52 protein-coding genes, 4 pseudogenes and 1 riboswitch are annotated in these 57,671 nt (G+C 40.3%); of the genes and pseudogenes, 30 read left to right on the forward strand and 26 right to left on the reverse strand.

The annotated features are described in order from the left end of the window. Positions 1-46 precede the first annotated feature (46 nt). Positions 47-424, reverse strand: a complete 378-nt coding sequence (locus tag AC5YD2_RS08585; RefSeq protein ID WP_496125791.1) for an IS630 transposase-related protein — start codon at positions 422-424, stop codon at positions 47-49. Positions 425-507: 83 nt separating this feature from the next. On the opposite strand from AC5YD2_RS08585, the gene AC5YD2_RS08590 reads away from it, so the two are divergent. Next, complete coding sequence (locus AC5YD2_RS08590; RefSeq protein WP_496125936.1) at positions 508-1,377, forward strand: IS982 family transposase; 870 nt, start codon at positions 508-510, stop codon at positions 1,375-1,377. A gap of 269 nt (positions 1,378-1,646) precedes the next feature. Here the strand turns inward: AC5YD2_RS08590 and AC5YD2_RS08595 are convergent. After that, positions 1,647-1,760, reverse strand: a pseudogene (locus AC5YD2_RS08595) (sulfurtransferase TusA family protein); the annotation flags it as partial. Between the two features lie 569 nt (positions 1,761-2,329). Next, entirely contained in the window at positions 2,330-3,040 is a 711-nt protein-coding gene (locus AC5YD2_RS08600) for an LOG family protein (protein WP_496125937.1), read from the reverse strand. 215 nt (positions 3,041-3,255) lie between these two features. On the opposite strand from AC5YD2_RS08600, the gene AC5YD2_RS08605 reads away from it, so the two are divergent. The 7 genes from AC5YD2_RS08605 to AC5YD2_RS08635 all read left to right on the forward strand — a co-directional run bounded on the left by AC5YD2_RS08605 (position 3,256) and on the right by AC5YD2_RS08635 (position 12,013). Continuing rightward, a complete protein-coding gene (locus AC5YD2_RS08605) occupies positions 3,256-3,411 on the forward strand; it encodes a hypothetical protein (protein ID WP_496125938.1) in 156 nt (51 codons plus the stop codon). Further along, complete coding sequence (locus tag AC5YD2_RS08610; RefSeq protein ID WP_496125939.1) at positions 3,408-4,988, forward strand: TerC family protein; 1,581 nt, start codon at positions 3,408-3,410, stop codon at positions 4,986-4,988. Before AC5YD2_RS08605 ends, AC5YD2_RS08610 begins: the two co-directional genes overlap by 4 nt. A 138-nt stretch (positions 4,989-5,126) precedes the next feature. After that, positions 5,127-5,594 carry a YchJ family protein gene (locus AC5YD2_RS08615; protein ID WP_496125940.1) on the forward strand — a complete coding sequence of 156 codons (468 nt, stop codon included), beginning with the start codon at positions 5,127-5,129 and terminating at the stop codon, positions 5,592-5,594. 60 nt (positions 5,595-5,654) lie between these two features. After that, on the forward strand, positions 5,655-6,299 hold the full coding sequence (locus AC5YD2_RS08620) for a trimeric intracellular cation channel family protein (RefSeq protein WP_496125941.1): 645 nt from the start codon (positions 5,655-5,657) through the stop codon (positions 6,297-6,299). A 167-nt stretch (positions 6,300-6,466) separates the two neighbouring features. After that, positions 6,467-7,786 (forward strand): niacin transporter NiaP, encoded by a 1,320-nt coding sequence (niaP, locus tag AC5YD2_RS08625; protein ID WP_496125942.1) that lies wholly within the window; start codon positions 6,467-6,469, stop codon positions 7,784-7,786. 183 nt (positions 7,787-7,969) lie between these two features. Further along, on the forward strand, positions 7,970-10,189 hold the full coding sequence (gene parC / locus AC5YD2_RS08630; protein WP_496125943.1) for a DNA topoisomerase IV subunit A: 2,220 nt from the start codon (positions 7,970-7,972) through the stop codon (positions 10,187-10,189). Positions 10,190-10,339: 150 nt separating this feature from the next. Then, the gene (locus tag AC5YD2_RS08635; RefSeq protein ID WP_496125944.1) at positions 10,340-12,013 is read left to right on the forward strand and encodes an AMP-binding protein; all 1,674 of its coding nucleotides are present in this window, start codon (positions 10,340-10,342) and stop codon (positions 12,011-12,013) included. Positions 12,014-12,070: 57 nt separating this feature from the next. Here the strand turns inward: AC5YD2_RS08635 and AC5YD2_RS08640 are convergent, their stop codons facing one another. Continuing rightward, positions 12,071-12,454 (reverse strand): hypothetical protein, encoded by a 384-nt coding sequence (locus tag AC5YD2_RS08640; RefSeq protein ID WP_496125945.1) that lies wholly within the window; start codon positions 12,452-12,454, stop codon positions 12,071-12,073. A gap of 104 nt (positions 12,455-12,558) precedes the next feature. On the opposite strand from AC5YD2_RS08640, the gene AC5YD2_RS08645 reads away from it, so the two are divergent. Together AC5YD2_RS08645 and ppa are read left to right on the forward strand one after the other, a co-directional pair. Next, the gene (locus AC5YD2_RS08645; protein ID WP_496125946.1) at positions 12,559-12,957 is read left to right on the forward strand and encodes an MAPEG family protein; all 399 of its coding nucleotides are present in this window, start codon (positions 12,559-12,561) and stop codon (positions 12,955-12,957) included. A 119-nt stretch (positions 12,958-13,076) separates the two neighbouring features. Further along, the gene (gene ppa, locus AC5YD2_RS08650) at positions 13,077-13,613 is read left to right on the forward strand and encodes an inorganic diphosphatase (protein ID WP_086214507.1); all 537 of its coding nucleotides are present in this window, start codon (positions 13,077-13,079) and stop codon (positions 13,611-13,613) included. Between the two features lie 92 nt (positions 13,614-13,705). Here the strand turns inward: ppa and AC5YD2_RS08655 are convergent, their stop codons facing one another. Then, positions 13,706-15,025, reverse strand: coding sequence for an OprD family outer membrane porin (locus AC5YD2_RS08655; protein ID WP_496125947.1), 1,320 nt, complete (start codon positions 15,023-15,025; stop codon positions 13,706-13,708). A gap of 470 nt (positions 15,026-15,495) precedes the next feature. On the opposite strand from AC5YD2_RS08655, the gene AC5YD2_RS08660 reads away from it, so the two are divergent. After that, on the forward strand, positions 15,496-16,263 hold the full coding sequence (locus AC5YD2_RS08660; protein WP_496125948.1) for a TorF family putative porin: 768 nt from the start codon (positions 15,496-15,498) through the stop codon (positions 16,261-16,263). Between the two features lie 358 nt (positions 16,264-16,621). Then, positions 16,622-17,383 carry a TorF family putative porin gene (locus tag AC5YD2_RS08665; protein WP_496125949.1) on the forward strand — a complete coding sequence of 254 codons (762 nt, stop codon included), beginning with the start codon at positions 16,622-16,624 and terminating at the stop codon, positions 17,381-17,383. Between the two features lie 76 nt (positions 17,384-17,459). Here the strand turns inward: AC5YD2_RS08665 and AC5YD2_RS08670 are convergent, their stop codons facing one another. Both AC5YD2_RS08670 and AC5YD2_RS08675 read right to left on the reverse strand, forming a co-directional pair. Continuing rightward, on the reverse strand, positions 17,460-18,947 hold the full coding sequence (locus AC5YD2_RS08670; RefSeq protein WP_496125950.1) for a YifB family Mg chelatase-like AAA ATPase: 1,488 nt from the start codon (positions 18,945-18,947) through the stop codon (positions 17,460-17,462). A gap of 77 nt (positions 18,948-19,024) precedes the next feature. After that, positions 19,025-19,252, reverse strand: coding sequence for an accessory factor UbiK family protein (locus tag AC5YD2_RS08675; RefSeq protein WP_496125951.1), 228 nt, complete (start codon positions 19,250-19,252; stop codon positions 19,025-19,027). Between the two features lie 266 nt (positions 19,253-19,518). Between AC5YD2_RS08675 and glnK the strand changes: the two genes are divergently transcribed. From glnK to AC5YD2_RS08710, 7 genes are all read left to right on the forward strand, one after another. Continuing rightward, positions 19,519-19,857, forward strand: coding sequence for a P-II family nitrogen regulator (gene glnK / locus AC5YD2_RS08680; protein WP_004650081.1), 339 nt, complete (start codon positions 19,519-19,521; stop codon positions 19,855-19,857). A 61-nt stretch (positions 19,858-19,918) separates the two neighbouring features. Further along, complete coding sequence (locus tag AC5YD2_RS08685; protein WP_496125952.1) at positions 19,919-21,319, forward strand: ammonium transporter; 1,401 nt, start codon at positions 19,919-19,921, stop codon at positions 21,317-21,319. A gap of 170 nt (positions 21,320-21,489) precedes the next feature. Further along, on the forward strand, positions 21,490-21,951 hold the full coding sequence (gene nrdR / locus AC5YD2_RS08690) for a transcriptional regulator NrdR (protein WP_496125953.1): 462 nt from the start codon (positions 21,490-21,492) through the stop codon (positions 21,949-21,951). Between the two features lie 41 nt (positions 21,952-21,992). Further along, positions 21,993-23,099 carry a bifunctional diaminohydroxyphosphoribosylaminopyrimidine deaminase/5-amino-6-(5-phosphoribosylamino)uracil reductase RibD gene (gene ribD / locus AC5YD2_RS08695; RefSeq protein ID WP_496125954.1) on the forward strand — a complete coding sequence of 369 codons (1,107 nt, stop codon included), beginning with the start codon at positions 21,993-21,995 and terminating at the stop codon, positions 23,097-23,099. Between the two features lies 1 nt (position 23,100). Continuing rightward, positions 23,101-24,393 carry a DNA adenine methylase gene (locus tag AC5YD2_RS08700; RefSeq protein WP_496125955.1) on the forward strand — a complete coding sequence of 431 codons (1,293 nt, stop codon included), beginning with the start codon at positions 23,101-23,103 and terminating at the stop codon, positions 24,391-24,393. A 29-nt stretch (positions 24,394-24,422) separates the two neighbouring features. Beyond that, complete coding sequence (locus AC5YD2_RS08705; protein ID WP_496125956.1) at positions 24,423-25,082, forward strand: riboflavin synthase; 660 nt, start codon at positions 24,423-24,425, stop codon at positions 25,080-25,082. A gap of 113 nt (positions 25,083-25,195) precedes the next feature. Then, positions 25,196-25,741, forward strand: a complete 546-nt coding sequence (locus tag AC5YD2_RS08710; RefSeq protein WP_496125957.1) for a VTT domain-containing protein — start codon at positions 25,196-25,198, stop codon at positions 25,739-25,741. 93 nt (positions 25,742-25,834) lie between these two features. On the opposite strand, the gene AC5YD2_RS08715 is transcribed toward AC5YD2_RS08710, so the two are convergent. From AC5YD2_RS08715 to AC5YD2_RS08730, 4 genes are all read right to left on the reverse strand, one after another. Continuing rightward, on the reverse strand, positions 25,835-26,053 hold the full coding sequence (locus AC5YD2_RS08715) for a hypothetical protein (protein ID WP_496125958.1): 219 nt from the start codon (positions 26,051-26,053) through the stop codon (positions 25,835-25,837). Between the two features lie 138 nt (positions 26,054-26,191). Continuing rightward, positions 26,192-26,812: a cell division protein BlhA gene (gene blhA / locus AC5YD2_RS08720; RefSeq protein WP_496125959.1), complete on the reverse strand. Its 621-nt coding sequence runs from the start codon at positions 26,810-26,812 to the stop codon at positions 26,192-26,194. 38 nt (positions 26,813-26,850) lie between these two features. Then, the gene (locus AC5YD2_RS08725; protein ID WP_496125960.1) at positions 26,851-27,258 is read right to left on the reverse strand and encodes a DNA polymerase III subunit chi; all 408 of its coding nucleotides are present in this window, start codon (positions 27,256-27,258) and stop codon (positions 26,851-26,853) included. Next, entirely contained in the window at positions 27,251-28,690 is a 1,440-nt protein-coding gene (locus AC5YD2_RS08730; RefSeq protein ID WP_496125961.1) for a leucyl aminopeptidase, read from the reverse strand. Before AC5YD2_RS08730 ends, AC5YD2_RS08725 begins: the two co-directional genes overlap by 8 nt. Before the next feature lie 142 nt (positions 28,691-28,832). Here AC5YD2_RS08730 and lptF point away from each other — a divergent pair, with 142 nt between their 5' ends. From lptF to AC5YD2_RS08750, 4 genes are all read left to right on the forward strand, one after another. Continuing rightward, positions 28,833-29,933 (forward strand): LPS export ABC transporter permease LptF, encoded by a 1,101-nt coding sequence (gene lptF, locus AC5YD2_RS08735; protein WP_496125962.1) that lies wholly within the window; start codon positions 28,833-28,835, stop codon positions 29,931-29,933. Next, the gene (gene lptG / locus AC5YD2_RS08740; RefSeq protein ID WP_496125963.1) at positions 29,933-31,003 is read left to right on the forward strand and encodes an LPS export ABC transporter permease LptG; all 1,071 of its coding nucleotides are present in this window, start codon (positions 29,933-29,935) and stop codon (positions 31,001-31,003) included. The genes lptF and lptG overlap by 1 nt, the downstream gene beginning before the upstream one ends. Before the next feature lie 183 nt (positions 31,004-31,186). Continuing rightward, a complete protein-coding gene (gpmI, locus tag AC5YD2_RS08745; protein WP_496125964.1) occupies positions 31,187-32,734 on the forward strand; it encodes a 2,3-bisphosphoglycerate-independent phosphoglycerate mutase in 1,548 nt (515 codons plus the stop codon). Between the two features lie 35 nt (positions 32,735-32,769). Next, positions 32,770-33,948, forward strand: coding sequence for a S41 family peptidase (locus AC5YD2_RS08750; protein WP_496125965.1), 1,179 nt, complete (start codon positions 32,770-32,772; stop codon positions 33,946-33,948). A gap of 69 nt (positions 33,949-34,017) precedes the next feature. Here the strand turns inward: AC5YD2_RS08750 and AC5YD2_RS08755 are convergent. The 4 genes and pseudogenes from AC5YD2_RS08755 to gacA all read right to left on the reverse strand — a co-directional run. Further along, a pseudogene (locus AC5YD2_RS08755) lies at positions 34,018-34,188 on the reverse strand (helix-turn-helix domain-containing protein); the annotation flags it as partial. 92 nt (positions 34,189-34,280) lie between these two features. After that, positions 34,281-35,442, reverse strand: a pseudogene (locus AC5YD2_RS08760) (sigma-54-dependent transcriptional regulator); the annotation flags it as partial. A 21-nt stretch (positions 35,443-35,463) separates the two neighbouring features. Continuing rightward, positions 35,464-37,035, reverse strand: a complete 1,572-nt coding sequence (locus AC5YD2_RS08765) for a sensor histidine kinase (protein ID WP_496125966.1) — start codon at positions 37,033-37,035, stop codon at positions 35,464-35,466. 52 nt (positions 37,036-37,087) lie between these two features. Further along, complete coding sequence (gene gacA, locus AC5YD2_RS08770; RefSeq protein WP_496125967.1) at positions 37,088-37,723, reverse strand: response regulator transcription factor GacA; 636 nt, start codon at positions 37,721-37,723, stop codon at positions 37,088-37,090. Between the two features lie 221 nt (positions 37,724-37,944). On the opposite strand from gacA, the gene AC5YD2_RS08775 reads away from it, so the two are divergent. Continuing rightward, on the forward strand, positions 37,945-39,000 hold the full coding sequence (locus AC5YD2_RS08775; RefSeq protein ID WP_496125968.1) for a serine hydrolase family protein: 1,056 nt from the start codon (positions 37,945-37,947) through the stop codon (positions 38,998-39,000). An 83-nt stretch (positions 39,001-39,083) separates the two neighbouring features. On the opposite strand, the gene thrC is transcribed toward AC5YD2_RS08775, so the two are convergent. The 4 genes from thrC to xerD form a co-directional block, all read right to left on the reverse strand. Continuing rightward, complete coding sequence (thrC, locus tag AC5YD2_RS08780) at positions 39,084-40,223, reverse strand: threonine synthase (RefSeq protein WP_496125969.1); 1,140 nt, start codon at positions 40,221-40,223, stop codon at positions 39,084-39,086. A 56-nt stretch (positions 40,224-40,279) separates the two neighbouring features. After that, positions 40,280-41,584: a homoserine dehydrogenase gene (locus AC5YD2_RS08785; RefSeq protein WP_496125970.1), complete on the reverse strand. Its 1,305-nt coding sequence runs from the start codon at positions 41,582-41,584 to the stop codon at positions 40,280-40,282. A gap of 124 nt (positions 41,585-41,708) precedes the next feature. Continuing rightward, the gene (locus AC5YD2_RS08790) at positions 41,709-42,524 is read right to left on the reverse strand and encodes a DsbC family protein (RefSeq protein ID WP_496125971.1); all 816 of its coding nucleotides are present in this window, start codon (positions 42,522-42,524) and stop codon (positions 41,709-41,711) included. 197 nt (positions 42,525-42,721) lie between these two features. Next, positions 42,722-43,639, reverse strand: a complete 918-nt coding sequence (xerD, locus tag AC5YD2_RS08795; RefSeq protein WP_496125972.1) for a site-specific tyrosine recombinase XerD — start codon at positions 43,637-43,639, stop codon at positions 42,722-42,724. Between the two features lie 173 nt (positions 43,640-43,812). On the opposite strand from xerD, the gene AC5YD2_RS08800 reads away from it, so the two are divergent. The 5 genes from AC5YD2_RS08800 to ftsW all read left to right on the forward strand — a co-directional run bounded on the left by AC5YD2_RS08800 (position 43,813) and on the right by ftsW (position 48,964). Next, the gene (locus tag AC5YD2_RS08800; RefSeq protein WP_496125973.1) at positions 43,813-44,073 is read left to right on the forward strand and encodes a FeoA family protein; all 261 of its coding nucleotides are present in this window, start codon (positions 43,813-43,815) and stop codon (positions 44,071-44,073) included. Further along, a complete protein-coding gene (gene feoB / locus AC5YD2_RS08805) occupies positions 44,070-45,926 on the forward strand; it encodes a ferrous iron transporter B (RefSeq protein ID WP_496125974.1) in 1,857 nt (618 codons plus the stop codon). Before AC5YD2_RS08800 ends, feoB begins: the two co-directional genes overlap by 4 nt. 60 nt (positions 45,927-45,986) lie before the next feature. Further along, positions 45,987-46,238, forward strand: a complete 252-nt coding sequence (locus AC5YD2_RS08810) for a DUF6587 family protein (protein ID WP_496125975.1) — start codon at positions 45,987-45,989, stop codon at positions 46,236-46,238. Positions 46,239-46,400: 162 nt separating this feature from the next. Continuing rightward, complete coding sequence (murD, locus tag AC5YD2_RS08815; RefSeq protein ID WP_496125976.1) at positions 46,401-47,747, forward strand: UDP-N-acetylmuramoyl-L-alanine--D-glutamate ligase; 1,347 nt, start codon at positions 46,401-46,403, stop codon at positions 47,745-47,747. A 20-nt stretch (positions 47,748-47,767) separates the two neighbouring features. Further along, positions 47,768-48,964 (forward strand): putative lipid II flippase FtsW, encoded by a 1,197-nt coding sequence (ftsW, locus tag AC5YD2_RS08820; protein WP_496125977.1) that lies wholly within the window; start codon positions 47,768-47,770, stop codon positions 48,962-48,964. Positions 48,965-49,072: 108 nt separating this feature from the next. Here ftsW and AC5YD2_RS08825 read toward each other — a convergent pair whose 3' ends face one another. From AC5YD2_RS08825 to AC5YD2_RS08855, 7 genes and pseudogenes are all read right to left on the reverse strand, one after another. Continuing rightward, a complete protein-coding gene (locus AC5YD2_RS08825) occupies positions 49,073-49,300 on the reverse strand; it encodes a zinc-ribbon domain-containing protein (RefSeq protein WP_496125978.1) in 228 nt (75 codons plus the stop codon). Positions 49,301-49,494: 194 nt separating this feature from the next. Next, on the reverse strand, positions 49,495-50,418 hold the full coding sequence (gene gluQRS / locus AC5YD2_RS08830; RefSeq protein WP_496125979.1) for a tRNA glutamyl-Q(34) synthetase GluQRS: 924 nt from the start codon (positions 50,416-50,418) through the stop codon (positions 49,495-49,497). Between the two features lies 1 nt (position 50,419). Beyond that, a complete protein-coding gene (dksA, locus tag AC5YD2_RS08835) occupies positions 50,420-50,944 on the reverse strand; it encodes an RNA polymerase-binding protein DksA (protein WP_496125980.1) in 525 nt (174 codons plus the stop codon). Between the two features lie 209 nt (positions 50,945-51,153). Further along, positions 51,154-51,960 carry a 3',5'-cyclic-AMP phosphodiesterase gene (cpdA, locus tag AC5YD2_RS08840; protein WP_496125981.1) on the reverse strand — a complete coding sequence of 269 codons (807 nt, stop codon included), beginning with the start codon at positions 51,958-51,960 and terminating at the stop codon, positions 51,154-51,156. An 11-nt stretch (positions 51,961-51,971) separates the two neighbouring features. Then, positions 51,972-52,592, reverse strand: coding sequence for an NUDIX domain-containing protein (locus AC5YD2_RS08845; protein WP_496125982.1), 621 nt, complete (start codon positions 52,590-52,592; stop codon positions 51,972-51,974). Positions 52,593-52,668: 76 nt separating this feature from the next. Continuing rightward, positions 52,669-54,564, reverse strand: a pseudogene (gene thiC, locus AC5YD2_RS08850) (phosphomethylpyrimidine synthase ThiC). A gap of 141 nt (positions 54,565-54,705) precedes the next feature. Continuing rightward, positions 54,706-54,815: riboswitch (TPP riboswitch) on the reverse strand. Positions 54,816-54,922: 107 nt separating this feature from the next. Next, entirely contained in the window at positions 54,923-55,981 is a 1,059-nt protein-coding gene (locus tag AC5YD2_RS08855) for a hypothetical protein (protein WP_496125983.1), read from the reverse strand. Positions 55,982-56,266: 285 nt separating this feature from the next. Here AC5YD2_RS08855 and abuO point away from each other — a divergent pair, with 285 nt between their 5' ends. Continuing rightward, positions 56,267-57,601 (forward strand): multidrug efflux outer membrane protein AbuO, encoded by a 1,335-nt coding sequence (gene abuO, locus AC5YD2_RS08860; RefSeq protein WP_496126000.1) that lies wholly within the window; start codon positions 56,267-56,269, stop codon positions 57,599-57,601. Positions 57,602-57,671: the final 70 nt, after the last annotated feature.

The raw sequence follows: 57,671 nt of genomic DNA on the forward strand, positions 1-57,671 counted from the left end.
TATTGCTTCTTCCATTGAGGTAGGAACCATTCAAATACAGCACGACTTAATTTACAGGCTTGTCTGTAAAGAAAACTCTTTTTTTACGCGTCCATCCCATCTTATTAAGGGCTTTTAAAATGACATGGTAACCAACGGTATAACCGAATTGTTGTTCAAACAGAGGGACAAGATCTTTCGCCTGAGTAAACGGTGTATTTTTTACGAAGTGCTCAAAGGCTTGAAGATCTCGAATCCTCGAAGGGCGTCCTGCATTTTGAGGTTTAGGCTGTTTGAGCTGACCAGTTTGCTGTTCGAGTAGGATCCAATCATCTAGGGTGGTTCTTGCAATATTAAACAGTTCACACGTTTTGGATTTATGCTGTGATTCTTTATAAAACTGCATGACTTTTTCGCGTAGATCGACAGAATATGTTTTTGGCATGATCCTAAATCTTAGTGTTTTTTCTATTGTAGCTCATATTGGATTCTTAGCTATACCACACAAAACTTAAAACTCTAGTCCCGATGTTTAATAGTACCGAATTATTCTGCTTAATTGATGATTTCTTTCTTAAATTTGAAGCAACCTATTGGAATTTCCTTAGACAAAGTCGTCGTTTCTCAAGAGTCCGAACCGCTCACTTGAGTATCTCAGAAATCACTTTTATTGCTATCTGGTATAAATGTTCTCATTTCACTAATTTCAAAGCCTTTTTCACATGGTTGAAACAGGATAAAAATCATTTATTTAAAAGCTTACCCTGTTACCAACGGATGATTCATCTGATCAATAGGCATCAATTAGCTCTACACGCTTTACATGTGGCACTGATGAAAGGTCAAGGTACACAATATTTATGGATTGATTCAACAACTTTGCCAGTTTGTAAAAATCAACGTATTCAGCGTCATAAATCATTAGTCCAAATTGCATCACGTGGTAGAAGCTCAATGGGCTGGTTTTATGGCTGTAAATTGCATATTGCAATGAACCAATTTGGGGAAATTGCTTGTTCTGCTTTATCGAATGGACATGTTGCTGACATAAAAATGGTTGAACAATTGGTTGCTGGTATAAAAGCAAAACTTTATGGGGATCGAGGTTACATCAGCCAAGAATTAAAAAGTAGGTTACAAGATCAAGGTATTGATTTGATTACTTATCATCGGAAGAACATGGAATCTGTTCAACTCAGTGCATCAGATGAATATCACCTAAGACAACGCAATAAGATAGAAACATTATTCAGTTTGTTGAAAGGTCAATACAATTTAGTGACAAGTAAAGCACGCAGTGTTCGTGGATTTCTCAGTGGAATTTACGCCTCGTTATGTGCATATCAATTAACCCATCGAAATAAGCCAACAATTCAAATTATTGATTCATCGGCTTAAGCAGGATTCGGGTTATATTAATATTTTACTCAAAAGCGATATCACTAATCAAAAATACAACCATCTAGAAGAAATTGTATTAGATCATTTTCAGCCTAATAAATTATTAAATACAAAGATATTTTATAAATTATAGACAAAAAAAAATATTATGCCAACTCAATCAACTTAAAAGATATAAATGTAAGATGATTAAATATATCCTTTTTTTATCCAATTTTTATCCAATAACGAAATTCCTTATTGCCATCTTCATCTAAACGCTCTTCTTAAAGGAGCAATTCATGCCCCAAATGCATACAAAATTTTGGGATATCCCACGATGTAGAATTATCTGTAGTAAAAACTTCAGCAATGTCACCCGATTTAGATTTTCGAATGGCTTAGTGTATAAAAACCTTAGATTAGCGCTTGAAGTGCAAATCTAAGGTTTTACCATAATGCTTGACTTTAATTTTTAAAGTAGAGCCTTTTTCTTGCACGATGATTTAAGTATTGAGTCATTTCTGAGATACACTTTATCTCTTAAACCTTAAAAAATCATAAAGAAACGTTCAGGGTTAAAGACAACAAAAATGAACCTAAACTTATAATCGAGTAATAAGTCAGGAAGTGAAATGGATCGTGAAACACTATTTGGGATTGGGTTTTTATGTATATTTTTATTCAGTACTTTGAGTTTCAGCATGACGAATTATTATCTATATCAATATTTAATCAAAAGAAAATGAGTAGAAGGGTATTGGGATTTTAATGCTTATGTCTATGGAAATAAAAATTGGAAACGCTATCGCATCATTTTTAAGGCGGAAAATAGATATGATTACGACTTAAAAAAAGCCAAAGTCTATCTCATAACGTATTACCTGTTTATGGTGAGTATATTTGTGCTGGTTGGTTTTGCGATTAGCAGATAAGGCTCCCTCAGCTGAAAGAGCCTTAGCTGAAAATTTTAGACCATCACATTCTCAGGGCTATTCAGGTTTTTAATCGCATTTAAAATCTGATGATCATGCTCACATACAATGATTTTGGCGCGATGTTGGGGGGGGAGAAAACCTTCTTGTACAGCGTGATCGAGTTGAGCAATCAAGGCATTATAAAAGCCATTCACGTTGTAGATCAGCATTGGTTTCTGATGTTGATTGAGTTGTCCCCAAGTTGCAATTTCTAAGATTTCCTCAAAGGTACCTAAGCCACCAGGCAAAGCAACAAAAGCGCTGGCACGCTCTGCCATCATAGCTTTACGCTCATGCATGCTTCTCACTACATGCAGTTCGGTCAATGTGCTGTGCGCGATTTCATAATCCAACATGAATTCTGGAATGACACCGACTACTTCACCACCTGCCTGAATCACACTATCTGCAACTTGACCCATCAGTCCAATGCTTGCACCGCCATACACAATGCCGAAACCTTTCTGAGCAATACTTTCAGATAGCTGAATGGCCTTTTCTTTATAGATGGGGTTATTACCAAAACGTGAACCACAGTAGAGTGCGACCAGTTTTTGTGTGGCTACTTTCTTTTGTTGGGAGTGTTTTTGCTGAGTTTCAATTTGTTCAATATCATTATTTTTACTTTTGTTGAATGCTTCAGCAGAAGGTGAGTTTTCAGGTTGTTGTGCGTTATTTTGAAACTTGGGAAATAATGTATTCATTGATCACTGTCTACCTTGTATCTATTTTCATCATACTTTTCATTTATTAATGTAAGCAAAAACAGTGACAAGATGGTGTTTTAAAGCTACAAAATTGCAATATTTTGTATCAGCAGACCTGAAATCGAAAAAATTGACGACTCTTTGTGAAAAAAACTGAAATTCGTTGCAATCTTTTTTATACTGAAGTGGTGTTTTACAACCAATGAACCTCCATGAGTAGTGATCGCGGTCAACTCGAACAAAAATATTTTTTTGATACTCGACAAATAAACAAGAAAAATAATCCTGTGTTGAATGCTAGTTTTATTCAAACCTTTACAGGTCAATTCAATCTTCTTCAGGGCATGATGCAGGAGTATGCATTATGATTTTTGAATGGATGTCAGATCCATCAGCCTGGATCGGATTGGCAACACTGATTGTATTAGAAATCGTTTTAGGGATTGATAATTTGGTCTTTATTGCGATTTTGGCAGAAAAGTTGCCGCCTGAACAACGCGATAAAGCTCGGGTCATCGGACTGATTCTAGCACTACTCATGCGCCTGATCTTATTGGCCTCGATTGCTTGGATTGTCACTCTTACCAATCCGATTTTCTCTGTTTTTGATCATCCATTCTCTGTCCGAGATTTGATTTTGATCATTGGTGGGATTTTCTTACTGATGAAAGGAACGCTTGAGTTACATGAGCGTTTGGAAAGTAAACCTTTCGTTAAAGAAGAGAATCCAGTCCATGCTGTATTTTGGATGGTGATCGTTCAAATTGTGGTTTTAGATGCGGTATTCTCACTCGATAGTGTGATCACCGCAGTGGGTATGGTCAAAGATTTATCGGTGATGATGATTGCGGTCATTATCGCTGTCGGTATTATGCTTTGGTCATCTAAAGTCTTGATGGACTTTGTCAATAAGCATCCAACGGTGGTCATTCTGTGCCTATGCTTCCTGATGATGATTGGTTTCTCATTGATCGTAGAAGGCTTAGGTTTCCATATTCCGAAGAGCTATTTATATGCTGCGATTGGCTTCTCTGTACTGATTGAGTTCCTTAATCAACTCATGCGCCGTAATCAAGAAAAAACAGTCTCAACCAATGATTTACGTTTTCGTACAGCATCTGCTGTCATGAGAATGTTAGGTGCGAAAAGTACATCTTCAGATAGTTCAAATAAACAGACGGAAGATGTGCTGGCAACGCAAGCATTGGCAGAAGAGATATTTTCAGATGAAAATGCAGTCTATCAAAGCGTGATGGTGCAAGGTGTATTGGGATTGTCAGAGCGACCTGTAAAATCGGTGATGACGCCACGACCAGATCTGGAATGGATTGATCTAAACGCAGATGTCGAATCAATTAAAACGCAAATGTTGCACATGAAGCACTCACGTTTGATTTTGGCGCATGGGGAACTCGATAATATTGCAGGTATTGTCCAAACTCACAATGTACTGAATGATTACATTGAGTTAGGTGAATTCAATTTTGAGAAACATTTACGCGAACCTGTGATCGTGCATGAAAATGCACAAGTGTTGATGGTGATGGAACAGCTTCGCCAAGCACCCTTACAAATGGCAATTGTACTCAATGAATACGGTTCGATTGAAGGGATTGCAACGCCAATTGATATTTTAGAAGCGATTGCAGGGGAGTTTCCAAATGAGACTGAACTGGATGCAGCAGCCGAAAGTTTAGAGGATGGCTCACTCTTGATCGATGGTTCGACAGATATTCGTCATATTTCACTGTTATTGAATCGAGATTTGGTCGATGAGGCAGAAGAGTATTCGACCTTGTCTGGCTATATCTTATTTCATCTTGGACATTTACCTCAAAACGGTGAAAAGTTTGAGGCGGAAGGTTATGTCTTTGAAGTGGTCACAATGGATGGTCATAAGATAGAAAAGGTACATATCATTCCAAATGAAGATGCGGAATCCTAAAATAGAGTCATTAATCCATTAATCAAAGCATGAACCGAAGCATGAACCGAAGCATGATTTAAAAGTTATTTCATTCACAGTAATCATCAAGCAGGGTTAAAATAGCACTCAGTAGAGTGCTATTTTTTGGGAATATTGATGTCTGATCAAGTCTGTCCCTGTGGGCATGGAAATTATGTAAGCTGTTGCCAACCTTTACACTTAGGTAAAGCCAAAGCACACAGCGCTGAGCAACTCATGCGATCACGTTACAGTGCTTTCGCAGTGCACGATTCTGATTATATTGTGAGTACGACAGCGCTCGGACAACAGCAAGCTTTAGATCAACAGGCAATACTCGATTGGGCAAATTCGAACCAATGGCTCAAATTAGACGTGGTTCAGGCTCAAGAGAAAATAGATAAAAATCATGCTCAAGTCGAATTCAAAGCACATTATCATGATGGTCAATCAAATCAAATTCATCATGAAGTATCCCATTTTGTGAAGTTTGAAGAACGCTGGTATTTCCTAGATCCAACCACAGATCAGCAGGTCACCATGAAACAAGCCTGTATTTGTGGCTCGACTAAAAAATTTAAGCAGTGTTGTGCTCAATATTTGTAGAATTTATTTTTATTTAACTTAGAATATTGCGCATCAATTACCCTCACTGGAAGAAGGGCAATGTTACTTACCGTTATTTATATTATTGCGATTACGGCAGAAGCCATGACCGGAGCTCTGTCCGCTGGTCGGCGTAGTATGGATTGGTTTGGTGTGATCATCATTGCCTGTGTCACTGCTCTTGGTGGCGGTTCTGTTCGAGATGTATTGCTTGGACACTATCCTTTGACTTGGGTCAAACATCCTGAATATCTGGTTTTAACCTGTTGTGCAGCGTTATTTACCATCTTCATTGCCAAATGGATGCGTCATCTACGCTCCGTGTTCCTTCTTCTCGATGCACTGGGCTTAATTGGATTCACCATTATCGGTTGCCAAATTGCGATTCAAATGGAACAAGGTTTTGTGGTGTGTGCGGTGGCAGGGGTGCTGACAGGGGTTTCAGGGGGTATCTTGCGTGACATTCTATGTAATGATGTGCCATTGGTATTCCGCCGTGAACTGTATGCCAGCATTTCATTTGTTGCAGTGATCTTCTATTGGGGATGCATTGAAGTGGGTTTCTCACAAGACATTACCATTATTTCGACTTTGATTTTTGGTTTTTCATTGCGCTGTATCGCCATCTACTTTGGTTTGGAAATGCCGAAATTTATTTATAAAGATGATGATGAGCAATCAGCTTCATCTAAAGATGAAAGCTAAATTTGAACTTAAGCTAGAAAAAAACCAATGAAAGGATCAAAATGACCAACATAATGTGGGGTTATTTTGATCAATGCATATGATAAAAACAGCAATAATGATAATCCCTGTTGTGAAGACAGCATTTCCTTTAGAACTTGCAAAGCACACGATACAGAGACCTTGATATGGACTTAATCTCACGCGTACAACGCCTCCCTATTGGTAAATTTCATTACACCTTACTCTGGGTAATCGGCTTAGGTTGGATGTTTGATGCCATGGATACAGGATTGATCTCCTTTATTTTGGCAAAAATGGCTGAAGACTGGGCAATGACCCCCACAGAAAAAGGTTGGGTGGTGTCGATTGGTTTTGTTGGTATGGCCATCGGTGCGGTGTGTTCAGGTGCATTGGCAGATCGAATTGGACGTAAAGCGGTTTTTGCTTCGACATTGGTGATTTATAGTATTGCGACAGCGGCCTGTGCTTTTGCTCCAAATTTAACGTGGTTATTGGTCTTCCGTTTTATTGTCGGTTTAGGGCTTGGTGGTCAGTTGCCTGTCGCAGTTACTCTGGTCAGTGAATATATTCCTGCGCATGTTCGTGGTCGCTTTATTGTTCTGCTGGAAAGTTTTTGGGGCTTGGGTTGGTTGATTGCTGCCTTAGTCTCTTATTTTGTGATTCCCTCTTTTGATTGGCATGTCGCATTTTTAATTGGCGGTTTACCCGCACTCTATGTATTTGTGATTTTAAAGAAAGTTCCAGAATCTGTGCCTTACTTGATCAATCGTGGACGTATTGAAGAAGCGCATGCTTTAGTGCAAAAACTGGAGCGTCAATGTGGTGTAGAGGTCATTGAAACGATCGAAGTCAAACCCGTTTCAAGTCAAAACAATATTTCCTTTCGCCAGTTATGGACGGGCGGTTTTGCGCGTCGTAGCTTGATGTTATGGCTGATTTGGTTTGGTATTGTGTATTCGTACTACGGCATTTTTACCTGGTTACCGAGCTTATTAGTCAAAGAAGGCTACACCATCGTTCAATCCTTTGAATATGTCTTGGTCATGATTTTGGCACAATTACCCGGTTATATTGTAGCGGCATGGTTGGTTGAAAAATTGGGTCGTAAGCCGACACTGGCAGGTTTCATTGCGATGTGTGCGGTGGCGGCTTATTTCTTTGGGCAATCGACGACAGTGGGTATGATCATGTTCTGGGGATGCTTAATGTCATTCTTCAACTTAGGTGCTTGGGGAGTTCTATATACCTACACACCTGAGCAATATCCTGCCAATATTCGCGCCTTTGGTTCAGGTTGGGCAGGGGCGATTGGTCGTATTGGTGGTATTGTCGCGCCTTTAGTGGTGACGCATATGATGGTGGCTGAAAATGGGTTTAGTCATGTCTTTATGATGTTTACTGCGGTACTTTTGGCTGTTGCCGCGGTCATCATTGTATTAGGCGAAGAAACCAAAGGTAAAACTTTAGAATCGATTGGGATGTGATAGATTTATCACATCAATATCAAAATCCAGTTTTTACAAACTCAATACTTAGAACTGGATGATTTTTAAACCATAAGACATAAATTGTCGCAGTGTATTGCTCCATACCCTTGTGCGGGAGCATCCTGCGACTTAGCATAACCACTTAGACACAAGAAATATTGAATAAGGACGAAAGGTTTTATGACAAGCCTTGCGCATCAAGCCACAGAGAATCGTTCTGTAGCAGAATTTACCGAACAAGCTTATCTTAATTACGCCATGTACGTGATTATGGATCGTGCATTGCCTCATATTAGCGATGGTTTAAAACCCGTTCAGCGCCGTATTGTGTATGCAATGAGTGAACTCGGTTTAAAACACAGTGGTAAACCTAAAAAATCTGCACGTACAGTGGGCGATGTGTTGGGTAAATACCATCCACACGGTGACTCTGCTTGTTATGAGGCCATGGTACTGATGGCTCAGCCTTTTAGTTATCGTTATCCTTTTATTGAAGGACAGGGAAACTGGGGGTCGCCGGATGATCCAAAATCTTTCGCTGCGATGCGTTATACCGAAGCCAAACTGTCGCAATACAGTGAAGTGTTGCTCTCAGAGTTGGGGCAAGGTACTTGTGATTGGCAGGATAACTTTGACGGTTCAATGAAAGAGCCTGTCAACTTACCTGCGCGTGTACCGAATATTCTCTTGAATGGTACAACAGGTATTGCGGTAGGGATGGCAACCGATATTCCACCGCATAATTTACGTGAAGTTGTAAAAGGAACGATTGCACTGATTCGTAATCCGAACTTAAGTGATGAGAAAATTTCGGAATATATTCCTGCGCCTGATTTACCGACCAAAGCTGAAATTATCACGCCACCCGATGAATTGCTGAAAATTCAAAGTACAGGTCGTGGCAGTTATCGTATGCGTGCTGTGTATACGATTGAAAAAAATGAAATCGTGATTACAGATTTACCTTATCAGGTATCAGGTTCAAAAATTATCACTCAAATTGCGGATCAAATGACAGCGAAAAAACTGCCATTGGTCAGCGATGTTCGTGATGAATCTGATCATAAAAACCCAACGCGTTTAGTGATCGTACTACGTTCAAATCGTATTGATGCCGATGCAGTCATGAGTCATTTATTTGCGACCACAGATTTAGAATCAAGCTATCGTGTCAATATGAACATGATTGGTGCCGATGGTCGCCCGCAAGTCAAATCGATTCGTCGTATTCTTTTAGAATGGATTGAGATTCGTAAAACGACTGTGACTCGCCGTCTTCAATACCATTTAAATAAAATTGAAAAACGCCTGCATATTTTAGGTGGTTTAATTGTTGCATATTTAAATATTGATGAAGTGATCCAAATCATTCGCGAAGAGGATCAGCCAAAACCTGTATTGATGGAACGCTTTGGTCTCGATGAGGTTCAGGCAGAAGCCATTTTAGAACTAAAACTTCGTCATTTGGCCAAGCTTGAAGAAATGGAAATGCGCCGAGAGCAAGAAGAGCTTGAGGCAAAAGCAGCAATTATTCGTGAACAATTGGCAAATCCAGAATCTTTGAAAAATCTGATTATTGGTGAGCTGAAAGACGATGCGAAAAAATTTGGTGATGATCGTCGTTCACCGATTGTACAACGTGCAGAAGCATCCGCGATTAGCGAACAAGACTTCATGCCAGCAGACCCTGTGACTGTGATTTTGTCGGATGCAGGTTGGATTCGTTGTGCCAAAGGCCATGATGTGGATGCGGAAAATGCGAATTTCCGTGCGGGGGATAAATACCTTAGTCACGCGCAAGGGAAATCGAATCAAAAAGTTTATGTGATTGATGAGGCAGGTCGAAGCTATGCGCTGCCAATCAACACTTTACCATCGGCGCGTGGTTTGGGTGAACCTTTGAGTTCAAAACTATCACCTGCAAGTGGTGTTGGTTTTAAGCAAATCTTCATTGCAGATGATGATGCTGAAATATTGGCAGTCAGTTCCAAAGGCTACGGCTTTAAGACGCAGGCAAAACAACTCGATACCAATGCCAAAGCAGGTAAAGCGTTCTTAAGTCTTACGGATGATGCTGAAGTCATGCCTTTGGACGTGATCACTGGTCACTCTCATTTAGCAGTACTGAGTAGTTCTGGTCGTTTATTGCTGATTGAGCTGTCAGAATTGCCAATGCTAAATAAAGGTAAAGGCAATAAGTTGATACAACTTGATACAAGTGAACGAATTTTGTCCATGACTTCACTTAATTTAAATGAAACAATTCAGGTGGTTGCAGGACAACAACAATTAAAACTGAAAGGTGATGATCTGCAAAAATATGTGGCAAAACGAGCGACTAAAGGTCAGCTCTTACCACGCGGATATCAAAAAGCAAATAGACTGTTCATTCAAAGATAAAACTAGCATCCTTTAAGCAAAATACGTTATATATGAATCGTATTGAATTAAATGGATGCATTATTGAGCACAAACAAATTGAATAAATTTGCTCAATATTGAAAAGAACAGTTTAAAAACCAAGGATTACTAATTGGAGAATAAGGCATTATGGAAAAAATTTGGTTCGCTGAATACCAAAAGACTGGGATTCCAGAAACTGTAGAATTGCCACCGGAAAATACTTCTCTTATTGATATTTTTGAACGTAATTTCCAGAAATTTGGTTCGCGTGATGCTTTTATCTTCATGGATAAAACTTTGTCGTTCAATGAACTCGATGTTGCCAGCCGTCAATTTGCTGCTTACTTACAAGGTTTAGGTTTAGCCAAAGGTTCGCGTGTAGCAGTGATGATGCCGAATGTTCTACAGTATCCAGTGGTTGCTTTAGGTGTATTCCGTGCAGGTTTAGTTCTTGTGAACGTGAACCCGCTTTATACTGCACGTGAATTAGAACATCAGTTAAATGACTCAGGTTCTGAAGTTTTGGTCATCATTGAAAACTTTGCTTCGGTTTACCAATCGATTATTGGTAAAACACCAGTCAAACATGTGATTGTGGCTTCTGTGGGGGATATGCTCGGTACGCTTAAGGGTACATTGGTGAATTTTGTATTGCGTAAAGTACGTAAACAAATTCCTGCATGGAACATTCCAGGACATGTGACATTTAATGCAGCGATGGCTAAAGCCAATGTCAGCAATTATAAGCGTCCAACGATTTCTTTAAGTGATACTGCTGTACTGCAATACACAGGTGGTACAACAGGGGTCTCTAAAGGTGCAGAGTTAACTCATCGCAACCTTGTCGCTAACTTGCTGCAAGCGGATGGTATTTTCCAAAGTAAATTTGGTAAAGCAGATGGATCTAAAGATGATCGCATTTTCTGTGCCTTACCGCTTTATCATATCTTTGCATTTATGGTGTGTGCGCTTTACGGGATGTACAAAGGTCAAGCGAATGTCTTGATTCCAAACCCACGTGATTTACCTGCGGTGATTAAAGAGCTTCGCAAATATCAGCCTGGTTTCTTCCCTGCAGTCAATACTTTGTTTAATGCTTTGGTGCATAACGAGGAATTCCAACAGCTTGATCACAGTAAGCTGGTAATGGCGATGGGTGGTGGCATGGCTGTATTGCCTTCGACTGCTGCTGCTTGGAAAAAGATTACGGGCACTAATATTATTGAAGGATATGGTCTATCTGAGACCTCTCCAATTGCAACAGCAAACCCACCTGCATCTGAAGAATTCAGCGGCACTATTGGTATTCCATTGCCTTTAACGGATGTTGCGATTTTGGATGATGATGGTAATCATCTTGCACTTGGCGAGCAGGGCGAAATCTCGATTCGTGGTCCGCAAGTGATGAAGGGCTACTGGAACCGTCCGGACGAAACTGCAAAAGTCATGACTGCTGATGGATATTTCCGTACAGGTGATATTGGCGTCATGGACAGCCGTGGTTATGTCAAAATCGTTGATCGTAAAAAAGACATGATCTTGGTTTCTGGCTTTAACGTTTATCCTTCTGAAATTGAAGAAGTGATTGCAACGCATCCAAAAGTATTGGAAGTAGCTGCAATTGGTGTGACGGATGAGAAATCAGGTGAAGTACCGAAACTGTTTGTCGTGAAGAAAGATCCTTCATTGACCACAGAAGAAGTGCTTGCGTATGCTAAAGAGAATTTAACAGGCTATAAACGCCCTCGTTATGTTGAATTTTTGGATGAATTGCCGAAATCTAACGTTGGTAAAATCTTACGTAAAGATTTACGTAAATAATTCATTACCATATAAGAAAAGCGCCCTCGGGCGCTTTTTTATGATCTGAACCGATTATTATTTTTTCATAAACCAACGATCAATGTATGGACGGCTAATACCAACAATACCAACAAATGTCATCATGGTTCCTGCATGACGGCCGACTGCTTGTAAAGGAATGGCGCCGTGATAACTGAAATAAATATCAACCAAACTATAGATGCTAACAAAGAGTAGCCATAATTTTAAATTAGCACGCTTAATTCCAACAGCATAAAACGCAATCCAGAGGACTAAAAAAGTTCCTAACGTGGACTGCCAATTTAAGTTGGCGCAGATCACGCAAATTAAAAATGCAACGATAGGCAAAACAAAATAAAGTACACGATCGACTTTTTTCTGCTGTACGTGTTGTTGATCTAATACATCAAACAGTTCTTTCTGATCAGAATTTGCCATACCCGTTCCAATGAAATTTTCAAAAACGCAATAATTTAGCAAAAATTATCGCATATACACCATGCTATGATATGACCTATAAGAAATTATTGGATAGAAAATTCATGTATGGGATTGATGGCATCATATATTTAATTTTAATTGCCTGTTTAATGCCGTACGTTTTTACCATCATTGCGAAAGTCGCAGCTGGTTTTAACGTCAAAGATAATCAGAACCCACGCGAGTTTTTAGCGAAATCCACAGGTTTGGCTGCACGTGCGAATGCTGCCCAACAAAATAGTTTTGAAAGTCTTCCATTATTTATTGCATCCATTTTAATGGCTGAATATATGGTGATTTCACAAGTCATTATCATGATGCTTGGTGGGGCATACCTTGTGCTACGTGCGATCTATGGCATTTGTTATTTATTGAATCTTTCGACATTACGATCAATTATTTGGTTGTTGTCGATGGCATGTCCGATTTATTTATTGATCTTGGTGATTCGGTTAATGTAAAACTGACCGATAGACATACCCAAATATATTCTTGCAAATGTATAATCGAATGATGATTGCTTGATAAAGCGTTATAATCGACACTAACTATTGAACACTACACTGTTAAAGAGTTTCCTATGAGCTACAGTAACATTCCAGCTGGTAAAGACGCACCAAACGATATCTATGTAATTATCGAAATTCCTGCAAATGCAGCTCCGATTAAGTACGAAATTGATAAAGATTCTGATGCTTTGTTTGTAGACCGTTTCATGGGTACAGCAATGTTCTACCCAGCGAACTATGGTTATGTACCAAATACACTGTCTTTAGATGGCGATCCATTAGACGTGTTAGTGGTTACTCCACATCCAGTTGAACCAGGTTCTGTGATTCGTTGCCGTCCAGTGGGTAAATTGAATATGGAAGATGACGGTGGTGTAGATGCTAAACTTGTTGCAGTTCCACATGACAAATTGACACCAATCTACAAAGATATTCAAGAATATACGGATCTTCCACCGTTATTGATCAGCCAAATTGAACATTTCTTCCAACACTACAAAGATCTTGAGCCAGGCAAATGGGTTAAGTTGAGTGGTTGGGAAGGTGCAGATGTTGCTAAACAAGAAGTTCTTAGCTCAATCGCTGCATATGCTGAAGCAAACAAATAATTGTTATTTGTATATTTAGTCTTTTGTTTTAAGGCTAAATAAAAAACCTGCACAATGTGCAGGTTTTTTTATAATTTAGAATTTCTTAGAAATTAGAAAAATTTCACAGGAATATCTAACCATAGACGCCATTCATTCGTATCACCGATATAAGCGCTTTGATATTCATCGCTTGCACGATAGTAAGAGTGACGAACACGGAGGCTAGCATCTTTAGCAAAACCAGATTGAACGGTGTATTTTACTTGGTTAAAGAATTCACGTTCTTGAGCATCATCCGTTGCAAGGACTGAACGATCGTTTAGACCTGCTGATACATCGATATCCCAACCATATACAAATGCTGTAGTCCAAGAAAGACCAGGGATATTTAATGCACCGAAGTCATACGTGTATTGTAACTGTACTGATTTTTCATCGTTACCAATGAAGTCAGATAGGTATGAGTTTGGCATGTAAATCGTTTGTTGACCATCACCTACACCTTTACCTAAGCCATAATCGTAGCCAGTATTACCCGTGTTTTGTTGGTAAGCAACCATCACGTTATGGGGGCCAGTATTATAAGTGGTTGAAATTGCCCAAATATTATTGCTTAAGTTATTCAAATCATTCGATGTATGAGAATAAGTGTATGCACTTCCATCTGATTGAGCATCCCACTCAGTGCGGTAGCCACTGAAATCGTAAGTTAGTGTACTTTTGTCAGCAAGCTGATGTGAATAATTGGCATTTACATAATGACGATCAAGGCGATCTTTAACGTCAGTGCCATAGTAAGATGCATTAATTTGATCATTAAATTTGTACTTCGCGCCCCATACGATAGCATTATCAAGTTCATTACTATCTGTGGCAATTTGATCTGAATATTGGTTCTCAGTAAATTTACCCGCAACCAATTCTAAGTTTTCAATCTCTCGGCTTTTTGCAAGAACACCCGTGAAATATTCAGGTACTAAACGTGCAGTATTACTTGCTAGTACAGGTAAGTCTAAAACTTGCGTGCCATATTCAACAGTTGTATTCGAAATACGTGCTTTAACACTTGCACCACCACGAGCCCAATGATCATATGCCGAACCATCGTGGTCATATTTAGGAATCATACCGTTGCCAGCATGAGCATTTTTACCTAATTTAAATGAGGCATCACCAACTGCGTTTACACCGAAACCAACAACGCCTTGAGTGAAACCAGATTCAAGTTTGACAATTGCTGTTTGGGCAGTAGAGCTCGTATCATCAACACCATTTTTTTTGTCACGATGTAAATGACCTGTACGGAATAATACTGATCCTTCAGCATCTTCAACAAAGCCTTTAGACTCGCTTTGTTCACTTGCAAAAGCAGTTGAAACCAAAGCAGCTTGAATGAGGACTGCTAATGTTAATTTTTGTGATTTTTGCATTGGGGGCGCCTCATACAAAATGATTATGAATGTGAAATTAAATGTATACACAATGTATAACAAATTATAATTCATTATAATTTTTTTTCATCAAATGGTTATAAGATGTTGGTATATGGAGCGTTGGGAAGATTGATTGAAATATAAAGCTTTAACATTATTTAAAATTATAAAAAACATTGTTTTAGTAAAAAGTGGGCATAAATTGATAGATGTTTTTCATTTTTTTATTTTCAAATGATTAAAATTATTTTAGAAATTCTTCAAATTAATTTTTTCTATAAGAATGTTAAACACTCTTTTTGGATAAATTAAGTACATCGCGAATCAGATGATTTTCCGATACATAAATCCGATGCATCAATAAGTTTTTAGCTTTCAACATTCAATTCATCATTAAAAATCTAAATTTTTAGCAATATTTATTTTTATTTGAATACAATACCAACAAATAATCGGTGTGAAATGTAATGTTAATTCATAAAAAATTAGTTGTAAGCTTGGGTATCTCCCTAACAGTTTTAGCTACAAATGCTTTTGCAGAAGACAAGCCTTCAATTTTAAATGGTGTGGTTTCTGGAAATATTGGTGCAGTCACTAAATATATTTATCGTGGTGGTGTCGAAAATGATGATATCGCACTTCAAGGTGGCTTAACCTATACCCATAACAGCGGCGTTTTTGTTGGTTATTGGGGATCAACTTTAGATTATGATCCCAAAGGGCGAGATCACGGTTCAGAACATGATTTCTCTATTGGTTTTGCAAATTCGATCAATGATGATTGGAGCTATAGCTCACAAATCATGGCCTATGTTTATCAAAATGGTGGTCATACTTATAACGATGATCGGACAGAAAAGCGCTCTACCACGGGCTATGATCTGGTGAATGATGTGAGTTATAAAGATTTGAGCTTAGGCCTCACGGTAAGTTTAGCAGACGCGGATTATGGTAATGCAGGAGATGTTTATCTTAGTGCTGCCTACAGTTATGCATTGCCATATGAATTTTCTTTGAATACCAGTGTGGGAGCTTCTATTTATAATGATGGTCGCGATGATTCTATTGTCCAAACAGCTCATGATTTCGCAATGAATGAAGTTCGTTTAGGACTCAGTAAACCGTTGCTCGATACAGGTATTGAAATGAGTTTAGATTATATATGGGGCGGTCGAGATCGTTATGATGAAAAACTCAAAGATCATTTGGTTTATGCTGTGACATATAGTTTTTAAAACGGTTTTTAAATAAATCAAAAGTGTATCGCGCTAGGCGATGCACTTTTTTTATGCGTAAATTTATGGCGTAGTTAAATTTTAGTCTCAATAAAAGGCATGTTTTCAGAAGGTATAAATTGAATTGATGCTTAGTTTAAAAAATGAGAAATCCTTTTTTATTGTAAAATATGGATATTGATCAAGAAATTAGGTGTTTGAATTGTTTTAAATATCATTTAAAAATAATAATTTGCTTATTCAATATCGAGTTTTAGCTATTTGTCTTTAAAGATTTGGCATAGCTATTGCTATTCATCCTACGAGTTTATCAATTATCACAAAAAAGCCTTTAAGCGATGATGTAGGGGAATATCAAATGAAACTAACTTTAAAAACACTTGGTCTAGCAGTTGCTGCATCTGCATCAACCATCACTTTTGCAGAAGCCCCAGCTTTACCATATGGATTAAGTTTTAGTGGTTCGGCGGCAGTCACTTCAGATTATCGCTTCCGTGGTTTGACTCAAACTTCAAGCGATCCAGCTGTACAAGCTGGCTTTACACTGGGTCATACTTCGGGTCTTTATTTCGGTTTATGGGGTTCAAATGTAGATTTTGGTGAAGGCTCCCCAAGCTTAGAGCTTGATCCTTCGATTGGTTATGCAACGACACTGGATAATTTCGCAAGTAAGCCAGTATTGGATGTCGGTTTGGTTTATTACAATTACCCAAGCGCTAGCGATCTGAACTGGTTAGAACTTTATGGAAAAATGACATTCAATGACGTTTTAATAGCGGGTGATGGTATTTTAACCAATGTGAATTTTACCAATGACTATGCAGGCGCTGACTTAGACAGCTGGAATGTCAATGCCACTTATTCTGCGCCACTGGGATCTTCGGGTTTTGGTGGTGTCGTAGGTGTCGGTTATACAACCATTGATGAAGATGAGTTTTTCAATGGTGATGATAATTATATCGACTGGAAAGCAGGGCTAACGTATAACTTTAAAGCACTTCCAAGTGCGACAGCTGAGTTAGCCGCTGTAGGCTCAAATGTTGATACGGATGGTATGAGTTCTAGTGTTAAACGTGGTTATGAAACAGGGGCGGTGTTTACGTTAACCAATACGTTCTAATACTTTAAAAGGAAAAAGCCCAAGAATGGGCTTTTTTATGTAGGTTATTTTTAGATGAATGAGTCCATTCAATAATTTAAGTATTTTGTACACGATAAGACAATGCTTCAGTCAAATGAGAGGACTGAATTTTTTCACTCAGGTCTAAATCTGCGATGGTACGTGCAACGCGTAAAATACGATGATAAGCACGTGCTGAAAGATTCAAACGTTGTTGCGCCATAGCGATGATGTTTTGTGAAGGCTCATCGAGAAGCGCATAGATTTCCAATTGTTGAGGGGTCAATGCCTGATTCAAAAATCCTTGTCGTTTCATTTGAAGATGGTAAGCTTCAATCACTCTCGCTCTGACAGTCTCAGAATTTTCAACAGGTTTGGGATCTTGTAAATCTTGTGATTTTAATGGTGGAACATCGATATGCAAATCGATACGGTCGAGTAAAGGCCCCGAAATTCTATTTTGATAGCGCTTAATCGATTCCGCAGAACATTGACAGCGACTGTCTTGATTAAAAGCATAACCACAAGGACATGGATTCATTGCTGCAATGAATTGGAAATTCGCAGGAAAAGTGATTTGGCGAGAGGCTCTAGAAATTACGATCTCTTTTGATTCCAACGGTTGGCGTAACACCTCTAAGACTTTACGGTCAAACTCAGGAAGCTCGTCTAAAAATAAAACACCGAGATGGGCGAGTGTAATTTCACCGGGTTTAGGATGAGAACCACCGCCGACCAATGCAACGGCTGAAGCCGTATGATGAGGTGCTCGAAAGGGTCTGTGTCCAAAAGGATGTTGAGTATTGGCAATAGAATAAATACTGGCAACTTCCAAATTTTCTTGCGCTGTCAGTGGAGGCAAAATGCTGGATAAGCGAGAAGCCAATAATGTTTTACCCGTCCCGGGCGGCCCTTTAAATAAGATTGAGTGACCTCCCGCTGCGGCAATTTCTAAAGCACGTCTTGGTCTCAGTTGCCCTTTGACATCAGCCAGATCATGCTTATACATACTATTCTGCTTTTTAACTGTGCTTGAAAATGCATCAATAGGGTGCGTTTTTAGAAAATGATCACAGACTTCTTTTAAGCTTTTTGCCCCAAACACTTCAAAATCTGGTAATTGAGAAGCCTCATCCGCATTTGCCCTAGAAAGCATCAATTTATGATGAGCGAGCTGACAAGCCATCGCAATAGCTAGGGTTCCACTGACAGGTCGTAATAGACCATCTAATGCCAACTCACCAATAAACTCATATTCATCTGTGACATTTTCAGGGAGTTGCCCTGATGCAATCAAGATGCCTAAAGCAATAGGAAGATCCAGTCGAGAACCATCTTTAGGCAAGTCAGCAGGCGCAAGATTGATGGTTAAACGCTTGGTAGGAAATAGAAAACCGCTGTTGATAATGGCAGAACGGACACGATCTTTACTTTCGCGAACAGCAGCTTCAGGCAAGCCGACAATGGTCAGAGAGGGCAAGCCTTGACTGACATGCACCTCTACTTCAATGAGAGGGGCATGTAAGCCAAGTACAGCTCGGGTATATATTTTTGCAAAAGACATAGTTCTAAACCTGATATTTTTATTTTTGATTTATTTTTAATCGTTTTGTTTTCATTATGCACAATTAGAGTGCAGTTTTAGTGCTTCTGCTGAATCAGCGCTTCTAGCGCTTTGACTTGCTGCTGGAGTTGATCAAGGCGTGTATTGGCATTTGAAAGGGCAGTTTTTTGACGCTCAATTTCATCTTTAGAGACTAAATCCATTTTAGTGACCGCCTCATTAAGCAAAGCACGTAAATTATTTTCAACGTCTTTTTTAGGTTGATCTAGCTGTTCTAATATAGCTTGTAATAATGTTTCGATCATGTGCTATCCAAAATACAGGGTATTATTTGCATTGTAACATCGTAGCCCCTACATATAAGCATAGAGCATAGGACAAACCAATAACAAGATGAATATTTACGATCAAAAATTGTATGTTTTTTTAAAGCTTAAACATCCGTAGAAGTATAAAATAAGGTATAAGATGTTTCTTGCCGAAATGGATTAATCACCCCAACCATTATGAAGTTTTGGCATGAAATTTGAACATAAAACCTTACTGGTGAAAAAAGCCGAAGGAAAACAACATGAAACTTGTAACAGCAATCGTTAAACCATTCAAACTCGATGATGTGCGTGAAGCACTTTCTGAAATTGGCGTTCAAGGAATTACCGTCACAGAAGTGAAGGGATTTGGTCGTCAAAAAGGTCACACAGAGCTTTATCGTGGTGCTGAATATGTCGTCGATTTCCTACCAAAAGTCAAAATTGAGATTGCAATCAGTGATGAAATGGTTGATTCAGTGATCGAATCAATCACACGTGTAGCAAGCACTGGCAAAATTGGTGACGGAAAAATTTTCGTAACTAACTTAGAGCAAGTTATCCGTATCCGTACAGGTGAAACTGGCGCAGACGCTGTTTAATTTGGCACGAAGTTTGCTGAGTTAGACCTAACTCGCAAAAAAATGAGGTTGGGGGATACGAATGAAAAAGATGCTATTTGCGCTGAGTTTATCTGGCGCACTTTTAGGTGGTTCTGCTGCATGGGCAGAGACTGTTGTGTCAGAACCCGCAGTGACAGAAGGTGTTGCAGTTGTTGCAACTGAAGCATCTTCAGCTGTTGCCCCTAATACTGTTGCAGAATTACCAACAGCGGTTGAGGCTCCAGTTGTAAAAGAACAACCAAAATTAGATACAGGTGATACAGCATGGATTTTAGTGTCCACAGCACTTGTACTCTTAATGACGATTCCAGGTCTGGCGTTGTTCTACGGCGGTATGGTTCGTAAGAAAAACGTATTGAGCACAATGGCGCATAGCTTTGTTGCAGCAGCAATCGTAAGTATCACTTGGGTTGCAGTCGGTTATAGCCTTGCCTTTGGTGAAGGAAATGCCTTTATCGGTAGTTTAGACAAAGTCATGCTGTCTGGCATCACGACAGAAGCACTCACTGGCACGATTCCTGAAATTCTCTTTGTTATTTTCCAAATGACCTTTGCCATTATTACTGTAGCCATCCTTACAGGTTCGATCGCAGAGCGTATGAAATTTGGAGCTTTCGTAGCCTTTATTACCATTTGGTCAATCGTGGTCTATGCGCCGATTACTCACTGGGTATGGGGTGGTGGTTGGTTAGGTAACGACGGCGCGCTAGATTTTGCCGGTGGTACGGTTGTCCATATTAACTCTGGTGTTGCTGGTCTAGTGGCTGCATATATGCTGGGTAAGCGTATGGGCTTAGGTCGTGAATCAATGGCACCGCATAACCTTGTATTGACTCTGATCGGTGCAAGTTTAATTTGGGTTGGGTGGTTTGGTTTCAATGGTGGTTCTGCTTTGGGCGCGAATGGTTCAGCAGGTTATGCATTGGTTGTGACTCAAGTTGCCGCAGCGGCAGCAACAATCGCTTGGTTAATCACTGAAAAAGTAGTTCGTGGTAAAGCTTCTGTACTTGGTGGTGCGTCGGGTGCTGTGGCGGGTCTGGTTGTGATTACACCTGCTGCTGGTTTTGTGACTGTTGGTGGTGCGTTGGCAATGGGTCTGATCGGTGGTGTCGTATGTTTCTGGGGTATTACTGCGCTTAAACGTGCACTGAAAGCAGATGATTCGTTGGATGCTTTTGGTCTACATGGTGTCGGTGGTATCGTTGGTGCAATTTTGACCGCATTCTTTGCCAGCGAATTCATCATGGGAGATAAAGCACCGACGAATGTCATGAGTCAATTATGGGTACAAGTTGAAGGTGTACTGGCAACGATCGCCTACTCAGCAGTATTAACATTTATTATTCTTAAATTGATTGATCTTGTGATCGGTATTCGTGTTGAAAATGATGACGAACGTATGGGGCTGGATTTGAGTCAACATGGTGAACGCATCGAATAATTGACTATGATAGATTTAATGAAATAATAGATTCGCTAAAAAGAAATATCAATATATTGTATGAAACAGCCCCGATGGGCTGTTTTTTTTCTATATATTGAGGAAAGCTCAACAATCGAATATTTTTTTGCTACACTAAGCTCAAATACAAATTGTTCAATTAAAACGCTATGCATTGTCCATTTTGCAACGCGGCAGACAGTAAAGTCATAGACTCTCGTTTAGCTGCTGAAGGCTGTCAAATTCGTCGTCGCCGAGAATGTATTTCTTGTAATGAACGTTTTACGACTTTTGAAAGTTTTGAAGTCGTGATGCCGCGTGTCACCAAATCTGATGGTAAAAATGAACCTTATGATGAGGCAAAACTTCGCCGTTCATTGATGCATGCATTACAAAAGCGTCCTGTAACACAAGAGCAGATTGAAACTGTGCTCAGTGATATTCAACTGCAAATTCGCCGTTTGGGTGAGCGTGATGTTCGATCACGTACCATTGGTGAAATTGTAATGAAAGCATTGTTTGCACTGGATCATGTCGCTTATGTACGTTTTGCATCGGTTTATCAAGATTTCCAAGATGTAGAAGCATTTCGTCGTCAAATTGAACAAATGCAAAATCGAGATTCTGATTAACATTCTGCGCCATTGTTCTTCATTTCAGATTTAGGAAAATTATGTCTGTGTTTCCCCATCAACCGAATCAACTTGATCCAGATCAAAAAGATCAAGCATGGATGCGTGCTGCGATTGCTTTGGCTCGAAAAGGGCAATATACAACGCGCCCCAATCCAAATGTCGGTTGTGTGATTGTCAAAGATGGACAGATGGTTGGTCAGGGTTTTCATCCTCAAGCAGGTCAACCCCATGCGGAAGTTTTTGCACTTCAAGAAGCCAGTGAGGCAGCACGTGGAGCGACGGCATATGTCACTCTAGAGCCCTGCGCACACTATGGTCGAACGCCTCCATGTGCTAAAGGTTTGGTTGAAGCAGGTGTGAAGAAAGTTGTTGTTGCATGTATGGATCCAAACCCATTGGTGGCAGGTAAGGGTATTGATATTTTGCGTCAAGCAGGTATCGAAGTCGAAGTAGGGATATGTGAAGATCAAGCCAAACAATTGAACAAAGGCTTTCTAAAGGCAATGTCCACAGGTATGCCTTATGTCCGATTAAAAGTTGCATCCAGTCTTGATGGGCGGACTGCGATGGCTTCAGGTGAATCAAAATGGATTACGGGAAGCAAAGCACGTTTGGATGTCCAACATTGGCGTGCCGTCTCAGGCGCAGTAATCACGGGTATTGAAACTGTTTTAGCGGATGATCCCCAACTCAATGTACGTCAACTGCCTGATGCGAATGTCGAACAGATTGTACAGCCGAAGCGTGTTATTTTAGACCGTCAAGGCCGTTTACCTTTAGATGCAAAGTTATTGGATCATCCAGAAACAGTCATGGTGATGGGACCTTTTCGTCCAGAACTGGCTCAGCTTGGTGTGATTCAGCTTGAAGTTCAGTCGCTCACTGATTTGTTAAAAGCATTAAAAGATTTTCAAATTTATGATGTATTGATTGAGGCAGGTGCAACCCTTTCGACTGCTTTTTTGCAGGAAAATTTGGTTGATGAAATGATCAGCTATATTGCACCAACTTTTCTTGGTCAATCTGCTCGTGCCATGTTCAATGCTGAATTTATCAGTATGGCAGAACAACTTCGTTTTGAACTGAATGAGCTTACCCAAGTGGGTGGCGATATCCGTTTAAAACTCACCCCTTCTAAGAGTTAGTATGAATTCAGAGTCAACGGTTTACCATAAACGTCGTCATGCAGCACGAACTACAGATGAATACTTATTTAATCAACTTGTGCCTTATTTAGGCAACAAGCGTCGTTTATTGCATCTTATTTTAGAAGCGTTAGAAAGCACAGGAACGCTGAACAATAAAAATGCTCGTGCGCCTATTTTTGCAGATTTTTTTGCAGGTAGTGGCGTGGTATCACGTTTGGCTCGTCAGAATGGCTATCGTGTGATTGCCAATGACTGGGAACCATATAGTCATGCATTGAATAATGCGATCTTATCTTGCACAGATGCCCCTCCATTTAAAGAGTTAGGTGGTTATCAAAAGGCCTTAGATTATTTAAACCGCTTACCTGAAGTCAAAGGTTGGGTCACGCATAACCTTTGCCCCCGCAATGACGAAATTTATGATCCAAGTCGAGATCGTTTGTTCTTTAAACGCCGTAATGGAATGAAAATTGACGCGATTCGTCAGCAAATTGCAACGTGGCAGGCTCAAGGTGCAATCGATGATGTTGAAATGAGTGCTTTATTGTCACCACTTCTCTATTCAGCGAGCTTTGTCAGTAACACCTCTGGTGTATTTAAAAGCTTTCACCATGGTTGGGGTGGCAAGACGCAAACCGCATTGGAACGGATTGAGTCATTATTGTGGTTAACGCCGAATCGTTTTTGTGAAATAGGCGACCCTAAGGTGCCTATGGCTGAAATGTGGTGTGTTGATGCGCAACATTTGGCGAATCAGATGAGCGGTTTTGAAGTCGATGTGGCTTATCTAGATCCACCGTATAATCAGCATGCATACAGCAGTAACTATCATGTACTCAATGCATTGACCTTATGGGATCAAGTCGATTTACCGACACCAGACACCAAAGGTTATAAAAGTGGAATTGATCGTGCTTGGCGTAAAGAACGCCCAAGTCCTTATAACTCTTCAAAATATGCTAAAGAAGCCTATGAAAAGTTATTGTCGACCATCAATGCACGTTACATTCTGACCAGTTATTCAACCGATGGTAATATTGAAGCGGGTGATTTACTTAAAGCCAATTTAGAGCGTGGTCGTGTCACTTTATTGACGCAAGATGTCCCACGCTATCGTGTCAGTAAACAACGTCAATCTGAACGTGCACGCGTGCTTGAGTTTATTGTAATTACCGACACACATGCCAAATCGGGGCCTCCAATTCGTCAGTTATTGGGTCAGTTGCATCACTATGCTGAGTTAGGTGGTGTCGATGCAACAGGCGTCGCGACACAGCTCGATTTGTGGTAAAAAATGAAAGAATACTTAGAGATACAGATATGTTCACAGGCATTATTGAAAGTTTAGGTCAAGTTGAAAGTCTTCAAAGTGTAGGTGGCGATATTCGTTTACGTATTCAAAGTAACTTGGATATGTCAGACGTACATTTAGGTGACTCGATTGCAACCAATGGCATTTGCTTAACTGTGATTGACTGGGGTGGCAATTGGTATGCTGCGGATGTTTCTCGTGAAAGCTTAAACCGCTCAACTGTGGGGCAATGGAAAGTGGGTCAATCGGTCAATGTTGAAAAAGCCATGCTACCGACCACACGTTTTGGCGGGCATATCGTCAGTGGTCATGTCGATGCTGTGGGTGAAATTACCGTGGTTCGTCAGGATGCACGTTCTTTGTATTTTGAAGTGACTGCACCGGTTGAGATCGCAAAGTATTTGGCTGAAAAAGGTTCTGTAACTGTGGATGGGATCAGCTTGACCATTAATCACTTGCGTGGAAATATTTTAAGTCTAAATTTGATTCCGCACACAGCTGAAAGAACCAATATTGGGACATGGAAAACTGGCACGAAGGTCAACTTAGAAGTGGATGTTTTAGCACGTTATATTGAACGTTTACTCTTGGGTGATCGGGCTGCTGAACAGAAACATGAATCCAAACTGAGTATGGAATTTTTAGCAGCCAATGGTTTTTTGCGCTAAAAACAGACTAAAATAGAACACAGCCTAATTTATTAGGCTGTTTTATTTTGTGAACATTCAACTTTATATCTTAGAAATGATGTGGAGAAACAACATGCAACGAGTACGTGTGAATGATTGATTTTTTACTACATCTTGAACAATTACTGCCGATGCTATTAGAGCAGTATGGTGTTTGGATTTATGCCATTTTATTTTTGGTGATTTTTGCTGAAACGGGTTCAGTTTTTATGTTTTTCTTGCCCGGTGATAGTTTGCTGATCGCGATCGGTGCGCTATGTTCTACAACTGAACTCATCCATTTAAATTATATGGGCTTAACCTTATTTATTGCCAGTGTATTGGGCTATGCCGTCAATTACTACACAGGTCGTTGGCTGGGACTCAAATATTTTAATAAACACACGCGTTATCTCAAGCCAGAATATATTGAAAAGACCAATTACTATTTTATCAAACATGGGGGTAAGACCATTTTGGTCGCACGGTTTATTCCTTTTGTCCGTTCTTTTGCACCTTTTGCTGCGGGTGCCACGCATATGAATTTCGCGAGTTTTACGCTTTATAACGTATTGGGCGGATTTGTTTGGATCGGTGTATTGTTGGCAATTGGCTATGGTGTTGGAGAAACGTTGTCGACAGTTATTTCAATTTTATAATCACGATCAATGACACCATGATAATCCAAAGTATTGAAATAAGATTGATTGAAAAAAATAAGCCCACTTTTGTGGGCTTATCGGTATCTGTATTTAGTGTTTTATAACGGTAAGAGATATGGGTGCAAGATGGGAGGTCATTTCTGAATGTTTAGAAATTGAAAAATGTCCTTTTTCAGCTTCGCGAGTAAGATAGGCTGAAATAGACTGGAAATCATTACGGCTCAAAAAAAGTTCTTGAGCAGTAATATTTCTTTTCTCTCCAACCGATAATTTTTCAATTTCGTTTGTGAGTTGATTCAAAATATCCATTTGAATTTCCTAATTTAAAGTAAAATAAGTCGATTTATAAATGGGTAAAATTCCGATGACATCGGAATATGAATATCTTGTTTCAATAATATTTCAGTTTAATGACAAAGTTTAATTAGAATGAAAAATGCACCATTTTTATGCATTTTTTTTATCTTCTGCGTGTTTCAATATATATTCAATTTCTTCTTGAGCCGCGATTTTAAGTTTTTCACGGAATATTTTTACTGCTTCTTCAATTTGGGTTTCTGCTTCAAGTTCTAATCTTAATCGAACGCTCTCCAGTTCATTTTGGATTTGATCATCGCTGATGTGGAGACTGCCACGAGCAAAGTTGAAGACTTCATCCGGGTTTTTAGTGTAGCGTTGACTATATTGTTGTATTTCTTGATCAATGTCTTGGCGTAAGGCATGAAGGTCTTGCGTTTGTTGTTGAAAGCGGGTGAGTTCATCTTGAATCAACTGCTGATTAAAGGCATTTTGTTCAGCGCGTTTCTCAGCCAATGATTTTTCTAAAGCCAATTGTTTACGAATACGTGCAGCTTCAATTAAGCGCGCTTTTTCATCGGCATAGGCTTGTTCGATTTTAAGTTGTGCAACTTGTTGAGCTCTTTGATCATTGTCCAGCCACGTTTGTATATTGGACTCAGGCGTGAGTAAATCACTGATACGACCTAAATCATCTAAAAAAGCCTCACGTACGGCTTCAGGCGCACCGAGCCAGCGTTTCTTAAAATCCTGACCGACATTAAGTGTCACCGTATTTCTCCTTGTTCAAAGGTATTATGCATATTCTGTTAGAGCTTATGGGTTTGTGGAGAGAGACCGAGTCGACGATAAGCTTTATATTTTTCTCGGCCGACTTGCTTAGCCGCTTCGTCATTCTCAACAATTTCAATAATGTGACTAAATTGCATCGCTTGTTCAAGTGGCTGATTGTTAAAATTAAAAACAATCCAGTCTGATTGATCGGGTAATCCCGCAGAAATACAGATAGGTGAATCAACTTGATCAATTCCATGCCCCAAAAAAGATTGTGGATCAAAGCTCCACAACCGTTCATCTAACTGCTGTTGAACCTCTTGATCTGGGCAGTGAATCCAAATTTTGGCCGCTTGTCGTGAGATTTTACGACATAAACGACAAGTGCTTTCCACTTGTCGTTCAGGGCTTTTTTCAAAAAGATAAAAGCTAATTTTAGCCATTCTGCTTCGCACGATTTGCAAGGAATTGAACTAAAAGTGGAACAGGACGACCTGTAGCCCCTTTGGCAGCACCCGAATTCCAAGCTGTGCCAGCAACATCTAAATGTGCCCAGCGATAGTCACGAGTAAAGCGTTGTAAGAAACAAGCAGCAGTGACTGCACCTGCTTTCGGCCCACCAATATTCCCAATATCTGCAAATGGTGAATCCAATTGCTCTTGGTAATCATCAATCACGGGCATACGCCATACACGGTCAAAGGATTGTTGACCTGCTGTTTCAATCTCTTGAGCCAACTCATCATCAGGTGAGAATAGACCCGAGAGTACAGAACCGAGTGCAACAACACAGGCCCCTGTTAAGGTTGCGATATCAATCACCAATGCAGGATTAAAGCATTTGATATAGGTGAGCGTGTCACATAACACCAAGCGACCTTCAGCATCTGTATTTAGAATTTCAACGGTTTGACCACTCATGGTCGTAACGATGTCACCTGGACGTGTTGCATGACCAGAAGGCATGTTTTCAGCAGCAGCGATTGCACCGACTACATGAATTGGAAGTTTAGATTCGCAAAGTGCACGCATTGTCCCTAGAACAGATGCAGCACCACACATATCGTATTTCATCTCATCCATGCCTAAGCCTGGTTTTAAAGAAATACCACCAGTATCAAAGGTCACACCTTTACCCACGAGAACCACTGGAGCATCTTCTGTTTTTGCAAGATATTCAATGGTAATCACACGACCTGGGCGTTCAGAACCTTTACTCACTGCGAGGAAAGCGTTCATGCCTAAATCAGCCAATTGCTGTTCATCGAGCACAGTCACTTTTACAAGCGCTGGGAATTCTTGAGCAAGTTGCAGCGCTTGTTCAGCCAAATACTCTGGGAAACAGATATTTGGAGGGCAGTTGCCTAAATCACGCGCTGTAGATTGACCTTGTTCAACGGCAGCAATTAATGCAATTTGCGCATCATCCAAGGTCGATTCAGTCGCGATCAAATCAATCTGTTCTAAAATTGTTTCAGCTTTTTTAGATTTATATTGATCGTAGCGGTAATCTGCTTGCGTTAAAGCCAAGGCAAATAAGTAATGATGCTCTACAGGCAATGCAGAGATATCGATACTGATGTGTTTGAATTTTTTTTGTGTCGCTTTGATAATATTTTGTGCGATTTTCGCAAGTTTAGCAGGCTTCAGCTCAGCTGCTTTATCTAAACCGAGTAAAGCACTGTTGGCTTGCTGTTGGATATTTCCAATCAAAGCTAAGCTTTCATTGAGTGTTGCTTTAAACTGTGTCGCTTGAATCGCTTGGTCTAAGCCGTTGATTGTATATTGAGTTTGAATATTTTCAGCATCAACTAAAATCAACAAATGTTGGCTAGACGAATTCTCGGGAAATGACGTATTAATAGTAAGTTTCATATGCTTATGTGTGCCTAATGAGACGTTTTAAATCATTAAACCATTGAACCACTACCAATGATAGAATTTCAATGAGGTTTTATATTTTTAACATTCGGGTAAACTAGCGCTAGCCGAATTCACCCCATTTTGGAAGATTACTTTGATTATCAGACGTTATCTCGTCAAACAAGTTTTGTCGACCTCTTTAGTCGTCGTATCTTTACTGACACTCATTATGATGGGTGGGCGTTTGATCAAGTACTTCGGTGTGGCAGCACAAGGGCGTCTAGATGCCAGTATTTTGTTTAGTATCATTGGTTATCGTTTACCTGAATTCTTAACGCTTATTTTACCTTTAGGTTTTTTTATTGGCTTAATGTTGGTTTTTGGTCGACTTTATGTCGATCATGAAATGGCGGTACTCAATGGAAGTGGGGTGAGTCGAAACCAGTTAGCACGTTTATTAATGCCATTAACCGTGTGTTTTTTGGTGGTGCAAACGATTTTGATGGTGTGGATGTCACCTTGGGGGATTCGTCAATTTGAACAGCTAACCACCAGTCAGGCGGTGCGTTCAGGCTTTGACTTGGTACGACCTAAAGAATTTATCTCATCGGGGCCTTATACAATCTATGCAGGTTCCTTGTCAGACGATCGTAAGAATTTAACAGAAGTCTTCTTCTATCAACGTGCCGAAAAAGCGGGTAAGCCCGATGTCATGATTTTGGCGAAAGAAGCGACACGTGTAGAAATGGCAGATGACTCAGCGAGTGTAGTTGATCTGACACTTGGTCGTCGTTATGAGATTTATCCAAACAGTCCGCAGTACAGCCAAACCGAATTTGAGTCCTATCGTTTACGGCTAGAAAGTGATAAAGAAGCAAAATTTGAAAGTGCTGAAGTTGAAGCCTTACCGATCGGTCAATTGTTTGAAGCACGCCAAGATCCAGTGGTTACGAGTGAATTGGGTTGGCGATTGTTTGTCCCTTTCACGATGATCGTGGCATTGATGTTAGCCACCGCCTTGTCTGAGGTGAGTCCTCGCCAAGGGCGTTACTTAAAATTATTCCCTGCCTTACTGATTTTTGCCAGTTTGATTGTGGCATTGATGGCGATTAAAACGCGTGTATCTAAAGATGAAATGGGGATGTGGGCATATCCTGCTGTGTTATTGATTTATGCAGTGGCTGCCGCTATTTTCTCCAGAAAACAAAAATTAGCGCCTAAATTGAAAAAGCGTATTGAGCAGGTGAGATCTTAATGTTAGCACGTAGAATTGTCGCCAAACATGTGACTAAGACGACTGCACTTGCGATGTTAGGTGCAACCGCTATTTTGTCTGCTTTACAGGTACTTTTTACCTATATGGGTGAATTGGGAAGCTTGAAAGAAGGCTATGGCGCTTGGCAAGCACTGATTTATGTCCTTTGGGGTGCACCTCAGTATTTATATGAAATTTTACCGATTTCAGCCTTAATTGGGGCGGTCTTGGGCCTAGGGACGCTAGCATCGAACAGTGAACTCATTGTCATGCGTGCATCGGGGATCAGCCTCTGGCGTATCGTGGGTTGGGTCATGCGCTCAGCGATGCTTTTGGTCGTGCTTTCATTTGCCTTAAGTGAATATGTGATTCCTTATACCAGCGAAAAAGCTGAAAGTGTCAAAAGTCACCGTTCTGCAGCTGAATTGGGTGAGGTGAAAGGCTATTGGACGCGCGAAGGTCAGCGCTATATTTATATTGATTATGCAAATTCTCAAGGGAAATTGAACAATGTAGATATGTATGACTTTGACAATGAATATCGTTTAAATTCAGTGTTAAAAGCAGAAAGTGGTCAGTTTATTCAAAACGGTCAGTGGAGCTTAACAAATGCTCAACAAGTGGATATTCTGAAAACAGGTGATTCACAAATGCTTCAAACCAAGAAGCAAGATTTGGCTTTGGCCTTGCAACCGAAATACGTGCATATGGTGACCATTGATCCAGAAGATTTAGCACCGAGCCAACTGATTAGCTTCATGGGTTATATGCATGAATACAGCCAAGTACCGAAGACCTATTTATTGGCATTTTGGCAAAAAGTCAGTGCTCCATTTGCCTTGTTGGCTTTGGTTTTGATCGCTTGTTCGTTTATCTTTGGACCCTTACGCCAACAGTCAATGGGTTTTCGCTTAGTGATTGCGCTCTTTGTTGGTCTAGGTTTTTATTACTTACAAGATTTCTTGGGTTATGCAAGTTTAGTGTATTCACCCTCACCTGCATGGTTTGTATTTTTACCTATTATTTTAATGTTCGGAGTGGGGAGCTACCTGCTTTATCGCGCGCGTTAAGCTTTCTTTTATTACTTTATTATTGCTTTATATGATCATTGTGTTGATCAGTTTTAAGTAAAAGATTTTTTAAATTGAAAATGAGATGGTGGAGATGAGTCGAAGCCATCGTGTTCAGATAGAGTCTTACCTTGAAAAAAGGTAAGATAGATTGATTAATTTGTAAACAAAAGAGTGTACATCATGACGGATGCAACTGCTGGCAAAATCCCACACGTATTGGTAATTATGGACGGTGTGGGGCATCGTGAAGCGGTAGAGGATAATGCATTTTTAGCAGCAAAAACGCCGAATTTAACTGCTATGAAAAACAATCATCCGCATGGTTTAATTTCAGGTTCAGGTGAAGATGTCGGACTTCCTGATGGTCAAATGGGTAACTCAGAAGTGGGCCATATGAACCTTGGTGCAGGGCGTGTGTTGTATCAAGACTTTACCCGTATTACCAAAGATATTCGTACTGGTGCATTCTTTGAACATGAAGTACTGATTGATGCTGTAGAAAAAGCCAAAGCGAATAATAAAGCCGTGCATATTCTCGGTTTATTGTCGGAAGGAGGGGTTCACTCTCACCAAGATCATATTGTCGCGATGGCTGAGTTGGCATTAAAACGTGGTGCTCAAGTTTATTTACATGCGTTCTTAGATGGTCGTGATACACCGCCAAGAAGTGCTCAACCTTCTTTAGAAAAATTAGATGCTTTATTCGCTCAATATCCAGGTCAAGGTCGTATCGCAACCATGATTGGTCGTTATTTTGCCATGGATCGCGACAATCGTTGGGATCGTGTCGAACAGGCTTATCGACTACTGACTGAAGGTGAGGCAGCGCGTACCGTTACCACTGCTATCGAAGGTCTAGAAGCCGCTTATGCAGCAGATGAGTCTGATGAGTTTGTCAAAGCAACGCGTATCGGTGAGATTGCGAAAGTTGAAGATGGCGATAGCATTGTATTTATGAATTTCCGTGCCGATCGTGCACGTGAAATCACCAAAGCATTTGTTGAAAAAGACTTTGCAGGATTTGAACGTCAAGTTGTGCCAAATTTAGCGAAATTTGTCATGTTAACGCGTTACCAAGCAACGATTGATGCACCAGTTGCCTATATGCCTGAGCCGTTGGTGAACTCCATTGGTGAATATCTGTCAAATTTAGGTAAGACTCAATTACGTATCGCTGAAACTGAAAAATATGCGCATGTGACCTTCTTCTTTAGTGGTGGTCGTGAAGATGAATATCCAGGTGAAAAACGTATTTTGATTCCATCTCCAAATGTAGCCACTTATGATTTAAAGCCTGAAATGAGTGCTTATGAAGTGACAGATGAGTTGGTTGCTGCGATCAATTCAGGTGAGTTTGATCTATTGGTGGTGAACTATGCCAATGGTGATATGGTCGGACATACAGGTGTATTTGATGCTGCAGTGAAAGCAGTTGAGGCGGTGGATATCAGTCTTGGTCGTGTCTATGATGCTGTTATGGCACAAAAAGGTCATATGCTGATCACAGCTGATCATGGTAATGTTGAACAAATGCAAGACTATGTCAGCGGTCAAGTACACACACAGCATACCACTGAGCATGTGCCTTTCATTTATGTTGGCCCAACGCCTGCGGAAATTGCAGAAGGTGGTGTGCTTGCCGATGTCGCACCAACGTTGTTGAGCTTAATGAATTTACCAATCCCAAGTGATATGAAAGGGCGTAATCTTGTGACATTAAAATCATAAGAGCATGTTTAAAATAAAATAAAAAGGACAAGAGAATGAATCGAAATTGGCACCAAAGCTTAGTCGCTATTGCGCTTTTGATGACGGTTCATTCTGTTGCTGTTGCGGATTCAAAAGGATTCGCAGCCTTGAAATCCAATGATGAATGGGTTGAAAATGTTGCTGAAGTTCCGATTGAGTCTATTCAGCAATTTGTGCAGATCTATGGCACGGTTAAAGATAATTATGTTAGTGAAAAATCTGACGATGCTTTATTTCTTCAAGCGATTAAAGGCTTAGTCGGTGGCTTAGATCGTTATTCACGTTATCTTAGTTCAGATGAATACCGTCAACTCTTACAATACACTGAAGGTGATCTTGCCACAGTCGATTTTGGTTTGGCTTATGATGCAATCCAATCTCAATGGCAGATCAAAAATTTGAAACCAGACGCTGACTCAGCCAAATTGGGTTTAAAGAATGGTTTGACTGTTTATAAAATTGATCAGCAGGAATTAAAACAGCTCAATGCAGGTCAGGTGGATGATGTTCTTAATGGTGCAATGGGTACAGCGATACAAATCCAGTTGTCCCCTTCAACACCGGTACTAAGTTTGATTCGTAACCAAAAATTGGATGTGGCTGATATTCAAGCCAGCATGCTTAGTAATCAAGTACTTGTCTTAAAAGTTAAAGTTTTTCAGCAAGACACAGCCAATGAAATTAAACGACTGATCGAAGAACATCAGAATAATCATCGTTTAAAAGCGGTGTTGATTGATCTGCGCAATAATCCGGGTGGTTTATTATCTTCTGCGGTTGAAACTGCAGATTTATTCTTAAATCAGGGGACGATTGTTTCGACAAAAAGTCGCTCTGAAGGTGATCAGCAGTTTCAAGCTTTACCTGGGAATGAATTCAGTCAGTTGAAACTGGGTGTACTCATTAATAATCGTTCTGCATCTGCTGCGGAAGTCTTTACTGCTGCGATGAAAGAGTTAGGTCGTGCAACGATTATTGGCGATAAAAGCTATGGTAAAGGTGTCGTCCAAAAACTATTTCCACTCGAAAATGGTGCTGCCTTACAAATGACAGTCTCACACTATTTGACGCCAAATGGTCATGCTATCGACGGACAAGGAATTGTGCCTAATATTCAATTTCCATGGCCGAATGAGATGAAGGAAGAAACTTATCTTCTACATTCGGCAGATCAACTCTTGAGAGCTAAATGATTTAAGCACTCATCAATTATTCTGAACATGATGTGTTCGATTTAAAAATTCTCTGCTCGCAATCAAAATCTATTCGTCAGTATCTAATCCGAACTTTTTTAGTCGGTAACGCAGTGATCGAAAGGTCATTCCCAATTTTTTAGCAGCAAGTGTTCTGTTCCAATGGGTCAAATTAAGCGCATTAATCAGCACTTCTTTCTCTACTTTTTCTAAATATTGTTCGAGTCCTTCTTCCGGTAGTCGATAGTCTAATTTATTCTCTTGAACAGATTGCACAGCAATTGGTGGTTGTACGTGAGCTGTTATTGGTAGTTCAGGGGCATAATTCTGCGTACGAAGCGCACTGGACTGTAAATGTTCAATCTCAATAGAATCATCATCACTTAGAGTAATCGCGCGTTCTATCACATTGCGTAACTCGCGCACATTGCCTGGAAAGTGTTGATTGGATAAAAACTTTATCGCTTTATCAGATAGTTTTTTGAGTGGAATTCCCCAGTCGGTGCAAATGATTTGAATAAAATAATTTGCCAAGACCGAAATGTCCTCGGGTCTTTCACGTAAAGGAGCAATTCGTACATCCATAACATGAATACGGAAGAATAAATCTTGTCTGAATTTACCTTGTTGAACCCATTGTTCAAGGTTTTGGTGACTGGCACTAATGATTCGAAAATCTACTTCAATTTCCTTTTCGCTGCCTAAAGGTCGGATTTTCTTTTCTTGTACGGCACGCAGCAATTTGGCTTGCATGGCTAGAGACAATTCAGCGATTTCATCTAAAAATAAACTGCCTCCATCCGCACTTAAAATGAGTCCTTGTTTATCTTCAGTTGCACCTGAGAAACAACCTTTGGTATGTCCAAAAAGCTCACTTTCCATTAATTCTTCAGAGATTGCACCACAATTAATCGCAACAAATGGATGATCATGTCGGTTGCTCAACTGATGAATCAAATTGGCAACAATATCTTTTCCTGTACCTGATTCACCTGTAATAAAAACAGGGGCTTGCGAACGTGCAATTTTTTTAACAGATTCTCTAAGGGTTTTAATGCTTTCAGAACATCCAATCAGCATTTTTTGTTCTAGAGGCAGTTGATCAATATTCGGATCGACGTCCGGAACGTTCAATGCTTTTTTGACCAGTTGATGTAGATGTTGTTGATTAATGGGTTTACTGACAAAATCAAAAGCACCTGATTTTAATGCCGATATCGCAATATCCATATTGGCGTAGGCGGTTAATACAGCGATTGGCGTTTTCGGATAATGTTGGGTGACATATTTAACCAGATCAATCCCATTACCGTCAGGCAAATTAAGATCGGTAATACAAGCGTCGTATTTATATTCGCTTAGAAAGTGCTTCGCTTGAGCCAGATGATGTGCAATATGCGTTTTGACACCAATACGCGATAGCGTCATTTGCATCAACATACATAAATCAGGCTCATCATCGATCAATAAAACCAATGGTTGTTGTTTTGCCATATCCCCAAAAAACCCAAAAAGTTACAATTTTATCAATTGGCACTCAATTCTAAAGCAAGCACCTTGTTGTTGTCGCTCTACATAAGAAAGCTTGGCTTGGTTTGCTTCACATATACTTTGTGATAAGTACAATCCTAAACCAGTTCCATTGATTTCGGTACTAAAAAATGGTTGGAACAGTTGTGATAAATTTTCTTGAGCTATACCTTGACCAAAATCTACCACATCGATATGAATCATAGCATTATGTGTATAGACATGAACTAAAATTTGCTCAATATCTGAGGCATTGTGTCGAATTGCATTACGGATCAAATTAATCATCACTTGGCGTAATTGTGGTTCATCAAACTGAGTATGAAGATCAGGATCAACATCTAATTTAATTTGGTGTTGTATATCTGATAAATCTTGAATGATTAATTCATTCATGAAAGATGACAATCCAATTATCGAGCTATCAGTTTTTCGATTTTTAGCCATATCCAAGGTATCTGTGATGATTCGATCAATACGCTGTGCTTGTTTAGAAATCATCGTGTTCAATAATCGTCTTTGATCATCGTCGCTTTCAGCATTTAATTCATTGGCTTGAACTATGGCTGCCAATGGATTGCGAATTTCATGTGCGATACTTGCAGAGAGTTGACCCAAGGCAGCGAGTTTTAATTGTTGCACTTTTTGGTTCAATCTTTGAGTGTCCTCAAGCGTCAGTAAAGTCAGGGCTTGGTTAGGAACAATGAGATTTTGAATGCGAATATCGACAGTATAGGTCGATTGAATAGATTCAAATTGGAAGCGTTCACCATCGTGAATGGTTTTTTGTCGAAGAATGTCATAAAGATCAGGTTGAAAGGTCGCCAGATGAAATTGCTCATGCGCATAGAGAGGTGAAATACCTAACAGCGTACATGCAGCAGGATTACTGACGACAATTTTAAAACTTTCATCTAAAACCAAATAACCGACTTCGATTTGCTCCAAAATATAACGATTGATATTTTGAAGTTTAAACAGTTCATTGGATTGAAAAGTATTCAGTGATTCTAAAACGTGAAAGCGCTGAATCGCAAATTGACCAAGTGCATAAACCACAAAAAATAAAAAAGCTAAAAAAGCACTATTTCCGATATTATTTAAGCTGGTTTGCGTGAATAAGCTGCCAAAAAACTGTTGATAAACGACACAAATGACAGCCACCAGAGTCATAAATAAGGCTTGATGTTTATTCAGTAAAAAATTCGAGGTAAAGACGCAGATGACGAACAGCAAACCAATCGAAATGTTCGGTCCGCCCAAGGCAAAGGTGAGTACACTGAGAAACACCAAATCTACAATATAGAGTGCGAGAATTTGTTTACTTAAAGTATCTGGAAAATATTTGAGTAAGAGCAATTGACCCAGACTCAAAGCGCTGTAACTAATTAGGGCATAGAAATAAAGAGTCGGATATTCAAAATGATCGGATGAGTCTTCAATCGTGATCAGAAAAATCAGCGTCAGACTTAAAGCAATAATCAGTCGATAATTGGTGTATAGCGTGCCTATGCGATAAATCGTTTGATAAAGCGGAATGGATCCCGTAGGCATCATACAAATCGACCTGAGTGTATAAAATTACTGAGTTTATGAGCAATTCTTAAAATTAAGGTTTAATTAATCCGTAACGAATCGCGAGATGCGTAAGCTTGACATCGCTGTCGATATTGAGTTTTTCAAAGATACGGTAGCGGTAAGTGTTGACGGTTTTAACGCTGACAAAAAGTTTATCTGAAATTTCTTGAGCGCTGATACAGTTCACCACCATCATAGCCACTTGCATTTCACGTTCCGATAATGAGTCAAAAGGCGAGGTCTGTGTATCGGATAAATAAGAACTTGCCAACTGTTCTGCAATATCTGCACTAAAGTATTTACCACCTTGCATGACTTTATTAATGGCACGAACCATTTCAGTAATCGGTGCTCCCTTGGTGATATAACCTCGTGCGCCTGCTTTAAGCAATAGAGACGGGTAAGGTTCTTCTGACAAACCACTCACGGCTAGAACTTTGGTGTCCGGTGCTGTTTGTAAAAGACGACGCGTGGTTTCCACACCACCAATGCCAGGCATGTTGACGTCTAAGAGCACAACATTCGGATGTTGTTGTCTCACGATATTAATTGCTTCTTCGCCTGATTCTGCTTGACCAATGACTTGAATACCGTCTTGATCTTCTAGCATTCGGCAAATGCCTGTTCGAACCAATTCATGGTCATCTACCACTAAAACCGTGATCACTCATACCCCCTTTTATTTATTCTCATCACAATTATTTTGTTACACAATGCAAAAAATACTTGCATTGTCATAACAAAAATAGCAATCCTATTCCTAATCTTTACTAAAATAATGTGCATAATCACGTGGTTTAATATTAATCACGTTTGCGTGTAAATGTAAGTCATATTTGAGGTGAATCGCAATTATGCAGAGAACCTCTATGAAATGAGTAAGTTATCGTGAAAAAAATTGGAAAAACGTTAATGCATGTACTGAGTGCATCAGTACTACTCAGTTTGAGTTCATTGAGCTCTGCAGAACTTGTAAATCACTCGACGGGTCAAGCAGCCATTAGTTGGTCATCGGAAGATGCGAGCCAATTACTCAATAATGATCGTGCTTCAACCATTCAGAATGACGTTGACACACCACAGGCGACGACAACGGTAACCACCACCATTCGCCAATCGAATGGGGTGGTGAATCAGAACCCCAGTGCGCAGTCCGTTCGTATTTTAGATACCAATAGTTATAGTAGTCAGCCTTCTGTCAATGCACGCGCTGCGTTAGTGATGGATGCACAAACAGGCGAAGTGCTCTACAGTAAAAATACCAATACTGCTTTACCTATTGCTTCGGTAACCAAGCTGATGACGGCTGTGGTTATCGCTGATGCTAAGTTAAACATGTCTGAAAATATCACTTTGCAGCAAATTGATTTTGCTGGTGCGGGCGGTAAAAATTCAAGTTCAACCTTGCGTGCTGGCGATACGATGAATCGTGCTGAAGCTTTACTATTTGCACTGATGAAATCTGAGAACCCTGCTGCGGCAGCTTTGGCACGCACTTATCCAGGTGGACGTACAGCTTTTGTAAACGCGATGAATGCGAAAGCACGTGCGTTAGGCATGACCTCTAGTCGATTTACTGAATCTAGTGGTTTAGATCCACGCAATGTGGCTTCAGCACGTGATTTGGGCATTTTGGTGAGTACGGCATCTCAGTACGGCTTGATTCGTCAATTCTCAACCACCCCAAGTTATGATTTTAATTTAGGCTATCGTGTCCTTAAATCAAATAATACCAATGCATTGGTACGTAATGGTGGTTGGAATATTAATATCTCTAAAACAGGATTTATTAACGAAGCAGGTCGTTGTGTCGTGATGCATACGACTTTAAATAATTCGCGTCCTGCTGTAGTCGTATTATTGGGTGCGAGTAACAGCCAAGCGCGTACCAATGATGCAACACGTTTGATGAATTGGGCGAGCCAATTACCAAAACGCATCTAACGCATTTTATTTATCTCATCATGATGTGATAAATAAAAAGCCCTGCAATTGCAGGGCTTTTTATTTTCATTCAGAAGATGAAATTACATATTTGAAAGAATAGATGTTTTCACTTGATCCATTGTTGCATCAATTGAAAGCATGACAGCATCTTGGCATTGTTTGATCGCTGTATCAGGATCTTTAAGACCATTACCCGTGACTGTACATACAATCACTGAACCTTCTTTGATTTTACCTGCTTTGATGTCACGGATTGCACCGCCTACAGAAGCAGCAGAAGCTGGTTCAACGAACACACCTTCATACATAGAAAGTAAGCGTTGAGCTTCCAAAATCTCAGCATCAGTCAATTCATCAAACCAACCATTTGAATCACGAACCACAGCTTTAGCATGGTTGAAGCTTTGTGGATTACCGATACGAATAGCAGTTGCAACTGTTTCAGGGTTTTCGACTGGGCCACCACGTAAGAATGGCGCAGCGCCTGAAGCTTGGTAACCCGCCATGATGGGTAAGCCCGCAGGTTTTGGACCTGTGAACTGATCAGTAGTAGCATCATAAACCACTTGTTCAAACTCGTCTTTCGACTGGTTTGCAACAGCTTCTGTATAACCCATCCAGTGTGCCGTGATGTTTCCAGCGTTACCTACCGGTAAGCAGTGGTAATCAGGCGCACGACCTAGCGCTTCTACGATTTCGTAAGCAATGGTTTTTTGACCTTGCAAACGGTACGGGTTGATTGAGTTTACAATCGTGACTGGCGCTTGGTCAGCCACTTCTTTCACCAGACGCATACCGTCATCGAAGTTACCGCGAATTTGCATGGTGATCGCACCGTACATCATCGCTTGCGCCATTTTACCCATGGCAATTTTGCCTTCTGGGATAAGAACAAACGCTTTGATGCCTGCACGTGCCGCATAAGCAGCCGCTGCCGCTGAGGTATTACCTGTAGATGCACAGATAATCGCTTTAGAGCCTTCTTCAACTGCTTTTGTCACAGCCATGGTCATACCACGGTCTTTAAATGAACCAGTCGGGTTTAAACCTTCGTACTTCACATAAATTTCAACATCTTTACCAATAATGCCTGGAATATTCTCAAGCTTAATCAGTGGCGTATTACCTTCGCCTAATGAAATTGCACGAGTTGTTGCAGACACTGGTAAGCGGTCGCGATAACGGTCAACTAAACCAGTATAACGAGTTGGATTCGACATGATGATGTTCCAATTGTATGTAGAGCTTGGTTAGGGGAATCATCCCCTCAACCCGATTAATTATCAAGCGATTCTAAACGAATTCGCACAATTTCGCCATGAATTGCTGACAAAGCTTGAATTTGTGCTAAAGCTTCATCCATTTTTGATTCAACGATTGGATCAGTCAAAATCACGATTGGAATTAAATCTTTTAAGCGCGGCTGTTGCATGATGGCATCGATACTGATCCCTGCACGACTTAAAATAGTCGTCACATCTGCAAGAACGCCTGTTTGATCTTCGGCATTAAGACGAATGTAGTGTCCTGTGGTCATTTCTTCACGGCTTAAAATAGGCAAGTCGCTTAGATTTTCAAATGCCAACTGTGGAATTGTACCTGCACCATCTTCTGTGTAGAGAATGTCACGGACGATATCGACCACATCAGCAACCACAGCAGAAGCTGTAGGACCCGCACCTGCACCAGCGCCATAATAAAGCGTTGGACCAACAGCATTGGATTGAACAAGAACAGCATTCTTCACGCCATTTACATTGGCCAATAATTCTTCAGCTGGAATCAGGGTCGGATGTACACGAAGTTCGACACCATGTGCAGCACGACGTGCAATGCCAAGGTGTTTGATACGGAAACCCAGCTCTTCAGCATATTTCACATCTTGCGCTGTAATTTTACTGATGCCTTCGGTGAATACTTTGTCAAACTGAAGTGGGATACCAAAAGCAATTGAGGCTAACAGAGTCAGCTTGTGTGCAGCATCAATCCCTTCCACATCGAATGTTGGATCCGCTTCTGCGTAGCCAAGTTCTTGAGCTTCTTTCAGTACATCTTCAAAAGTACGACCTTTTTCGCGCATTTCTGAAAGAATAAAGTTACCTGTACCGTTAATGATGCCTGCAAGCCAATCAATACGGTTAGCAGATAGACCTTCACGAATCACTTTAATGATTGGAATACCGCCAGCAACTGCAGCTTCATAAGCAATTTGTACTTTATATTCATCAGCAGCCTTAAACAGGGCAGTACCATGCTCAGCAAGTAAAGCTTTGTTTGCCGTAACCACATGCTTACCATGCTTCATGGCTTCCATGATGAGTTCATAAGCAGGGTGGATGCCACCCATCACTTCGACGACAACATCAACATCGGGCTGACGGACAATTTCCATCAAATCAGCACTTTGTTTAACCGAATCAGCAAGATTAAGATCTGGACGTGGGCGGCGAGTTCCAACATGTGTAATTTGAATTTCACGATCGGTGCGACGTCTAATTTCAGCAGCGTTTTCTTGTAATAGTTTAAGGGCTCCACCACCTACGGTTCCTAGACCGAGTATAGCCAGACGAACTGGTTTCACGTCACACTCCAAATTAGTTTAAAAATTTTGTTGATGCTAGATCATAGCTAAAAAGCCAGCCAATCTCTAGCACATATCTATATTTATCTTTAGGTATAAAAAACAGTAATTTAATTTATAAATATTAGTTATTTAAGCGTTTGGATAGTTCTGCTGGTGTCAGGTAGCCACCCAAATAAACACCCGCTTCATTGTAGATCGCAGGAGTACCATTTACGCCGATACTTTGTCCGAGTTTGTATTGATCTACAACAGGATTTTTACAACTTGCTGGTGGAAGTTGAGCACCTGCAATGGCTTGATCAAAGGCAACTTTACGATCAGCACTACACCAAACGCTTTGCATAGCAGGAATAAATTGATCGCCTCTTGGCCACGCGATATAACGTACTTCGATTCCAGCCGAATTGATCTCATCCATATGTTCATGCAATTTGTGGCAATACGGACAGCTAATATCGGTAAATACATACACGACATGCTTGGTTTTGCCTTTGGCTGGATACACAATCAAGTCTTCAACTTTCAAAGAAGCTAGGGCTTTTTTGCTGACTTCGGATTGGAATGATTCACCGACGTTATGCAAAGTTTTATCACCTAAACGAATGAGTTCACCTTCAATTAAGTATTTCCCATCGGCTGTGGTGTAAATCGGAGACATCCCTTCTAAGTTCACCCAATAAATATTTGGTACTTCAGTGGCTTTGATTTCAATAATTTTGGCATTGATCTTGGCGGTTTTAAAATTCTTTTCTAAATTTTGAATCAATCGCTGTTGTGCATTACGTTCAGTCAGATTAGATGCTTGTCCTGTGGCAGGTGCGGTTGCTGTAAGAGTGCCATCATCCTTTTTAGGTTGATCGGATTGAGAGCAGGCTGTGAGCATAAAGCTGGTTGCGAGTGCGCACATCAATACTAATTTTGAACGGGTAAAATGCATAAACAACCCTTTAAAGTTTTACATTATTGTATGAGGGACAAGCATACCAAAAAAAGACGATGTTTCAAAAAACTTAGATGACTGTTGCGCTTGGCTTATCACTAATATCTAGCTTCAATCTTTGATGACCACCCAAACCCTAAACTTAAACGTTAGAATTTAAAAATATCTTATTTCTCAAGGCCTGACTCAGTGAATTAAGCACGAGGATGGTGTGTAGCATGAAGGTGTTGCATCCGAATTTGCGCCACATGGGTATAAATTTGTGTTGTTGACAGATCACTATGACCCAGCAGCATTTGTACCACACGTAAATCTGCACCGTGATTGAGCAGGTGGGTTGCAAACGCATGTCTTAAAGTATGTGGTGAGAGTTCTGTTTGAATATTGGCTTGTAAGGCATAGCGCTTAATGGCATACCAAAAATTTTGACGACTCATGATGCCACCATGTTGGGTCAAAAAAAGATAATCCGTTGCAGACTTGTAGAGTTGTGGACGAGACTCTTGAATATATTTCTCAATCCACTCTGCTGCGATTTGCCCCAATGGAACAAGACGCTCTTTATTGCCTTTTCCAAGAATCCGTAAATAGCCTTGATTGAGATTAAGCATATCGACACGGAGATTAATTAATTCACTGACCCGTAGACCACACGCATAAAGGACTTCGAACATGGCGCGATCTCTAAGCCCTAACGCCGTATTGGTGTCTGGTGCATGAATCAAAGCTTCGACATCTTGTTCTGATAAGTCTTTAGGTAAAGCACGACCAAGCTTCGGTGTTTTATGCGATGCAACAGGATTGTCTGTTCTGAGTTTTTGCTCTCTTAAAAACTTATAAAATGATCGGAGTGCTGAAAGTGTCCGCGCAATAGAACGTGGGCTTTTCCCGATTTTAGTTAGATAAATGAGCACATCCGAAATATCATCGTGATTCCAATCTTGCATAGATTTGGATGTTGCCTGACTGCATTGAATCAAATCAGAGAGATAGGCATTTCGCGTATGTGGACTGACGGTTTGTGCAATCAAGTAATCTTTAAAGCTTTGTAAGAAGAAAAGCTGTTTTGGAATGTTTACTGCAACAGGAATACGCGGTTTTTTATTTAGCATGATGCTCTCAAAATTAATTTATTAAACCGATAAATATGATTGGTTTAATTGACCCTATTATCATAATAATCTGAATTTGATGTGTTATAACAGATGCGAATCATTATCTAGCTTATTTGGTAATTATTCTCATTTGTTTGTATACTGTTCAAAATATTAAAGGGTTGGATGCAGTGCGTTTATCTGATTTAAAGGTTAAACAATCAGCCATCATTAGCAAAGTCAATCGAACTTTGGATGGCGAAATCTCAAGCGATTTGGTCGCGAGTCGATTAGAAACTCTAGGTTTTATTCCAGGTACAAAAGTGCAGGTGATTACCAAAGGGATCTTTGGTGGTGACCCGATTTTAATCCAAATTGGATTTACACGATTTGCACTGCGTAAAAATGAAGCTGAAAAAATTGAAATTCAACTCGAGGGAGCATCTGCATGAGTGATGCATTACGTATTGCCCTTGTAGGTAACCCGAACTGCGGTAAAACATCTCTATTCAACCATTTAACGGGGACACGCCAAAAAGTTGCGAACTATGCAGGTGTGACCGTTGAACGTAAAGTTGGTCATTTTACTTTAGCTTCTGGCAAGCCAGTTCGTGTATTGGATTTGCCAGGGACTTATAGTTTAGATGCAACCAGTCCTGATGAAGAAATTACCCGCGATGTTGTGCAAGGTAAAATTGCAGAAGAAGGTCAGCAAGATGCGTTCTTGTGTGTGGTCGATGCAACCAACTTAAAGCTACATCTAGGGCTTGTACTTGAGATGATCAATTTGGGTCGTCCAATGTTGCTTGTTTTAAACATGATGGATGAAGCACGCCGTCGTGGTATGCAGATTAATATCCAAAAGTTGTCTGAGCGTCTAGGTATCCCTGTTGTTGAAACGGTTGCTGTGCGTAATGCAGGCATTGAAAACCTAATGAACGCCTTGGATCAAAGCAAATATACCGTTCCTCAAACCGAACTCACAGGTTTGAAGGGCACAGATCATGAAAAAGTTGAAGCGATTGTTCATGATGCCGTGCAATTCATTGAGCAAGATGACAAGCGCTCAGCTTTTCTGGATAAAATTTTCTTACATCCAATTTTGGGCTTAATTAGCCTTGCAGTGATGATGTTTGTGATTTTCCAAGCTGTCTTTGCTTGGGCTGCACCATTTATGGATGGTATTGAAAGCTTATTCGGATGGCTCGGTGAGTTGGTTGGAGGCAGTATTTCGCATCCCTTACTCAATAGTTTGGTCGTGGACGGGATCATTGCGGGTGCTGGTGGGGTGTTGGTCTTCTTACCACAAATTTTAATCCTGTTTTTATTCATTTTGATTTTAGAAGAGTCAGGCTATTTACCGAGAGCAGCATTTTTGCTCGATAAGCTGATGTATAAATCAGGTCTATCAGGTCGTGCATTTATTCCATTACTCTCAAGTTTTGCCTGTGCGATTCCCGGGATTATGGCATCACGGACCATTAGTGATCCGCGAGATCGTTTAACCACGATTTTTGTCGCACCTTTGATGACGTGTTCAGCACGTTTGCCTGTCTATGCTCTGTTGATTGCAGCATTCATTCCTGATCAAACGGTGGGTGGAATTTTCAATCTGCAGGGTCTAGTGTTGTTTGGCTTGTATATGGCTGGGATTGTCAGTGCACTATGTGTGTCTTTTGTGATTAAGTTTTTCCATAAAGACAAATCACAGCATATGCTGTTGATGGAATTACCGAGCTATCGTTTTCCTGACTTAAAGAATATTTGGATTGGTTTGCTTGATCGTGCCAAGATTTTCTTAAAGCGTGTCGGTGGGATCATCTTTGCATTGTCTATCTTGCTTTGGTTCTTGTGTACATTCCCACAACCCCCTGAAGGTGCAACGCTTCCTGCGATTGACTACACCTTGGCTGGCATGTTGGGTCATGTATTAGAGCCGATCTTTGCACCACTCGGTTTCAACTGGCAGATCTGTATTGCATTAATTCCTGCGATGGCTGCACGTGAAGTTGCGGTGGCTGCATTGGGTACTATCTATGCATTGTCTACAGTCGATGAAGATGCCATGTCTGAAGGTCTTGCGGCAATCATTAGTGGTGGTGGTGAGCTTGGATGGTCAATGGCAACTGGTTTGGCTGTCTTGGTTTGGTTTATCTATGCACCACATTGTTTACCGACATTGGCGACAGTTCGTCGTGAGACAGGTTCATGGAAAACTGTAGGCATCATGACGGCGTACTTGTTTGGTTTGGCTTATTTAATGGCGTTCTTAACATATCAAATCACTTCACGCATCTTTGTATAAATGATCGTGTGTAAATGATTTTACGTAATTGATCTTGTGTAAGTGATTGAGGAGAAAGAAATGATTGAAATTGCAATTATTGCTGCTTTGGTGCTTTGGAGTACGGTTGTTGTGTTTAAGAAGGTTTTCCCGAAAACTTCAAATTCAGTTTTCTCTTCTTTATCGACGGCATGTGATAAGCGAGGCTTGAATCAATTAGCCAAATGGTTACAACCCACGCTGGCTTCAGGTTGTGGAGGTAATTGTAGTTGTCCTGCAACTGAAGAAAAAAGTCCCAACAAATCTGAAATTCAAGCGGTGAAGTGGAAGTAATCATAGTTTGATGTTTCGATTAAAAAAAAGCCGTCTATTTAGACGGCTTTTTTTACGCACGGACACAAAATAATTGTCATAAAATGAAAACAAAAAAAGCAATAAAAACGGCAAAGTGCTAACATTTTGCAGATTTAAAAATATCAATACTGGTGGGGTAAAATGTTAATACAACGCGGTGGGCTTAAAGTTGTGGCTGGACTTGGAATTTCGGGTGTTTCAGCAGTCAATTTTTTACATGAGAAGGGCTACCGTGTTGCAGTCACCGATTCCCGTGCTGTTCCTCCGGGTCATGATCAAATTCCTGCAGAGGTACAAACCAGTTTTAGTCAATTTGATCAAGAATTATTGCTCAGTGCAGAAGAAATCATTATCAGTCCAGGTTTAGATCCAAAACTACCTGAAATTCAAGTGGCGATTGCCAAAGGCATTCCTGTGATCAGTGAGATTCAGGTGTTACGCCGTGCAACCGATAAACCTATTGTGGCAATTACCGGTTCAAATGCAAAAAGTACCGTGACGACCTTAATTGGTTTGATGGCTGAAAATGCCGGAAAAAAAGTGGCGGTAGGGGGGAATTTGGGACGTCCTGCTTTGGATCTCACCAAAGATGATCCTGAGCTCTATATTTTAGAGTTATCAAGCTTTCAGTTAGAAACGACATCAAATCTCAATGCTGAAGTGGCAGTAGTGTTGAACCTGAGCGAAGATCATTTAGATCGTCATGGCGATATGATGGGCTATCACACGGCCAAGCATCGTATTTTCCAAGGGGTGAAGAAAGTTGTCCATAACCGTGATGACTCTTTAACACGTCCTTTGGTTCCAGATGCAACACCCATGCAAAGCTTTGGTTTGAACGCACCTGATATGAATCAATATGGCGTGTTGCGTGAAACAGATGGCACGATGTGGTTAGCACGTGGCCGTGAACGTTTGCTCAAGAGTTCAGACATGTATATGCAAGGTACACATAACGTAGCAAATGCTTTGGCATGTTTAGCTTTGGGTGAGGCGATTGATTTACCTTTAGACTCAATGCTTGAAACGCTTAAAACCTTCAAAGGTTTGGAGCATCGCTGTGAGTTTGTGAAAGATGTCAATGGTGTTCGCTATTACAATGATTCTAAAGGCACGAATATCGGTGCAACCTTAGCTGCGTTGGATGGTTTGGGTGCTGCAATTGAAGTTGAGCAAGGTAAAGTGGCGATTATTTTGGGTGGTCAAGGCAAAGGTCAAGACTTTACCGCACTGCGTGAGTCACTTACTAAGTTTGCAAAAGTTGCCGTGTTGATCGGTGAAGATCGCCCTGTGATTGAAAAAGCGATTGAAGGCACGACCACCTTATTGCATGCTGAATCTTTAGCGGAAGCGGTTGCACTGTGTCAACAACACACTCAACTGAATGATGTGGTATTACTGTCACCAGCATGTGCGAGTTTTGATATGTTTAGTGGCTATCCACAGCGTGGTCATCAATTTATTGCTTTAGTGAATGAGCTACATTAAAAAAGAACAAGGAATAGATTATGGCTGGGTTGGCTCAGACAACGATCAATAAAATTTCTCAAAAATATAATCACTGGTTGCCTCGTGTACCCAGTGAAATTACGCCTAGAAATGTACTGATTTTCTGTGTGATTGTATTGCTATGTATTGGTACAGTCATGGTGGGTTCGGCGTCGATGCCGTATGCAGAACGATTGCATGAAAATCCATTTCACTATGTCATTCGTCACGCGATTTCAATTGTAGTTGCGTTTGTCGCAGCGCTGTTGGCATATCGTATTTCGCTGAATACATGGTTTAAGAATACCTTTCCCTTATGGTTGGTGACCATTGTATTACTGATCGCGGTATTGGTCGTCGGTTCAGAAGTCAATGGTTCGACCCGTTGGATTCGTGTGGCTGGATTTACCTTCCAACCCACAGAAGCTGCCAAGTTGATGATGGCAATTTTTACTGCAGATTATGTGGTACGCCGTGCCGAAGAGGTTCGAAACAATGTTAAAGGTTTAATCCGCTTAGGTGTGATTATGCTATTAACAGTGGGTTTGATTATTGCAGAGCCAGACTTAGGGGCAACCGTGGTGATTGCGCTGACGATGCTGGGTGTATTCTTCTTAGCAGGTGCCCCGTTGATTCAATTTGGTATTGCACTCGGTGCGATTCTGGGCGCATTTGGATTTTTGATTGTATTTGAGCCTTATCGTTTTGAACGTTTGATTTCCTTTACCAACCCTTGGGCAGATCCACTCGGTACAGGTTACCAGTTGACCAATGCACTCATGGCGTTTGGTCGTGGAGAATGGTTCGGTGTTGGACTCGGTCACAGCATCCAAAAGATGTCCTATCTGCCTGAGGCACATACGGACTTTATGCTCGCCATTTTGGCAGAAGAGTTCGGCTTTCTGGGCATTACCACCGTCATGGTGTTGTCTTTTCTGATGGTGGCTTCATGCATTAAGATCGGTCATCGTGCGCTTAAGCATCAATATCTGCGTGCAGGCTATTTGGCTTATGGCATCAGTATTATTTTCTTACTGCAGATTATTGTAAATGCGGGTATGAATTTAGGGATTTTGCCAACCAAAGGTCTAACATTACCCTTCATTAGTTATGGCGGTTCATCTCTCATTATGTGTGCTGTAATGATCAGTTTGATGTTGAAAATTGATGCAACAACGCGAGAGAAAAATAGCGCTAAAGAAGAGTCAAGTTTCTAATTTGACTCGAATCTTCGATCGATTCATTCGAAATATTAAAAAGCAGAATCTCTATTGATTTAGATGTTCTGCTTTTTTGTTGGGTATTCGAAGGGTGAAAACATTAATTTAAGGATGATTGGTTAAGACCATCGGTGGCATATGTGTTCCACAGTTTAGACAAACGACTTGTCCTGACTTAGGTTTTGAAAGTGGGATCAACGGAATAAAAAATAAAGAAAAATAGTTGCGCTGTTGTTTCATTTCATATGCGCTATAGGTTTTGCAGACTGGGCATAAAAATTGTCCTTTGTCTGTCTTCATTGTTTTAGGTCCCACACCAAAAATAAAAAACATATCAAGCTCCTATGATTGAAGAGGATGAATGCTTTAAGCATTCCATCTAAATGATCAGGTTGAAATCAATATAGATACAAAAGCAGATAAAAACTGTTCATATCTTGTGATTAAAGATCATTTGAATCACTTTTATGAGTCAAGCATGATTTTATAAAGTCTTAATTTTAATTGTGTTATATCGAGTTTGAATCTTATTCAAAAATCCCATGAATCGTTGTGCCTTTGGGTATACGATTACGATCCCATTGTTGAACAGCTTGTATAAGCATATTTCGTGGTCGATCTAAGTCGACAGCTTTTTGACCTAATGCGTTGAGCGCTTTTAACAGTAATTCGGGTGCATGTTGAATATTGAGTGCTTGGGCATGGTTTTGTTTAGAAAGCTTGTCACCACGATCGTTCATCGCTAAGGGTAAATGCATATAAGTGATCTCAGGGTAACCCAATACCCGTCCTAACCAGATTTGCCTTTCCGTATTGTCCAAAAGATCTGAACCACGAACGACATGATTGATCCCTTGCAAGTAATCATCCACCACGACTGCCAGTTGATAGTTAATAATGCCATCACGGCGTTTTAGGACAAAATCACCCAAATCTTGTTTTAAGTTCGAACAATGTGTGCCTTGCAATAGATCATCAAAACAGATCAGCTCGTCATTCACTTTGAGTCGAATGGCTTGATCTTCAAAGGCTAAATTTAAACCCTGACAAGTGCCTTGATAGATATGATTTGAACCCAGCATCTTACGTGTGCATTGGCATGCATACACCCAAGCTTGTTGATGGAGTTGTTCGAGTATTGCGTGGTAGAGTTCGAGGCGATCTTTTTGGAAGATAATTTCGCTGTCTGAATGCAGTTCGAATGCATCTAAGCATTTGAGGATATGTTCTTCACTGCCAGGATAGATACGCGGCATATCGGTATCTTCAATACGAACCAGCCACTGCCCGTGTTGAGATTTGGCTTCGCAATAGCTAGCAACCGCAGTGATCAATGAGCCAAAATGCAAAGGGCCGGTTGGCGAAGGCGCAAACCGACCCCGATAAGCCACCACCTGATCTGTCTCCTCCTTGTGCAAAGGAGAAGTGAGGAGGGGATTATTCGAATACATATTAACCGTTGTTTTGCTTCTCTTTGATTTCAGCCAAAGTTTTGCAGTCAATACATAATGTTGCAGTTGGACGTGCTTCTAAACGGCGCAGACCAATTTCGATACCACACGTTTCACAGAAACCGTAATCATCATTTTTGATCGTTTCAATAGACTGCTCGATTTTACGAATCAATTTACGCTCACGATCACGAGTACGTAATTCAATCGCAAACTCTTCTTCTTGAGTTGCTCGGTCATTTACGTCTGGAAGTGCAGTATTTTCATCTTGCATGGTGTTTAGAGTACGGTCGACTTCGGACATAAGCTCTTCTTTCCACGCCAATAAAATTTTGCGGAAATGTTCAAGCTGTCCTTCGGACATGTATTCTTCATTTTTTTTCGGCTGATAAGGCTCGATGCCAAATAGACTTGCTGTTGTACCGCCTTCAGAAGCCTTTGGCTTGGTTTTACGCACACGTTTAGCTTTCTCTTCCACTACAGTGTTTGCATCATCCAAGACTTGATTTTGGTTTTCATTCGCCATAAAGGGCATTCCTCATCATATACGTATATATGTGTACGTAAAAAATATGGTGATATCCAAATATTTTTATCGCTCCCGATAGATTGGAGCCATCGGGGGCGTCATCATATAGATTTTTTACTAAAGATGAAAGTGATGTATATCGGGTTTTATCTTTATACAAATCCATTTGGTCGAATAAACTAATCGATATTCAATCAAAAGAAAAGCTAATATCCTGAAATATCTTGATTAATATGCTGTGTAAAGTGAGTTAAGCGATGAACTTGCGTCTCAAAGGTACTATTGTCTTTTAAAAGTAAGCATCTGTAACCTGGTGCAGCACTATCTAAAGCAAAATCATAACTTTTAGGTTTAAATTGAACAGACGTGGATGGTGTCGATAGAAAGTGGATTTGATTCCAGATATTCAGCGAATCTTGATGCACATGACCACAAATCACGGCACGAATTTGCTGATACTCTGCCAAAACATTTTTCAATTCATCGCTGTTCTTTAGTTTGTGTTGATCAATCCAATGTGATTGCATCTCGAGCGGATGATGGTGACAAGCGATGATCACATTATTGTGTTGGGTTTGTTCTAATATTTCACGTAAATGTTGAAGCTGTTCAGCTTGAATCCAACCGTCAACTTTACCCGTAACAGCGCTATTTAGCAAAATAACACGCCAATTGGCAAAAGACAGTACTCCAGGCATGGGCTCAGGCGTTAAAAATGGAAAATGAATGGCATTGTCATGATTCCCAGGAATTTGATAAAAAGGGATATTCAAGCTTTGCATATACTGCTGATAACGAGCATAGGTTTCAGGTTCAGCCACTTGGGCTAAATCACCTGTGTGAACAATGGCATCAATATCTGAATAATTTTTTAAAATGTCTTCAATCACGGCATGGAAACTTTGCTCAGGATTCATTTTAACAAAAGTGGAGCTGACCTGATCCATCAAATGCGTATCAGTGATTTGAATAATGATTTTTTCAGTGCTTTGTTGTTTTTTTAATACTGTCATCGCATATCACGCTATGAATTTGAGTTTAATACAAGGTGTTGTTTCAACCATTGCAAAGCCATAATCACAGGGGCATTTCTAAGCTGGCGTGATTTGAGGAGTTCATCCAAATGTGCATAGTTGAGAAGATGAAGTTGAATATTTTCACCTTCATCGGGCATTCCAAAGATGCCCCCTTGTTCAGGTAATTCAGCTTGAGCAACATATAAATGGAAAATTTCATCACATGCACCGGCTGAAGGGTAAAAGCTAAATAAATGTTCTAGCTGATCAATTTCACACCCTGATTCTTCTAAGCTTTCACGGCGAATACAGGTTTCAGGTGATTCATCTCCATCTAAAACGCCTGCAATGATTTCTAACTGCCAAGGTGATACCTCATCATCTATGGCACCAATACGAAATTGTTCAATTAAAGCAAAGCGTTGTTGCTGGTCATTATAAATCAGTACACCGGCAGCTTCTTTACGATGAATCAATTCACGATGAATGAGTGCGGTATAGGCCGTTTGATTAAAAAGTTGATGGCGAATGCTGACTTTCTCAATCTGAATAAATCCTTTATAGAGATATTCACGAGAATGAATTTCAAAATCTTTATTGTTATATGTTGCTTGTTGAAGGATTTTCATTCGTCAAAAGTTAGGATGAAATTATTCTTTTCATCCTAACCGAAGATTTTAGAAAGACAAATAAAAATTTATGAATTTATTGCTGTTGATACAATTTTTCCCCTTGTTTTTGAAATTCCATTTTCATGGTTTCCAAACCTATTTCTATTTACTGATCGCTTTGCTCGCAACTCATCGCATCTTTTTGATGAAGCGCATAAGATCTCACATTTTGAGTAATTTTCATTGAGCAGAACTTTGGTCCGCACATTGAACAAAAATGCGCTGACTTATGCGCATCCTTTGGCATGGTTTCATCGTGCATGGATCGGGCAGTATCTGGATCTAAACTGAGGTTAAACTGATCTTCCCAACGGAACTCAAAACGTGCTTTAGAAAGGGCATTATCACGCACTTGAGCACCTGGATGACCTTTGGCTAGATCGGCTGCATGCGCTGCAATTTTGTAGGTAATGATGCCATCTTTCACATCTTTTTTATTGGGCAAGCCAAGATGCTCCTTTGGTGTGACATAGCAGAGCATCGCTGTGCCGTACCACCCAATCATCGCTGCACCGATGGCAGAGGTGATGTGATCATAGCCTGGTGCAATATCAGTGGTTAAAGGTCCAAGGGTATAGAAAGGCGCTTCCTTACAAACTTCGAGTTGGAGATCCATATTTTCCTTGATCATATGCATCGGTACGTGACCAGGACCTTCAATCATCACTTGAACATCATGTTTCCATGCCCGATGTGTCAGTTCACCTAAAGTTCTGAGCTCCGAAAATTGAGCTTCATCATTGGCATCTTGAATACAGCCCGGACGTAAACCATCTCCTAGGCTGAAAGAGACGTCATAGGTCTTCATAATTTCACAAATGTCGTCGAAATGCGTGTAGAGAAAATTTTCCTGATGATGCGCGAGGCACCACTGTGCCATGATCGAACCACCACGGGACACAATACCTGTGAGGCGATTTGCAGTTAAAGGAACATATCTTAAAAGTACGCCTGCATGAATGGTGAAATAGTCCACGCCTTGTTCGGCTTGTTCAATGAGCGTATCTCTGAAAATTTCCCATGTGAGGTCTTCGGCCACACCATCCACTTTTTCCAAAGCTTGATAGATCGGAACAGTACCAATCGGAACCGGAGAGTTACGGATAATCCACTCACGAGTTTCATGGATATTCTTGCCTGTAGACAGATCCATAATCGTGTCCGCACCCCAGCGGGTTGCCCAGGTCATTTTTGAAACTTCTTCATCAATACTTGAACCAAGTGCTGAATTTCCGATATTGGCATTAATTTTCACTAAAAAATTACGCCCAATAATCATCGGTTCAATTTCAGGATGGTTAATATTGGCAGGAATGATGGCACGTCCTTCCGCGATCTCTTTACGGACAAACTCAGGCGTAATTTGTCTTAAATTCTTTGCACCAAAATTTTCCCCACCATGCTGACGTGTATCTACACCATCGAGTTGTCGCTGATTTTCTCGAATTGCGATGTATTCCATCTCAGGGGTGATGATGCCTTGCTTGGCATAATGCATTTGAGTGACATTTTTTCCACGTTTCGCTTTACGTGGTTTTTGAATATGTTTGAAACGAATATCTGCTGTTCGAATGTCTCGTAAACGCTCTTGCCCAAATTTGGAACTCAGTGTGTCTAAAATTTCGGTATCGTTGCGTTGTTCAATCCAATTTTCACGAACGTTCGGCAAACCTTTATTGAGGTCAATGACAATATTTGGATCGGTATACACACCAGATGTGTCATAAACCATAATGGGAATATTTGTTGCACCACCTAACCCTGTCGGGGTGTCAGAGAGTGAAATTTCACGTACAGGGACTTGAATATCTGGTTGTGAGCCTTGGATATACACTTTACGAGATGCGGGTAAAATTCGAGTCAGGTCTTTAGCATCTTGCTCATGTTGGGCAGAGAGATCAGAAGAGGTGAGATTCGTTAATTGGTTCATTGCAATGATCCTTATGAATGACATCAACGAATCAAGCACGACCAAAAACGGTGGCGATTTACTCTATTTCTTTGCTTTATTTACAATTTTATTGCTATCAATAAAGCTATTTCCACTGAAATAGATCAAATGGGTGCGTTAGTTTTTAGATGGCTTGATTCCTACGCAGGTCTTAACCTGATCAGGTTCAACGGTACTCATCTTCATTAGATGATCTCAGCGAGGGATTACTCGCGCTCCGTCAAGCGATGTGAAGATACTAGCATATCTTCAAAAAAATTATTGAAATTGCCTGATCGATTGAATGGGCTTTTTTTTGATTTAAAAGAATAGAGATGAGGGAAAAGAAAACATCAGATTAATAGGAACGGCAAATCGCATCAGTAAAACAGTTACGTGTTTGAGCTTGCGTTAAATCAATGGGTTTTAAGTTTAGGTAGTGTCTCAGTTGAGCTTGTGGTGTTATATCTCCTACTTGAGAGGACGTTGTTTTTGTACGTTGCTCACTGTCTAATTCAATAAACTTAAGAAAGCGATGAGCTTGTTCGGCCAATATACTGTTTTGATGTGTAGCCAGTTGCTCAATTTCACTTAAAGTGGAAGGCTGAATATCAATCACCCCTTCAAAGTTGATTGATACAGGAGAGTCAGGTAACCCGATAAAGAAAAAATGACTATATGCATTCAGTAAATATTCCGCATCTCTCTTTAAGGGGCTTTGAGGATATTTTTTTAGGTAGGATTCCCAAAATAATGCTCGCTGTAATGTCTCTTGTGGTGAAATCATTAAGGTATTTTTATTAAACGTTGAAGTTTGATTTTGTTGACCCAGTTCAACCATGAATGCTTTTTGAGCTTCTGGGAAATAAGGTGCGAACACTTTGGCAAGATATTGTGAATTTCGCGTATAAGCTGTTTTTCCAGCACCAAGATCGCTAAGCTCAATATAAGCCTGACCCTTATGGCGAAGCAGATATTGATCACGTGGATGAAGTTGTTCTATATGACTTTGGTGAATCGTTGGAAAGGGCGATTGGTCAAAAGCATATTGGTCAAAGGCACGTTGTTGCTCAGGTGTCCGGTCAACGGTCAAAAAGTTTGCATACATTTGATCCGCCATCTTCATCAAACGCTTTTGCTCTTCAGCGCTAATCAGCGGTAAACACAGACGAATATCACGGTTGATTTCTTCTAAGGCAAATGTGGTTCGCTGTGCTGACATTGCAGCCATTTCTTTTTTTAAATTGCTACAGATTGCATCGACATCGGGTATGAACACACTGTTCTTTTGTTGTTGCTTAATTTCAGTTTTGACTTCTTCAGGTAAGATGGGTTTATTACATGCACCCAGCATGACACAAGCTATAAACATGAATAGAAGTGGATAAGATGAGCTGTATTTAAAATTTAAATTCATTTGACCATCGGGGATGAATTGAAAAGCAGTGAGTTGTGCAATATTGTTGCTGATGGTAGCGTGCTTCAAAGCTATAAATTGTATCGGATTCGCAATAAATGGTTAATCGGTAAGCAGATTTTGCATTAGTCTAGTGGTATTTATGTCACTGATTGTTGAAAAGTCATCAGACTGAAAAAATGTAATAAAAATGATACGTAAAAAGATCATGTTGGCATTAATATCAATGTTTGATGAAACGCAAAGATTATTTTATTCAAGTGCTTAAGGCTATGTACAAAAATGATGAAAAGAACCTTAGTCCTCACTAGCTTATTTTTACTTAGTCCGCTTTGTTCAGCTTTGGATTTGGTAGAAGCGTATGAACGCGCTAAAACTGCCGACCCAAACTGGCAAGCCAATTTATATCAATATCAAGCAGATCAACTGGATGTTGGAGTTGCAAGAGGGTATTTACTGCCGACGGTGACCGTTTCTGGAAATGTGACCCGTAAGCATCAAGACTTGAATGAGTCGAGTAGTAGTGGCGTTTTTGCTGGATCGAATTTAATGAGTAGCACCTCAACGACCAAGCAGGCTGCGATTACAGCAAGGCAGCCGATTTTTCGGGTTGATGCATGGCAAGGCTATAAGCAGGTGAAGACTTCAGTGCAACTCAGTGAAGTTAATTTAAAACTTCAACGTCAGCAACATTTGCTCAATGTTGCGGATGCTTATTTTAATGTACTTCGTCAACAAAGCCTAACTGCGACCAATGCTCAAGAAGAAAAAGCGCTCTTAGAACAACTCAATACGATGAATGCTAAATTGCGCGAAGGCTTGGTTGCAAAAAGTGATGTGAGTGAAGCCAATGCCCAATATCAAAATGCCCGTGCCAACCGTATTGCAACGGGTGTGCAACTCATATTAGCGCAAGAACAGTTGGCACAATTGATTGGTCCATATCAAGAAAAATTGGCAGTATTGCGTGATGATTTTCAATACCAAAAGCCTGTGCCAAATGTATTAAATGAATGGGTCAATTTAGCGCAAAATCAAAATTTAGAAATTCAACAAGCTCGGTTGCAGTTGCAATATGCCAATGATCAACGCCGTGTTGAACAGGCTGCGATTTATCCGCAAATCGATGCTGTTGCGACCTATGGTTATAATGCACAAAGCCCTAAAACCATGATTTCAAGTGATGGACAGTTTGACCAAGTGGGCGTGGAAATGAATTGGAATGTGTTCACAGGTGGTCGAACCAAAACCAATATTGAAAAATCTAAAAGAATCGTTCAAAAATCAGATGCGCAGTTAGATGCCGCAGTTCGTAAAGCCAATACCGATGTTAAAAAATCGTATTTGCAAGTTGAAACCGATCAGGCAACGTTACAAGCCCGCAAGGCTGCAATGGAGTCATCTGCCTTAGTCTCCAAAGCATCAAAAGCGCAATATGATGAAGGCTTGAAAAATATGGTAGATGTGCTTTTGGCTCAACGCAATGCATTTTCAACAAAACAAGAATTTGTGAATGCGCAATATGATTATGTCATGAATGTTCTGAAATTAAAGGCATCCGTCGGACAGTTGAATGAAGATGAAATTCGTCAAATGAATGCCTGGCTGACTTATAAATAATCAGATTTAGGATTTCCTCTCATTTTTGTAAGCCAATTTGAGCATCAGAGATCGAAGTTAAGATTTGATC

It is taken from the genome of Acinetobacter sp. CY73, assembly GCF_059515865.1.

Excerpts from the sequence above, each read along its gene's own strand:
- cpdA (WP_496125981.1), bottom strand. The coding sequence starts at position 51,960 with ATGACAGTATTAAAAAAACAACAAAGCACTGAAAAAATCATTATTCAA.
- AC5YD2_RS08810 (WP_496125975.1), top strand. The coding sequence starts at position 45,987 with ATGATTGAAATTGCAATTATTGCTGCTTTGGTGCTTTGGAGTACGGTT.
- lptG (WP_496125963.1), top strand. The coding sequence starts at position 29,933 with ATGTTAGCACGTAGAATTGTCGCCAAACATGTGACTAAGACGACTGCA.
- AC5YD2_RS08750 (WP_496125965.1), top strand. The coding sequence starts at position 32,770 with ATGAATCGAAATTGGCACCAAAGCTTAGTCGCTATTGCGCTTTTGATG.
- AC5YD2_RS08645 (WP_496125946.1), top strand. The coding sequence starts at position 12,559 with ATGTATGGGATTGATGGCATCATATATTTAATTTTAATTGCCTGTTTA.
- AC5YD2_RS08855 (WP_496125983.1), bottom strand. The coding sequence starts at position 55,981 with ATGAATTTAAATTTTAAATACAGCTCATCTTATCCACTTCTATTCATG.
- AC5YD2_RS08730 (WP_496125961.1), bottom strand. The coding sequence starts at position 28,690 with ATGAAACTTACTATTAATACGTCATTTCCCGAGAATTCGTCTAGCCAA.
- AC5YD2_RS08790 (WP_496125971.1), bottom strand. The coding sequence starts at position 42,524 with ATGCATTTTACCCGTTCAAAATTAGTATTGATGTGCGCACTCGCAACC.
- AC5YD2_RS08675 (WP_496125951.1), bottom strand. The coding sequence starts at position 19,252 with ATGATCGAAACATTATTACAAGCTATATTAGAACAGCTAGATCAACCT.
- ppa (WP_086214507.1), top strand. The coding sequence starts at position 13,077 with ATGAGCTACAGTAACATTCCAGCTGGTAAAGACGCACCAAACGATATC.
- AC5YD2_RS08660 (WP_496125948.1), top strand. The coding sequence starts at position 15,496 with ATGTTAATTCATAAAAAATTAGTTGTAAGCTTGGGTATCTCCCTAACA.
- AC5YD2_RS08640 (WP_496125945.1), bottom strand. The coding sequence starts at position 12,454 with ATGGCAAATTCTGATCAGAAAGAACTGTTTGATGTATTAGATCAACAA.
- AC5YD2_RS08585 (WP_496125791.1), bottom strand. The coding sequence starts at position 424 with ATGCCAAAAACATATTCTGTCGATCTACGCGAAAAAGTCATGCAGTTT.
- AC5YD2_RS08655 (WP_496125947.1), bottom strand. The coding sequence starts at position 15,025 with ATGCAAAAATCACAAAAATTAACATTAGCAGTCCTCATTCAAGCTGCT.
- feoB (WP_496125974.1), top strand. The coding sequence starts at position 44,070 with ATGAGTGATGCATTACGTATTGCCCTTGTAGGTAACCCGAACTGCGGT.
- AC5YD2_RS08765 (WP_496125966.1), bottom strand. The coding sequence starts at position 37,035 with ATGATGCCTACGGGATCCATTCCGCTTTATCAAACGATTTATCGCATA.
- AC5YD2_RS08635 (WP_496125944.1), top strand. The coding sequence starts at position 10,340 with ATGGAAAAAATTTGGTTCGCTGAATACCAAAAGACTGGGATTCCAGAA.
- AC5YD2_RS08845 (WP_496125982.1), bottom strand. The coding sequence starts at position 52,592 with ATGAAAATCCTTCAACAAGCAACATATAACAATAAAGATTTTGAAATT.
- AC5YD2_RS08725 (WP_496125960.1), bottom strand. The coding sequence starts at position 27,258 with ATGGCTAAAATTAGCTTTTATCTTTTTGAAAAAAGCCCTGAACGACAA.
- AC5YD2_RS08670 (WP_496125950.1), bottom strand. The coding sequence starts at position 18,947 with ATGTCTTTTGCAAAAATATATACCCGAGCTGTACTTGGCTTACATGCC.
- AC5YD2_RS08700 (WP_496125955.1), top strand. The coding sequence starts at position 23,101 with ATGAATTCAGAGTCAACGGTTTACCATAAACGTCGTCATGCAGCACGA.
- gluQRS (WP_496125979.1), bottom strand. The coding sequence starts at position 50,418 with ATGTATTCGAATAATCCCCTCCTCACTTCTCCTTTGCACAAGGAGGAG.
- AC5YD2_RS08705 (WP_496125956.1), top strand. The coding sequence starts at position 24,423 with ATGTTCACAGGCATTATTGAAAGTTTAGGTCAAGTTGAAAGTCTTCAA.
- nrdR (WP_496125953.1), top strand. The coding sequence starts at position 21,490 with ATGCATTGTCCATTTTGCAACGCGGCAGACAGTAAAGTCATAGACTCT.
- abuO (WP_496126000.1), top strand. The coding sequence starts at position 56,267 with ATGAAAAGAACCTTAGTCCTCACTAGCTTATTTTTACTTAGTCCGCTT.
- thrC (WP_496125969.1), bottom strand. The coding sequence starts at position 40,223 with ATGTCGAATCCAACTCGTTATACTGGTTTAGTTGACCGTTATCGCGAC.
- AC5YD2_RS08600 (WP_496125937.1), bottom strand. The coding sequence starts at position 3,040 with ATGAATACATTATTTCCCAAGTTTCAAAATAACGCACAACAACCTGAA.
- ftsW (WP_496125977.1), top strand. The coding sequence starts at position 47,768 with ATGGCTGGGTTGGCTCAGACAACGATCAATAAAATTTCTCAAAAATAT.
- AC5YD2_RS08605 (WP_496125938.1), top strand. The coding sequence starts at position 3,256 with ATGAGTAGTGATCGCGGTCAACTCGAACAAAAATATTTTTTTGATACT.
- AC5YD2_RS08590 (WP_496125936.1), top strand. The coding sequence starts at position 508 with ATGTTTAATAGTACCGAATTATTCTGCTTAATTGATGATTTCTTTCTT.
- xerD (WP_496125972.1), bottom strand. The coding sequence starts at position 43,639 with ATGCTAAATAAAAAACCGCGTATTCCTGTTGCAGTAAACATTCCAAAA.
- ribD (WP_496125954.1), top strand. The coding sequence starts at position 21,993 with ATGTCTGTGTTTCCCCATCAACCGAATCAACTTGATCCAGATCAAAAA.
- AC5YD2_RS08610 (WP_496125939.1), top strand. The coding sequence starts at position 3,408 with ATGATTTTTGAATGGATGTCAGATCCATCAGCCTGGATCGGATTGGCA.
- AC5YD2_RS08715 (WP_496125958.1), bottom strand. The coding sequence starts at position 26,053 with ATGGATATTTTGAATCAACTCACAAACGAAATTGAAAAATTATCGGTT.
- AC5YD2_RS08665 (WP_496125949.1), top strand. The coding sequence starts at position 16,622 with ATGAAACTAACTTTAAAAACACTTGGTCTAGCAGTTGCTGCATCTGCA.
- parC (WP_496125943.1), top strand. The coding sequence starts at position 7,970 with ATGACAAGCCTTGCGCATCAAGCCACAGAGAATCGTTCTGTAGCAGAA.
- gpmI (WP_496125964.1), top strand. The coding sequence starts at position 31,187 with ATGACGGATGCAACTGCTGGCAAAATCCCACACGTATTGGTAATTATG.
- AC5YD2_RS08825 (WP_496125978.1), bottom strand. The coding sequence starts at position 49,300 with ATGTTTTTTATTTTTGGTGTGGGACCTAAAACAATGAAGACAGACAAA.
- AC5YD2_RS08615 (WP_496125940.1), top strand. The coding sequence starts at position 5,127 with ATGTCTGATCAAGTCTGTCCCTGTGGGCATGGAAATTATGTAAGCTGT.
- glnK (WP_004650081.1), top strand. The coding sequence starts at position 19,519 with ATGAAACTTGTAACAGCAATCGTTAAACCATTCAAACTCGATGATGTG.
- murD (WP_496125976.1), top strand. The coding sequence starts at position 46,401 with ATGTTAATACAACGCGGTGGGCTTAAAGTTGTGGCTGGACTTGGAATT.
- AC5YD2_RS08710 (WP_496125957.1), top strand. The coding sequence starts at position 25,196 with ATGATTGATTTTTTACTACATCTTGAACAATTACTGCCGATGCTATTA.
- AC5YD2_RS08620 (WP_496125941.1), top strand. The coding sequence starts at position 5,655 with ATGTTACTTACCGTTATTTATATTATTGCGATTACGGCAGAAGCCATG.
- AC5YD2_RS08685 (WP_496125952.1), top strand. The coding sequence starts at position 19,919 with ATGAAAAAGATGCTATTTGCGCTGAGTTTATCTGGCGCACTTTTAGGT.
- niaP (WP_496125942.1), top strand. The coding sequence starts at position 6,467 with ATGGACTTAATCTCACGCGTACAACGCCTCCCTATTGGTAAATTTCAT.
- dksA (WP_496125980.1), bottom strand. The coding sequence starts at position 50,944 with ATGGCGAATGAAAACCAAAATCAAGTCTTGGATGATGCAAACACTGTA.